This window comes from Micromonospora sp. H33, from assembly GCF_052068455.1.
GTDB lineage: Bacteria > Actinomycetota > Actinomycetes > Mycobacteriales > Micromonosporaceae > Micromonospora.
In genome coordinates this window covers 1,129,010-1,169,501 of record NZ_JBQHDE010000001.1, presented here as the reverse complement: position 1 = coordinate 1,169,501, position 40,492 = coordinate 1,129,010, and the positions used below count along the sequence as shown (strand labels likewise).

Below are 40,492 nucleotides of genomic sequence, written 5' to 3'. Positions count from 1 at the left end.
ACCATGCCCGATCGCGTCGGTAGCCTTCGACAGCCGACTCGCCGCGCTGCCGTGCCAGAACGGGCCTCCATCGCTCAGCGCACCCGTGTTGCCGGACCATCTGTGACGGCTGGTTTGCCCTTCTCGCGCGAAGCGGGACGCCATCACCGCGGAGCTGCTGGCGTTGCGCCACGAGAATCGCTGTGGTGCGCTGGAAGGTCACTCGCCCGAGGCCCTCGTGGCCGGATCGCGGTGCTGTCCACGCTGACCCGGGTGCTAACCCGAAACCGGCACCCAATTCGCGGGCAACATCCTGGCCCACACCTCGATCACCATGAACACCGGCGCCACCCTCCAAGGCCGCGCCCTGGCTCTGGCGGCGGCGCCGCAACCGGGCGAACCCGCGGACTCCTGAGCAGGTGGCTGGCACGGTGTGGGGCGCTCCGAGCCCCTGCCACCCGCGCCCGGTATCTGTCCCGGGCGGTCCCGGCGGCGTGGTCCTGGGCCCTCACCCCGTCCTCGCACGTGTCCGCGAGCAACGCGGCGGCGGGCTCGACGGGCCGGGACGTGACCTGGTGACGACCGGTCACGTGGTGGGTACTTCTTACCTGCGGGGACGGTCGGAAGGGGCTGCCATGAGCTGGATCGGGTCGGTACGCGAGCGGGCGCGAACACGGTTGACGACCGCCCGGCAAGGCGGCTCGCTGCCGCCGTTCCGCGTCGACAACGGGTTGGGCGATACCGCCGGGCGAGTGCTCGTCGCCGAGTCGGCACCGGCCGTGGACGACGGTATCCCCCGCGGCGTGCGGATCGCCGGGGCGTGGGCGTGGCGGCTGATCTTGTTCATCGTCGCCGCCTACCTGCTGATCAGAGTGATATCGATCCTGCGCATCGTGGTTATTCCGGTGGCGGTGGCGCTGCTGCTCGCCGCCCTGTTCGAGCCGGCCGTCCGAGGGCTGCGCAACCGGGGAGTCAACCGGTCGCTGGCCGCCGGCACGGTGCTCGTCGGTGGGCTGGCCGCCGTGTCCGGCGGCCTCGGGGTGATCGTCGGGACGGTCATCTCCCAGTTCGACGACCTGTCGGCCCAGGTCCGCGAAGGCGTGAACGAGGTACAGACATGGCTTGCGCGCGGCCCGCTGCACATCTCCCAGGCGCAGCTCACCAGGGGGTTCGAACGGCTGCAGCAGCAGGTGTCCGAGAACCAGGGCGCGATCACCTCCGGCGCGTTGAGCACGGCCACGACTCTCGGTGAGGTCCTCGCCGGATTCCTGCTCGTGCTGTTCACCCTGTTCTTCTTCCTGCGCGACGGCGCCCAGATCTGGCAGTTCCTCTGCCGCCTGCTGCCGCGCCCGGCCCGGGTCCCGGTGGGCCGCGCCGGCCACTACTCCTGGCACACCCTCGGCTCGTACGTCCGCGCCACCGTGCTGGTGGCGTTCGTCGACGCCGTCGGTATCGGCATCGGGCTGGCCGTGCTGCGCGTCCCGCTCGCGCTGCCGCTGGCCGCGCTGGTGTTCCTGGGCGCTTTCATCCCGGTCATCGGCGCTACCTTGTCCGGCACGGTGGCCGTCCTGGTCGCGCTGGTCACCCAGGGCCCGGTCAGCGCGCTCATCGTTCTCGGTGTCGTCATCGGAGTGCAACAGCTGGAAGGCCACGTGCTGCAGCCGCTCATCATGGGCCGCGCCGTGGCGCTGCACCCGCTCGCCGTTATCCTGGCGATCGCCATTGGCGTCGTCGTCGCCGGCATCGTCGGCGCGCTCGTGGCCGTACCACTGCTGGCCGTGGCCAACACCGCCGTGCGCTACCTGGCCGAGCACCCGGAGGGCGAGCCCACCCCCGACCGGGAACCGCCCGGCACCCGCCCCACCGACGACGACCAGGCCGAGGCCCAGCGGAGTGCACAGCAGACCGACACCCGTGTCGACCGGGAAACCCCGCCACCGACCGCGACCTCCGTCAACCCCGATCCGGAGGCCCCGGTCGGCGGTGCCGCACTCGGCGCATGACTTCGCAAGACACGGCCGGAAACGGCACCAGCTCTGGTGCCCGTCACCATCGTGGCTGTCCGGTGCGTAGCCGCGGTGACCGCGGGGGTACGGCGAGCGGCGTGACCGCCCCGAGCGTGAGGCGGCGGGCCGCTGCGGCGTGGCAGCGCGCCCGCCGCCGCCACGGCTGGCTGGACCACCTGGCCCGGGCCGCGGTGCGCTATGACGAAGCCGACGGCGGCCGGCTCGCCGCCGCGGTCACCTACTACGCGTTCTTCGCCACGTTCGCGCTGGCCCTGCTGGGCTTCGCGGTCTTCGGATTCGTCCTCGACGATCCGGCGGTGCAGCGCTTGGTGCAGCGCTACCTCGCCCGGAACCTGCCCAGCCTCGACGTGGAGGCACTACGAACCGCCCGCGGCACCGCCGGAGTGATCGCGTTTCTGGGCCTGCCGGTCACCGGATGGTTCTGGGTGGACTCGCTGCGCTCCTCCATTCGCAAGATCTGGCGACTGCCCGAGTACCCGGGCACCTTCATGGTCCGCCTGCTGGTCGATCTGCTCGTGCTGGTCGGGCTCGGTCTGCTGCTGGCGGCGTCCCTCGCCACAGCGTTCGCCACCAGCGCCGGGGCCAACCGGCTGGTCGAGCCCACCGGCACGGAGGCCGTCCCGGCCCGGTGGCTGCTGGCCGCGGTCGGGCTCCTGCTCGGCATCGCCGTGAACACGCTGCTGTCGACCGCCGTGCTCACCGGCCTGCCGCGGCTACGCATGCCGCCGCGCCGGGTGGTCCTGCCCGCGCTGCTCGTCGCCGTCGGTCTGGAACTGCTCAAGACCGTCGGCGGCTTCTACATACAGCGCATCGAGGCCAACCCGACGTACCACGTCGTCGCCGGCACTGTCGGGCTGCTGGTCTTCCTCAACGTCGTCAACCAGCTCATCCTGTTCGCGGCGGCGCTGGCCGCCACCAGCGCCACCGGCCACGTCACTGACCTCGCCGTGCGACCCCGCTCACCGCAATCCACCGACGACCAAAGCACCGACCCGGCCGAGCCGACCACCGTGTTCGACGCCAGTCCGGTGCACGAGCAGATCACGATCCACAGGCGTCCCAGCCAGCAACCGCGGCGGTGACGGGACCGATGCCCGCCGCGCCGCCCGCCGGCGTGATACGGGAGCCAGGAACATCGCTACGAGATGTCCACATAGCGCCACCAGCACCCATGCCGCTCGGCGTCCCACGGCCGGTTCAGCCGGCGACCCGCCCCGGTCTAGGCGGTGAAACCTAGACATCAGCCATCAGGGTGAGATCACCGGACAGCGACCGGGCGTGACCACCGACGAGTCCGCGGAGCTGAAGCCGTCAAGCTGTCTGCCCCAACCCGGTTTCAGATTCGCTCGGGTCGCGTCCGCGTGAAGGTCCTCTACCGGGACCGAGCGGGCGCCGGCTGGCGACGACTCGCACCTGACTGTGTGGCGGATCCTGGTGAGCGGGACGCCTTGGAGCGAGTCTTCTCGGCGGCGGATAGCGATGCGTTCCAACGTTGAGCAGCCCAAAACAGCAGGTCCGGATCAGCTGTACGCCCGCGCAGGAAACCACACCGGACAGCTATCGCGGCCTCGGCAGTCAACTCCGAACCCGCTGATGCCCCGGATCCCGCCGCCACGACCACGCCCTGGGCCCTAAGCGAGCGCAGGGCCTGCTCCGCCCCGACGCGGATGCCTACATGCGGGTTCGGCCGGGTGGCCGCCCCGTCCAGAGGGTCGGCCAACCCGGCAGCAACGGCGCTTTCGCGCAGCTCCAGCAGGGCACGGTGCAGCGGCCATGCCGGGTCGACCGGCGCACGGTGCAGTGGGCCGCGCGCACAAGGCGCATACGACGCCGGCAAGCCCGACCGGCAGCCTCAGACGCTGGGGATCGAAGGTGGATACGAGCCAGGGCTGGCCATGCCGCTCCGCCGTCCACCACGCGTTGCGGTCTATGGCAACAGCATGCAGTACCTGGGGCATGGTCACCAGGCTTGTGCTGCGCCGTGCACGCAACGTTGAGCGGCTCTTCGTGGGGGATTTCGGCGGGTCTGGACGTCAGCGCAGGAGGATGCCGACCCGTTGGGGAAGTCTGAGTGGCCAGCCGCGAAGCACGACCATAAATCCGCCATTCTACTCCTATTGCTTAGGCTTTCGGCAGATTCAGCCACTTTGTTAGCCCACCACGCACCGCGACAGGCTAGACAGCAGGCGCGACATGATCATCAACCGGTTGGATCATCAGTGCAACACGAAGAGGCGGATCCGCATCATCCGTCCGCGAATCCGCTGCGCATCGATCCCGGAAGCCCAGGTCAACACGGTCCGACCAGGCTCTGCATGTGGGTCACAGATGTGACCCACATGCGACCCACACCGACCCGGAGGCCAGTGGGGATCATGAATATTGCCTGGTCAGACTTGCGCGCCCGAAGGGACTCGAACCCCTAACCTTCTGATCCGTAGTCAGATGCTCTATCCGTTGAGCTACGGGCGCTGGTGCTCAGCCAGCCTACACGACCGACTTTCGCGCGGAGACTCCGGGATTCGAACCCGGGAGGGGCTTTAAGACCCCAACCGCATTAGCAGTGCGGCGCCATAGACCAGACTAGGCGAAGTCTCCCCGGCGACCCCTGAGGCCACCGGGCCCGAGGATACAGGGCGCCACCCATCGGGAGCAAAGCGACTTCCCCCCGCGCGCCCGACCAGGACCCCAGGCCCGCGCGATTCCCCGCTGTGCGGGAACGTGATCAAGGCTACGCTCCATCGATATGCGCGAGCAGCCGTCGAGCGAGCCGACCCGTCCAGAGCCTGCTGCCGAGAAGCGGCGGCGCTCCCCGAGGGCGACGTTCACCCCGCCCCCCGCTCCGGCGGAGCCCGCTCCGGCTGCCGAAATCGGACAGCAGCGGCCACGGCGGGCGAAGCCGACCCCGACCGTGCTCTTCCAGCCGCCCGCGTCGCAGCCACCGGCGCCCCGGCAGCCCCAGCCGGAAACGAGTGACGAGCCGGTGACCCGGCAGCCGGAGTCGACACCGCAGACGGCGCCCGGGACGCGGGGTTCCCGCCGCGCACCACAGGCGGAGCCCGCGATTCGGCGGCCCACCGCTGGACCGCAAGCGAACCGCCTCGAACCGCCGAGCGAGGGCACGACGCCCCAGACCGACCCGCCGGCCCCAGCCGAGCACGCGGCACCGCAGCCCCAACCGGCACCTCGAGCCAGGCGCGCGACCCGTCAGCCAGATGCGGCATCGCCGGCCCAGCCCAGTCAGCCTGACCCGACGCCGTCGGGCGCACCCACGACCCCTGAACCCGAGCCCGCAGCGGTGGGCCAGTCCCGCCCGGAGGCGGTCGCGGAGGAGCCGCCGGTGGCACCGCCAGCAGGTGAAACGCCGCCCACCGGCGTGACTGACGACACAGACAGCGCCCGGTCCGGCCGGGCGACCGGGACGACCAAGGCGCCGCGGGCGAAGCGGACGACGGCGAAGAAGGCCACGTCAGGGCGTACCACCCGGGCGGAAGCGGAGCCCGCAGCCGTCGTCGACGTCCCCGCTGCCGGCACGCCGACCGCCACCCGAGCCACCAAGCGGACCGGCGCCACGAAGGCAGCGCCGAAGGAGGGCTCCGCACGCGCCCGCAAGACCACCCGGGCGGCGGCGAAGCCGGCCACCGAGCAGGAGTCCCCGGCCACCGCGGTCACTTCCAAAACGCCCGCAGGCCCTTCGCGGCCGGAAGAGCCCGCCGAGCTGCCGGTGCGGACACGTACGCCCGAGGTGGTCGCCCGGCGGGTCTTCGACCATCCGGGGTACGCGCCGGAGCTGCTCGCCCTGGCCGCCGTCGAGTCCATCGGACCACGGGCGCGTGACTGGGCCGACCGGCTGCGCTCGGCGTACCCGAAGGCGACGGGTGACGGCCTGGCCCGGCTCGCCACCCGGCGGTACGTCCGCCGGGCCGGGGCGGGTGGTGCGGCGGCGGCGCTGGCCGGCGTGTTCGCGCCGGTGGCGGAGTTGGGCGCGGTGCTGTGGACCCAGGCGAGCCTGGTGCTGCACCTGGCGGCGGCGTACGACCGGGACCCGGCGCACCCGGACCGGGCGGTGGAGCTGCTGGTGCTGACGCAGGTGCACCCGGACGCGGACAGCGCCCGCGCGGCGCTTCAGGCGGCCCGGGCGGCGGACGGGCCGGGCGAGGCGCCCTGGCCGCGGGCGGTGGAGGCGGCCTGGCGGCTGGCCGCGCCGCTCGCGGCGCAGGCGGGTGGCTGGCTGGCGCTGCGGCTGGCGTCCCGCCTGCTGCCCGGCGCGGCGGCGCTCGCGGCCGCGACCGGCGACGCCGCGGCGACCGAGCGCCTCGCGGCCCGCGCCGTCGCGGCCTACCGGTCGGCGCGCACCACCAGCACCGGCTGAGATCCACTCGCTGTCAGGGACATCGCGGTATCCCCGGCACCGGGACACCGCGATGCCGGGGACATGGCGGCACGGGCGGCCCCACCCCACGCACGCCTGGCCGGTCAGAGCCAGTCGAACCAGTCGTTCGGGAGCAGGCTGTAGCCGACGAAGGCCACGATGTCGAGCAGGGTGTGTGCCACCACCAGCGGCATCACCCGCCGGGTCCGCAGGTAGAACAGGCCGAACACGACGCCCATGACGGCGTTGCCGACGAAGGCGCCGAAGCCCTGGTAGAGGTGGTAGGAGCCGCGCAGCAGCGCGCTCGCGGCGATGACCGCGCCGAGCCGCCACTGGAGCTGCCGGAGCCGGGTGACGAGGTACCCGACCACGATCACCTCCTCGAGCACGGCGTTCTGCACGGCGGCGAGGATCAGCACCGGGACCGCCCACCACAGGTCGGGCAGCGCGGCGGGCACCAGCGTGGCGTTGAGGCCGAGCTGCGCCGCCGCCCAGAACAGGGCCAGGCCGGGCAGCCCGATCAGCGCGGCCAGGCCGGCGCCCCGGGCCAGGTCCTGGCCGGGCCGCCGGGCGTCCAGGCCGAGCGTCCGCGCCGGGTCGCCGGGGTCCCGCGCCAGCAGGTGTACGGCCAGCAGCACCGGCAGCAGGGCGAACAGGATGCCGAGCAGCTGGTACGTGAGGTCGAGGTAGGGCCGGGCGGACCGGGACGTGTTCAGCGCCGCGGTCTGCGCCGACAGCGGTCCGTCGGCGGCGAGCTTGGCGACGATCGACACGAGGGCGTAGACGGCCGACTGCCCGAGGGACAGGCCGAGCACCAGCAGCGTCTCGGTGCCGAGGGTCCGGCGGGCCACCGGGCGGTCGAGCTCGAGGGTCACCGCACCACTGTGCCTGACCGGAGCCGCGGTCGGCAGCGGCGGGGAGACCTCGTGAGCAGCGCCGAGGAGACCTCATGAGCTGGTCGCACATTCTGTGCGACCGGTCGGCACTCTCCGTGGACATTCTGTGGATGCCCGATCCCCGTACGGAGAAGGAGCACGCTCCCGTGGACAACGTCGCGCGGCTACTGAAGGAGAGCTGGACCCTGGTCGAGGAGCACCGGGACCGGCTGAGCGGTCACTTCTACGCCCGGCTGTTCCTGCTCGACCCCGAGCTGCGCCCGCTCTTCCCGGTGCAGATGACCGGCCAGGGCGACCGCCTGCTGGAAGCGATCATCACCGCCATCCACACCGTTGGCGATCCGGAGAGCTTCGACGAGTTCCTCCGCTCGCTGGGCCGGGACCACCGGAAGTACCACGTCGACGCGGCGCACTACGAGACGATGGGCGTCGCGCTGCTGGACGCGCTGCGCAGCACCGCCGGCGACGGCTGGAACCTGGAGTACGACCAGGCCTGGCGGGACGCGTACGCGGCGATCTCGGCGAAGATGCTCGCCGGCGCGGCCGCGGACGACGACCCGCCGTTCTGGCACGCCGAGGTGCTCACCCACGAGCGGTACGGGTTGGACACGGCGGTGCTGACCGTCCGCGCGTTGCAGCACCCGCTGCGGTGGAAGGCGGGCCAGTACGTCAGCGTCGAGGTGCCCCGGTACCACCCGCGGGTGTGGCGCACGTACTCGGTGGCGAACGCGCCGAACGACGACAACGTGCTGGAGTTCCACGTCCGGACGCCGCGGGGCGCGGGGTGGGTCTCCGGCGCGCTGGTCCGCCGGGTGAAGCCGGGTGAGCTGCTGCGGGTGGCGGCGCCGATGGGGTCGATGACGCTGGACCGCGCCTCCGAGCGGGACATCCTCTGCGTCGCCGGCGGTGTCGGGCTCGCCCCGGTCAAGGCCCTCGTGGAGGAGTTGGCGAGCTACAACCGGACCCGCTGGGTCCACGTCTTCTACGGCGCCCGTACCCGGGAGGACCTGTACGGTCTCGACGGCCTCCAGGAGTTGGTGGCCGCTCACCCGTGGTTGTCGGTGACGCCGGCGTGCAGCGAGGACGAGGACTTCGACGGCGAGCTGGGTGACATCTCCGAGGTGGTCGGCCGGTACGGGCCGTGGACGGCGCACGACTGCTACATCTCCGGTTCGGCCCCGATGGTCCGGGCCACGCTGCGCGTACTGGCCGAGGACGACGTGCCGCCGGAGCGCACCCGGTACGACACCTTCGGCGAGCTGTAGGCATTTCCTCCCCAAAGGACCGGGGCGCGTGCCTCCGCCCGCTCGGGCACGCGCCCCGGTCCCCCCGAACGGGCGGACCGGCACCGCCCCCCGCACGACCACGTCCGCCCTGCCGTCCTTCCCACCTGGGCGGACGTGGTCGTCCCGCCGGGAACGGCGCGCCGCAGAGCCCCAGGGGCGCGTCAGTAGCGCCAGGGCTGACCCGAGTAGCGGTACTCCTCGATCGGCACCAGCGGCACCCCCGGTGCCATCCGGTCGACGTAGAGGCGCCCCTCCAGGTGGTCGATCTCGTGGGCCACGAGCCGGGCCATGCCGTACTCGAACGAGGTGATGATCCGGCCACCATCGACGTGGGCGTGCTCGACGTCGATCCGTAGCGGGCGGGGCACCAGGCCGCGGTGGTCGAAGAAGGAGAGGCAGCCCTCGTACTGCTCGTCGACGTCGGGCGACGCGTCGACCACGCGGGGGTTGAGCAGCACGACGGGTTCGCCTCCCCGGTCCGGTGGCCGGACCACGGCGGCGGCCCGTCCGATGCCGAGCTGGGGGGCGGCGATTCCGACGCCCTTGCTGAACGGGTGCAGCTCGTCGAGGCGGAGCAGTGCCCCGGCGAGCCGGTCCACGACGTTTCGGGCCACCCGCTCCTCGCGCGGCAGGTCGAACGGCTGGGTGGGCTGGCGCAGCAGGTCGGCGCCGCGCTGGACGATGCCGAGGCCGCGCATGCGGTCGCTGGGCCGGACGAGGCCGGGCTCCTCCGGGTCCCCCTCGGGTCGGGCGCGGAACCGCCACTGCATCCGGTAGCGGGCGTTCAGCGGCGGGTCGTCGGTCGCCCAGTCGAAGATCACCCGGTCGCCCTCCGCGTGGCGGGCCACCGGGGTGCGCAGCGGGCCCTCCTCCGCCGAGAGCGAGGTCTCCGCACCCCAGACCTGCGGGTCGAGCGCGGCCGGCAGATCGAGGCGTACGGCGAGGTGCCGCGTCGGCACCCGGACGGCCCGCTGGAACCAGGGGCCCCACTTGTCGGCCCCGACGTGGTACGCGTACTCGATGGTGGCGCGGTCGCCCGGGTAGAGGGGGAAGCGGCGGTCGGCGTTCTCGAAGAGGAGCCAGATCTCCTTGAACGCGTCCCGGTCGTGCTTGGCGCGCCAGTGCATGGCCTCGCGCTCGCCCGCGTCCAGCCGCTGCGCCCGTAGTTGCAGCTCGGCGAAGGTGAGCGGGTGTTCCCGGTGATGCCGGTTCGAGCGGCCCGGGTCGCTGGGGTAGCGGTCGACGGCGACGCGCACCAAATAGCGGGTGACGGGTTCGGTCCCCGCGTTGTACAGCTCCCGCCGGATCACGCACCGGTACGCCTCGTCGAGGTAGGTGAGCGTGGCCTGTTCCCGCTCGACGATGAGGCCCGTGCCGGGCGGGAGCCACTGCCCGGGGATCGGGGACTCCCGGTGGTGGGCCTTGTCGCCGCGGGCGTGCCGCAGTTCGTCGTACTCCCGGAAGCGCTGCCAGATCGCGCCGCTGGCCTCCAGGACGGCCTCCGCGCGCCGGGCGAAGTCCTCGGTGGGGCGGTGTCGCCGCCCCTCGACGTGGCTGACGTACGACGGGTCGAACCCCATCAGCGTCGCCAGTTGTTTCTTGGACAGTCCCCGTCCGGTCCGGTGGCGGGCGAGTTCGGCGGCGAAGGAGTCGGCAGCCCGATCGAGCGGTGAGGTCGTCATCAGCTTCCTCGTGGCCGGGAGTATTCAGTTTCACGTTCCGTCGCCGGTCGGGTACACAACTGCCACCTTGTCGACACGAGCCTTGACGCACGAGCGATGGCCGTCGATACTCCGACCGTCGTTTCCCAGGCCGGGCGTCGGGTAGTACGCCGAGGCGTGGGCGGAAGCGGGCCTCCCCGTCGAGTCAGGTGAGGCTTCCCTTAGACCGATCGCGCTGGTTAGGCTAGCCTTAGCTCAGAGACGCGGCGCTTCGGACGGGGGACGAGTCACGTGACAGCGGTCATGCCGGGGCGGGACACCGCCGCCACGCTGGCACCGGTCACCGCCGCCCTGCGTCAGATGTTCGGCACCGACGACGTGCCCGGGCTCGCCCCCGGCCTGCTGGTGGCCGGCGAGTTGGGCTGGGCCCCCGCGACCGAGCTGGTCGACGGCACCCGGCTGCCCGCGTTCCTGCGCGCGGCCTCCGTCCGCTGGGGTGGCACACCCCACGCCTGCGCCGCGCTCGCGTGGAAGTCGTACAGCTACTGGACCGCGCTGCCGGTGGTGCTGGGCTGGGCCTCGGCCCGGCGGGTGCCCCTGCTGGCCCCGGCCGATGTGCTGATCCACTTCGAGGACCACCGGCCGCTGCTGACGATGGGCCTGCGACGGTCGACCACCGTCGCGGTCCTGCCGGGCGACCCGCTGGCGCTGGCCGGTCTGCCCGAGGTGCGGGTCGTGGCCGGCGAGGCGGAGCTGCTCACGGCGCTCCGGGCCTCGCTCCTCGACGCCCACCTGGCCCCGATGATCTCGGCGATCCAGGCCGAGGTGCGGATCGGCACCCGCACGCTGCTCGGCTCGGTGGCATCCGGCATCGCGCACGGAATCCTGCGTGCCGCCGACGGCCTGCCGGGCTCCTCGGTCGCGACGATCGACACCCTGCTCGGCGCACTCGACCTGCGCGACCTGGTGGACCTGGTCCCCGGCCCGTCCGGCGAGCCGACCGTCCAGCGCCGCACCTGCTGCCTGGCCTTCACCCTCCCCAAGCCCAAGATCTGCCAGGGCTGCTGCGTCCGCCAGTGAGCGCTGGCCGTCAGTCGGTGAGCTCGCGCACGTCCCAGAGCCAGACACCCCCGGTGTACGCGGGCTGGACAGCGGTCAGCTCGGTCATGCCGCGGCGCAGCGCGTCGGCGTACGGGTGCGGGCCGAGCACCACCGCCCCGGCCCGCCAGTACCGCAGGTCGTCCACGGCGGCCACCCGCGCCTGCGGGGTGATCGGCGGCACCGCGCCGGTGCGCCGGATCTTGAGGAAGAAGTCGCTGGTCGGGCGGGGTGGCGCCGTGAACAGGGCCACCCGGTGCTTCCCGGGGCGGGTGTCCGGGCCGAGGAAGTAGCCCCGGGCGATCGGCATCTCCAGCCCGGTCTCCGCCGACCAGCGCAGTGGGTCGGCGTAGTGGGTGTCCGGGAGCGGCAGGGTCACGATGCTGCGCCCGCCCGCCGCGTACGGGCGCCACGCGCCGGAGGTGACGAAGGCGGGCGTGGGGTCGAGCCGCACCGCCGGCAGCGGGGTGGGCAGCAGCGGCAGGAGCGCCATCGCCAGCACGGTGCCGGTGGCGAAGCGGATCTGCGGTCGGGCGTCCGGGTGCCGGGCGGCGAGCGTACGGGCGCGCTCCGCGCCGTACGCCAGCAGCAGCCCGATGATCGGGGTGATCGCCAGGGACCAGCGGGTCGGCACCACCGAGTGCAGGATCGGCAGGTTCTCCAGCGCCGCCCAGGGGGCGGGGATGCCCGTACCCCGGCCGTTGAACTGGATCTCCCGTCCCAGCGAGAGCACCGCGAACAGGAGCCCCAGCACGACCAGGCCCCGGACGACGGCGTCGCGCCGCAGCCACCAGACCAGCGCGACGACGAGCACCATCAGCGGCCAGCCGAAGAACGCGTTCTCCTCGGTGGGGTTCTTCGCCAGGCCCGTCGCGCTGCGCTCGTCCCCGGCGAGGGACTCCCGCGAGAACGCGACGAAGGACGCGAGGTCGGTGGAGTAGCCGCGGATGAGGTGGGACAGCCCCTGGTAGGCGCCGGGTCCGAAGAACTGCACGGAGAGCGGGTACGCCAGCAGGGCCAGCGCGACCACGGCGGCGACGCCCAGGCCGGCGAGGAACGGACGGGTCCGCCGGCGCATCTCGGGCCGGGCGATGACCAGCGCGACCACCACCACGCCGAGGCCGATCGCGGTCATCAGCAGGATCTCCAGGTTGATGAAGGCCTGCCAGACGATCGCCAGGGCGAGCAGCACCCCGTTGCGCAGCCAGCGTCCCGGTTCGCCGAGACGCAGGGTGCGCCAGATGATCAGAGGCACCACGAACTGGGAGACGATGTTCGGGTGGGCGTTGGCGTGGGAGACCATCGCCGGGGCGTACGCGCAGAAGGCCGCCCCCAGCCAGGCCGGCCCGCGCGAGCGGATCAACACCCGGGAGAGCAGGAAGTACCAGGAGGTCGCGGTGGCGGCCATTCCCAGGGTGAGGAAGAGGAGAAAGGACGTCCGCGGACCGGCCAGCAGGGTGACCGGAGTCATCGGTATAGACACCGACAATACGGACGTATTCGCCATCAAATTAACGGTCTCCGGAACGTTCATCCGATCAGAGGTGAAGGGGTACACGAAATCGGAGACCACCCGTGCACCGTGCGCCATCATCCACTCGAACTGCGACTGGTCGGTGCGGTTGTCACGGAGACCCTGACGCGGATCGAGCCAGAGCCGGGCGGTCACCCAGAGGGCGAGTGCGACGAAGCTCAGGACCGCCAGCAGGTCCGCCCGCCACCCGCGGAGCGGAGACCCGCTCCGGTCGGGCCCACCCACCTCGCCCCGGCCCCCGGTAGCACCGGCAGATGCGCCCGATTCCGGAGTAGTCATGACGTTTCGTAGAGTAGTCAGGCTATGACCCTGCCGTGACAGGTTTCGGGGGACTGGGTACCATGTGCCGGGTTCGCCGACCGCCGATCACGTGCCCGCCCCCCGACCACATTTCGGCCACTCAGGTGCCCCGATTTGTTCTGCCTTCGATGCGGATGATTCACTCTGTCGGTCCAGGCGCGGATCGAGTCACACCGTGAGGAATCGACGCATGGCAGAAATCACCGGAGATCAGCGCGTGCAGTCCGAGGTCCTGGAGGGCCTCGCGACCGCGGTGAACCACCGTCGCTGGTTCGTCGAGCTCGCCCTGCCGTACCTCGGTGACAACCCGATCGAGATCGGCAGCGGTCTCGGTGACTACGCGCTGGAGTGGGCCGAGCGGGTGCCGCGCTTCACCGCCACCGAGGCCGACCCGGACCGGCTGGTCACGCTCAAGGAGCGGCTCGCCGCCGAGCCGTCCGTCGAGGTACGCCAGATGCTGCTGCCCCACTCGGAGCGCGGCGACTACAGCGCCGCCGTGTCGTACAACGTGCTGGAGCACATCGACGACCATGTGGGCGCGCTGCGCAGCATGCGTGACCTGGTCCGCCCGGGCGGAGCGGTGATCATCATCGTGCCGGCCTTCCAGTTCGCGATGAGCCCGGCCGACATCGCCACCGGCCACGTCCGGCGCTACACCAAGAAGACCCTGGCCGCCGCGATGACCGAGGCCGGCCTCACCGTGGAGAAGATCCACTACGCCAACGCGCTCGGCCTGATCGGCTACTTCATGGCGACCAAGGTCTTCCGGCTGATGCCGAAGGAGGGCCCGATGGTCAAGGTGTACGACACCCTGGTCCTCCCGGCCACGAAGGCGGCGGAACAGCGCCTCCGCCCCCCGTTCGGCCAGTCCGTCTTCGCGGTAGCCCGCACCCCGTCCTGACCCGCCCTCGCCCCCGCCCGCGCCCGCGCCCGCGCCCGCTCCCGCTCCCGCTCCCCGCGATCTTGCACTTTCGGCCCCTGTTCTGCGGCTTTCGGCCGGATTTGCCCGGGCAGGAAGTGCAAGATCGCGATGGTTGGTGGCGCTACTCCTTCGCCTGGTAAGTCGGGCGGATGACCGCGCGGGCCAGGGTGTGGAAGGTCAGGTTGAAGCCGACGTACGCCGGGGTGGCGTCCGGGGTCACGTCGAGGTGCTCCACGTCCAGGGCGTGGACCGCGAAGACGTACCGGTGCGGGCGGTCACCGGGCGGCGGAGCGGCACCACCGTAGCCCTGCTCCCCGTAGTCGTTGCGGACGGTGAACGCGCCGGCCAGGTCGGCGCCGCTCGCTCCCCGGGGCAACTGCGTGACACCGGCCGGCAGGTTGACCAGCACCCAGTGCCAGAAGCCGCTGCCGGTGGGCGCGTCGGGGTCGAAGCAGGTCACCACGAAGCCCTTGGTCTCGGCCGGGAAGTCCGACCAGGCCAGCTGCGGGGAGACGTTGTCGCCACCGGCGGCGGGGTGGGCGTACGCCGCGTCCATCGGCTCGCCGTTCTGCACGTCGTCGCTGGCGAGCGTGAACGACGGCACCGTCGGCAGCAGCTCGTACGGGTCCGGGGCGATCGGGCGTTCCAGGGTCATCGGGACGGATCCTTCCGGTGAGCGCGTTTTCTCCTGCGCACACCTTCATACCCCGCCGACGCCGCCCAGCGAACCGGAAGCGCCGCGGTAGCCCGGTGCGGAGGGTGTGGGATTCGAACCCACGAGGACGTTGCCGCCCTACCGGTTTTCAAGACCAGCGCCATCGGCCACTAGGCGAACCCTCCCGGCCCGCGCGCCCCACGGGGTACGCGACCGTGCCTAGTCTGCCACGGCGGCCGGCCCCGCGAACGGGCACGTCCACCCCCGCGACCGACGTCCACAGTGGGACGCGCCGCTTCACCGGCGATGCTCTCCCGGCCGCCGGACCCGTGCGGTAGACAGGGACCATGCACGCGATCACGATCCCGGAGCCCGGTGGACCCGACGCCCTGGTCTGGGCCAAGGTGCCCGACCCGGAGCCCGGCCCCGGCGAGGTGGTCGTCCGGGTGCACGCCAGCGCGGTGAACCGGGCGGACCTGCTGCAACGACAGGGGCTCTACCCGCCGCCGCCGGGCGCGCCCGCGTACCCCGGTCTGGAGTGCTCCGGGACGATCACCGCGACCGCCCCGGACGTGACCGGGTGGGCGGTCGGCCAGAAGGTGTGCGCGCTGCTGGCCGGCGGCGGGTACGCGGAGCTCGTGGCCGTGCCGGCCGGGCAGTTGCTGCCGGTGCCCGACGGCGTCGACCCGGTCGACGCGGCGGCCCTGCCCGAGGTGGCGTGCACGGTCTGGTCGAACGTGGTGCAGCTGGCCGGGCTGACGAAGGGCGAGACGCTGCTGGTGCACGGCGGCGGCAGCGGGATCGGTACCTTCGCGATCCAGCTCGGCGCGGCGCTCGGCGCGACGGTGGTGGTGACCGCGCGGGCGGCGAAGCACGGCCGGCTGCGGGAGCTGGGCGCCGCGCACACGATCGACTATCGGGAGCAGGACTTCGTCGAGGAGGTCCGGCGCGCCACCGACGGTCGGGGCGCGGACGTCATCCTCGACATCATGGGCGCCTCCTACCTGGGGCGGAACGTGGCCGCGCTGGCCACCGGGGGCCGGCTGGTGGTGATCGGCATGCAGGGTGGCCGCAAGGGTGAGCTGGACCTCGGCGCGCTGCTGGCGAAGCGGGGGACGGTGGCCGCGACGGCCCTGCGTTCCCGGCCGCTGGAGGAGAAGGCGGAGATCGTCCGGGGCGTACGCGAGCAGGTGTGGCCGCTGGTCGCGGCGGGGAAGATCGGTCCGGTGGTGGACCGCCGGCTGCCCATGGCGGACGCCGCGGCGGCGCACCGCATGGTCGAGTCGAACGAGCACGTCGGCAAGGTGCTGCTCACCGTCCCCTAGCTCGGCAGCACCAGCCGCGCGCCGGGCCCCTCGCCGGCCAGCGTGTCACCGGGGTTGTAGAGGGCGCAGCGCCGCAACGACAGGCAGCCGCAGCCGATGCAGCCGTCGAGGTCGTCGCGCAGCTTGCTCAGGAGCCGGATCCGCTCGTCCAGCCGGTCCCGCCAGACGCGGGAGAGCCGGGCCCAGTCCTCGGGGGTGGGGGTCCGCGAGGCGGGCAGCGAGTCGAGCGCCTCGCGGATCTCATCGAGCGAGATGCCGACCTGCTGCGAGATCCGGATGAACGCCACCCGGCGCAGCTCGATCCGCGCGTACCGGCGCTGGTTGCCGCCGGTGCGCTCGGCCCGGATCAGCCCGAGCCGCTCGTAGTAGCGCAGCGCGGACGCCGCCACACCGCTGCGCTCGGAGAGCTGGCCGATGGTCAGTGACTCCTGCATCACGTCGCCTTGAGTTGAAGTTAACTTGAACTTGCAGGCTATCCGCATGACCACACTCGCCACCACCACGAGGCTCGTCGAGGCCGCCGCACCCCTCGACGGCCGGCACCCGCCCCTCGACGGCCGGCGCGCCGTCGCGCCGCTGATCGACCGGATCCGCGCCGGCCGGGAGTTCGGCGCCAACGTGTACTCCACCGTCGACGTGCTCTGGGTGCTCTACGACCGGATCCTGCGGATCAGCCCGGCGACCGTCGACGACCCGGACCGGGACCGCTTCCTGCTCTCCAAGGGGCACGCGGTCGCCGGCTACTACGCGGTGCTCGCCGCGAAGGGCTTCATCCCCGTCGACTGGCTCGACGACCAGGGCGGGCCGGCGAGCCAGCTCGGCGACCACCCGGACCGGCTGCTCGTGCCGGGGGTGGAGATCGGTTCCGGTTCACTCGGCCACGGCCTCGGCCTCGGCGTCGGCACCGCGCTCGGGCTGCGGGCCCAGGGCCTGCTGGACCCCCGGGTGTACGTGCTGGTCGGCGACGCCGAACTGGACGAGGGCTCCAACCACGAGGCGATCGCGTACGCGGGGGCGACCGGGCTGGCCAACCTCACCGCGATCGTCGTCGACAACTCCTCCGCGACGCACGGCTGGCCCGGCGGCGCGGCAGCCCGGTTCACGGTCAACGGCTGGACCGCGGCGACCGTCGACGGACGGGACCACGAGGCCCTGCACACCGCCCTGACCGGGCAGGACAACCACCGGCCGCACGTCGTCGTCGCGGTCGTCGACACCGGGGAGTGACCGTGCGCGACAGCTTCATCGACACCACTACCGCGCTGCTGGCGGAAGATCCACGAACCGCGCTGGTGTTGGCCGACATCTCGGCGGCGGCGTTCGCCCCGGCGGCCGGGCGGCATCCGGACCGGGTGCTCAACGTCGGCATCCGGGAACAGTTGATGGTGGGAGTGGCCGGCGGGCTGGCCCTGACCGGGCTGCGACCGATCGTGCACAGCTACGCGCCGTTCCTCGTCGAGCGGGCGTACGAGCAGCTCAAGCTCGACCTGGACCACCAGGGCGTGAGCGCCGTGCTGGTCAGCGTCGGCGCCTCGTACGACCGGGCGGCCGCCGGGCGCACCCACCTCTCGCCGGCCGACGTGGCACTGATCGACACCCTCCAGGACTGGACCGTGCACGTCCCCGGGCATCCGGGCGAGGTGCCGGCGCTGCTGCGCGCGGCGGTGGGCGCGGACACGTCGGCGTACCTGCGGCTGTCGGTGCTGCACAACGACCGGCCGTACGGGGGCGACGGCTCGCTGCGGGTGGTCCGGGACGCGGGGCCGGGGGCGCCGCTGCTGGTGGCGGTCGGGCCGGTCCTGGACGCCGCGCTGGCGGCGATGGCCGACCTGCCGGTCACGGTGGCGTACACGCACCGGCCCCGGCCGTTCGACGTCGCCGGGCTGCGGGCACTCGCCGGCACCGACGTGATCCTGGTGGAGCCCTACCTCGCCGGCACGTCGAGCCGGGTGGTCACGACCGCGCTGGCGGACCGCCCGCACCGGCTGCTGGCACTCGGCGTCGGGCGGCAGGAGCTGCGGCGGTACGGGTCCGCCGACGACCACACCCGGTGGCACGCGCTGGACGCGGCGGGGCTGCGCCGGTCGGTGGCGGACTTCCTGGCCCCGGCCCTGGTCTAGCGGGAGCGGGGGCGGCGGCGGGCGCGCTCGCGGCCGAGGATCCAGAGCGCCTCGACGCCGTCCTTCCAGGTGATCTTCTTGCCCTCCTCGCGGCCCCGGGCGCGGTAGCTGATCGGGACCTCGTACGGGCGGATGCGGCGGCGCAGCAGCTTGCCGGTCACCTCGGCCTCCATGCCGAAGCCGCGGGAGCGGACCTCGAGCGAGCGGTACAGCTCGACCGGCATGAGCTTGAAGCAGGTCTCCAGGTCACCGATGTAGGAGTTGAACAGCACGTTCGCCGCCATCGTGACGCCCTTGTTGCCCATCACGTACCAGAAGCTGTAGGCGCTGTGGCTGCCGAACGTGCGGTTGCCGTAGACGACGGTGGCTCGCCCGTCGAGGACCGGCGCGAGCAGCTTGGGGATGTCCTGCGGGTCGTACTCGAGGTCGGCGTCGAGGATGACCATGTACTCACCGTCGGCGTTGCCGACCGCCGTCCGGATGGCGGCGCCCTTGCCCGCGTTGCGCGGGTGGGTGATGACGCGCAGGCGCGCGTCGTCGGCGCGACCCAGGATCTCCCCGGTGCCGTCCCGGCTGCCGTCGTCCACCACCACGAGCTCGATCTCGCACGGGTAGTCGACCGCCAGAGCCTGCTTCAGGGCGTCCGCGATGCGTTCTTCCTCGTTGTAGACCGGCATGAGGATCGAGAGCTTCACGGAATTCTCCCCGGTAACGGACAATACGCCGCCACAGCCTACCCTGTCGGCTCACTCCGCCCGACGGTCGGCCACCGTCCGACCGGCTCGTTCCCGCCGGTGAACGGCCGGTCGCGACCCCTCGACGCACCGATTCCCGCCTGCGATACGCCCGGATCGTCCGGTTCGACAGTCGGCGCGCAAGCATTCTGAGACGTATTCACATACCTGGGTCCCGCGCGTTACCGTCCGGTAACTCGATCGACGTTCAGCGATCGGGCCGAAAGGAGTGCGTCGATGCTTGGTAAACCCGGGCGGGAATGGACGACCCGACGGCGAACCCTCACCGCCGCGATCGCCACCGCTCTCGTCCTCCCGCTGCTCGGCGTGCCGGCAGCCCCCGCCGTCGCCGCCGACCGTCCGACCGTCCAGCCACTCCCCGCCAACCTCGAGGCGATCCGCGCCGCCGAGGCCACCGCGCTCTACGGGGCGCCCGACATCCGCCCCGTGGAGCAGCGCCGCACCTCGCTCATCACCATGGGCGACAGCGAGATCTCCGGAGAGGGGGTCGGCAACTACGTCCCCGGCACGCACCAGCCCGGCAACTGGTGCGACCGCTCGTACGACCAGGCGGTGTTCCGCACCGGCATCACCGCCGACGTGAAGTACAACATCGCCTGCTCCGGGGCGACCCCGTGGAACCTGATCGCCGGCGGCCCGACCCAGCACAACGAGCTGAACCAGGGCGACTACCTCGGCATCAAGGCCCGCAACACCCACGTCAAGCTGATCTGGGTCGTGGTCGGTGCCAACGGCGACGGCACCATCCAGTTCGGTCCGGTCGCCACCGACTGCGCCGTACGCCGGGTGTTCTTCCAGGGTCCGTGCTGGCCGACGTACACCGACCAGTGGACGATCCGCACCGACGGCAGCCGACGCGCGGTCGAGGACGCGCTGCGCGACATCCGGCAGACCATGACGAAGGCGGGCTACCTCACCTCGGACTACGAGCTGGTGCTCATGTCGTACCCGAGCCCCGGCAGCCCGGACGTCGAGGACAACCCGAACTTCCCCGGCTGGTACGCGGGCGGCTGCCTGATCTACCTCGCCGACGCGGCCTTCGCCCGGAACAAGGCGGTGCCGTTGTTCGAGACGGCGCTGCGGGCGGCGGCGGCGAACACCGGCACCCGCTACCTGGACGCGAGCCGGCTCTTCCACGGCCACGAGGTCTGCATGGACGTCACGGCGGTGCGCGGCCTCTACATCGAACTCGGCATCTGGGACGAGAACGCGGCCCGGCAGTCGTTCCACCCCAACCACCGGGGTCACGGCATGTTCGCCCAGTGCATCACGCAGTTCTACGCCTCGGGCCAGGACCGGGCGACCTGCGTCGACCCGGCCAGCACCGGGAACGGCGTGCTCTACCCCGGCCTGTTCGAGTTCCGGCAGCTCCGCAACGCCGCCACCGGCACCTGCGTCGACGGCAAGGGGTACGACTCGCGCAACAGCACCGTCCAGCAGTCGTACGGCTGTCACGGCGGTCGCAACCAGGGCTTCTGGTACGACCCGACGCGCCAGTCGCTGCACTCCGAGCTGTCGCACGACCGGTGCCTCGACGTGGCCGGTGGGTCGTTGACCGCCGGCACGGCCGTGAACATCTACGACTGCCACGGCGGCGCGAACCAGAAGTTCGTGTTCAGCGGCCGGCAGCTCAAGCCCGCCGGCAACACCAACCTCTGCCTGGCGTTCGACAACCCGTGGCTCGGCACCCCGCGGCTGCGGCTGGCGAGCTGCTCGACGAGCAGCCGCCAACAGTGGTCCTTCGAGTCCCGCACCTTCGCCAACCCGGTCGGCTACGGCCACGACGACTTCATCGGCTCACGCGTGTACTGACCCCCGTACGGTGACCCCTCGAACAGGGAAAGAGTGGCCATTCTGGCGAGAATGGCCACTCTTTCCGTGAATCTGCGCGAACGCCCGGCGGTGCGAGGAGGGGTGACTACTTGCCGCGGGGCAGGACGATCAGGCGGGCCACGCCGTTCTCGCCCTCCTTGGCGCCGGCGACGCCGAGCACGCTGCCGACCTCGACCGCCTCGGGCTGGACCGTCCGGCGCCGTTCCAGCACCCGCAGTTCGGGACCGAAGGTCCAGGTCATCGTGAACCCGTCGGTGGACTTCACGGTCATCTTCTGCCCGTCGATCGCGGTCACCTCGCCGCGCTGCACGGCGACGGTCTTCGTACCGCCGTCCTTCGTCTGCACCACGACCTCGCCGTGCAGGGTGTTCTTCCGCAGCAGCACCCGGGCCTGCCGGCGCTTGCGCCACTCCTCGGCACGCTCGCGGCGGCCCGGCTCGGCGGACGTCGACGGCGACGGTACGGCCGGCCCTGCGACGGTCGCCACGTCCATCTCAGCCGGGTCGAAGCCCATCGCGACCAGTGCCTGACCCTCCACGCCCATCGCCGCGGCGACCTCGACGGTCGCCTCCCGCGCCGGCTCACCCGCCACCTGAGCCGCGCCGCAGCCGGTGAGACCGAGCGTGACCGCCGCGAGCAGCGTGGTGGCGGCGAATCCCCAACGTGCCATGACTCTCCCTCTCGTCGCTCCGTGTGGCTTCAGCTTGCCCGCGGTCGGCGAGCGGGGTGTCAGGCCGATGTTCGGGTCGGGTAAGGATCCGGCGGCAGCCGGACCGTGAACGCGGCGCCGCCCTCCGGCGCGTGCCCGGCCGCGATGTCACCGCCGAGCCGCCGGACCAGGCCCGCGGCGAGGGCCAGCCCCAGCCCGCTGCCGACCTTGCGCACCCCCCGGTACCGCTGGTGCAGCGCGCCCCGCTCGAAGGCCACCGCCAGGTCGTCGTCGGTGAAGCCGGGCCCGCCGTCCCGGACCTCGACCACCCCGCCGGCCGCCGGGTCCGCGCCCGCCGGCCGGACCGCGAGCACCACCGGCGCCCCCGGGGGTACGACGCGCAGCGCGTTCTCCAACAGCCCGTCCACCACCTGCCGGATCCGGCCCGGATCGGTGTACGCGGGCACCGGCCGGTCGGGTACCTCGACCCGGAACGGCACCCCCACGGCGGCGCACCGGGCGGCCCAGGCGCGTTCCGCGTCGGCGGCCAGCCGGGTCAGGTCGACGGGCACCGGTTCGAGCGGGAAGTCGGCGGCCTCCAGCCGCGCCAGCGCCAGCAGGTCGCTCACCAGCCGGTCCAGGTGCTCCGCCTCGGCCAGCACGGTCCGGCCGGTGCCGGTGACCTCCTCCGGGCCGATCACCCCGTCGGCCAGCGCCTCCGCGTACCCGCGGATCGCGGTCAGCGGTGTCCGCAGCTCGTGGGAGACGGAGAGCAGAAACTCCCGCTGCCGCCCCTCGCTGGTGGCGAGCGCGGCCGCCAGTCCGTTGAGGGCCTCCGCCAGGTCCGCCACCTCCTCGGGCGGCTCGACCGGGATCCGGACCGCCCGCTCGCCGGCCCGCAGCCGCGCGGCGGCGGCCGCCGCGTGCCGGATCGGCCGGGCCAGCCGGCGGGCGAGCAGCAGCCCGGCGACCACGCCGGCCGCGAGCCCGGCCAGCAGCGGCAGCCAGAGACTGAGGACCACCTGCCGCCACACGCCGCGGGGCTCGACGGCCCGGGCCAGCACCACCCCGTCACCGCCCGGCAGGGCCCGCCCCTCGACCAGGGCCGAACGCCCGGCGACCAGCCGCCGGCCGGAGACGTTCCGGCCCTCGGCGACGCGCTGCACCACGCGGGACGGCAGGCCGGGCCGGTCGACCACGCCGTCCCGGACCAGGTACGCCTCGACGCCCTGCGCCCGGAGCTGCCGGATCAGCCGCTCCTCGTCGACGGTCCGGGGTGTGTCCAGCCGGCTCCGCAGCGCCTCGGCGGCCAGCCGGGCCTGGGCGGCCAACGCGCGCTGCTCACCGCGCTCCAGCCCGCGTACCGCCAGGGGAACCCCGACGAGCGCGGTGACCAGCACCGAGATCAGGGCCACCGCGCAGGTCACCAGCACCGCGCGGGAGGTCAGCGTGCGGCCGGACCGGGGGCGGGGAGCCGGGTACGCCCCGGTCACCGGCAACGCGACGGTCGGCGGGTCGACCGGGTGGTCACGCATCGGCGGCGTACCCCACCCCCCGGTGGGTGCGGATCACGCTCGCCGCGCCGAGCTTCGCGCGGACCTGCGCCACGTGCACGTCGACGGTGCGGGTGCCGGCGTGTGCGGCGTACCCCCAGACACCGGCGAGCAGTTCCTCCCGCGTGAACACCCGGCCGGGGCGGGCCATCAGGTGGGCGAGCAGGTCGAACTCGGTGGACGTCAGGTGCACCGGGGTGCCGACGGCGGTCACCGTGCGGCGTCCCGGGTCCAGGGTGACCGGGCCGACCGTGCGCGGCCGGTCCGCCTCCTCCGGCGGCCCGGCGGTGCGCCGCAGGACCGCTCGGACGCGGGCCACCAGCTCGCGAGGACTGAAGGGCTTCGTGACGTAGTCGTCGGCTCCGAGTTCGAGCCCGACGACCCGGTCCACCTCGTCGTCGCGGGCGGTGAGGAAGATGACGGGCGTCCAGTCGCCGGCCTCGCGCAGCCGGCGGCACACCTCGGTGCCGGCGAGACCGGGCAGGGCGATGTCGAGGACACAGGCCACCGGGCGGAGCCGGCGGGCGGCGGCCAGGCCGGCGTCGCCGTCGCGTTCCAGGTGTACGCCGAAGCCGTCCCGGGTCAGGTAGAGCCGGACCAGGTCGGCGATGGCCGGCTCGTCCTCCACGACGAGGACGAGCCCGCGGGGCGGCGCGTCGGCGGTCACCGGCCCATGATGGCCGACGGGGTCGGCGCCGCGGTGTTCGGGACGTGTTCGGGTTCGGTAAGGAAGGCGTGCCGGGTCAGGGGACCACGACGGGACGGAACGCGGTGGGCCGGGCGGCGGCCGGGGCGGCCGCGTCGCCGATCGTGGCCACCAGCCGCTCGCGCGCCGTGCGGACGCGGGTGCGGAAGGCGTGGTTGAGCAGGGCGTCCAGCTGCCACACCTGCTTCGGGTGCCGGGTACGGATGAGGAACCGCTCGCGGACGCCGTCGATGGCGGTCGCGGCCAGCTCGACGCAGTGCAGTCGCGGGTCCGGGCTCCACGTGACGTTGCTCAGCTCGCGCAGCTCGGTGTTGAGGTGCAGGCGCAGGCGGTGCAGCACCCGGGTCTGCTGCGTGACGACCAGCCGCCGGTGGGTCAGCAGCAGCAGGTACTCCCCGGCCACCGGCCGGGCGAGCCGGCTGCACCGGGTGACCAGGATGGTGGCATCGCCGGAGCCGACACAGCGACGGAAGACCGGCATGTGCCGGCTGGCGGTCTGCATCGCCACACCGGCCTCGGCGGCGGCCGGGAGGAACGTTCGGGAGAAGACGTCCATGCAGTGCCCAACGACGCCCGAGCAGGGGTGACGTGGGCCACTCGGCCGAATCTGCAAGTTCCACGCCCGCTGTCGCACCGGGGGTGCGACAGCGGGCGTGGTGGCGGCGGGCCGTGCCGTCCGGCGGCCCGGATACGCCCTTACAGCAGCGGCTTCTGGAGGTAGTTCCACTTCATGCCGACGAGGAGGACCGGGCTCGACCAGCCGCTGCCCAGCCAGCCGTACCGGTAGAGGAGACCCGTCGCCTCGTCCACCGCGACGAGGTCGGCCCGGCCGTCTCGGTCGAAGTCACCGACGCGGACCAGGTCCCGCTTGCCGGCGAACCCGCTGCCGACCTTGACCGGGGAGCCGAGCTTCCCCGCGGTGGTCACCGAGTAGCGGTACAGGGATCCGGTGCTCTTCTCCCGGGCGATCAGGTCGACCTGGCCGTCGGCGTTGAGGTCGGGCCCGCCGGTCAGCTCGTCCATCTTGTTCCAGCCGCCGCTGGTCAGCAGGATGCGGGCGCCGAAGGAGGTGCCCCGACCCGGGTAGAGGTACAGGGCGCCGGTGGCGGCGCTGACCCCGAGCAGATCCGGGTAGCCGTCCCGGTTGTAGTCGCCGATCGGCGTGATCTCGCGGAGCCCGTTCCAGCCGGTGCCGATGCGGACCCGGGAGGCGAAGGTGCCGGTCCCGGTGCCCGGGTACAACCAGAGGTAACCGGTGGTCGCCTCGCGGGCGATGACGTCCTCACCGCCGGACCGGTTGAAGTTCCCCGGGCGGACGATGGCGTCCATCCACTTCCAGCCGGTACCCAGCGAGACCGGGGGGCCGAGCCTGGTGCCGTTGCCGGGGCGGACGAGGAGCTGCCCGCTGGAACCGTCCCGGTAGAGCAGGTCGGCCCAGCCGTTCCCGGTGAAGTCGGCGGTCCCGGTGGCGGGCAGCGGAGCGAAGTCGACGTAGTTGGAGTCGATGTTGAGGGTGACGCCGCCCCACGTTTCGAGGTGGTCGCCCCGGTACTGCTTCATGCGCCGCTTCGGCATCCAGTAGCTCGCCGGGATGGCCGCGTCGGAGACGGTCGCCACGCCGTCCCACTTGGCGAAGTCCAGGTAGTCGGGCTTGACGTGGTCGGGTCGGGGGTACGCCGCCACCTGGTCCGCCACGCCCGAGGAGACGCTGCTGTAGAAGCCGGAGAAGTAGCCGTGGTCGTGCAGCCGGGCCGTGAAGGCGCTCAGGTACTCGTTGACCGTGTTCGTGCACGCGGCGTTCCCCGTGGGGTACGCCTCGATGTCGACGATCAGCACGCTCTCCCGGGCGAGCCCGAGGGTCCGGGCCTGCGTGGCGGCGTCGTCCGCCTCGGCTCGACCCTGCGCCACCGCGAGGTTGGGGTCGATGCGGTTACGGAAGCCGGTACAGGGGGCCTGGAGGCCGACGTAGAGCGGGATGAGGTGCCACCCCGCCGCCTGCTGTGCCGCCACCCACTCCTTGGTGAGGTTCGGCTGGGCGCAGCCGCGGCTGATCCCACCGATGTAGATCCCCACGCCGCGGTACGGCGACTGCAACCAGGCCTGCATCTGGGCGCTGGAGGGGGCGGTGCAGGTGTCGAAGGCCTGCCCGGTGAACGTGCCGGGCTGCGGGCCGGTGGTCGCGGCCACCGGCCGGAAGGAGGGCGCGGTGTCCGTGTCGTCGGCTCCGGTGAGCACTGTGGTGCCGAGCAGCGCGGTCGCCAGCACGGCGGAGAGCCCTGCGGCGAGACGGCGCGACCGGCACCCGGAGGTGCGAGAAGTCATTTGTCCCCGTTTTCGTCGGTGCGACGGAAGCCGGCGGACGGACGACGTGGTCCTCACTCGACGCCGGCGGGCTGATTCTGCCCTGGTCGGGGCGACGATGTCCACAGAGGCCGCGCGTGTGGGGATGATTCGTCCCTATACCGGGTTCGGTGTGAGGAGTTCCTCCAGCCAGCCCGGCACCGCCTCGGCGTACTCCCGGCGGGCCGGGTCGGGCGTGTCGAGGGCGCGACGCCAGGACAGGGAGCGGCTGACCGTGGTGACCCGGGTGGCCACACCGGCCAGCTCGCGCAGGGTCGCCCGGTCGTGCCGGTCGGTCCACGGCTCCAGGTACGCGTCGCGCAGCCGCACCAGCGTCGGGTCGTCCGGCGACAGCTCGGACGAGTACGCGACCGATCGGAGGGTCACCAGCAGCGTGCCGAACGGGTGGGCCAGCGAGGCGTCGCCCCAGTCGAAGTAGCGGTACCCGTCACCGGTCACGAAGACGTTGCCGTCGTGCAGGTCGTCGTGCTGCACGGTGGGCGCGACACCGGACCCGGCGAGCCGCCGGCAGTCCTCGGCGAACGCGTCCCGGTACGCACGGAGCCGCTGGTGCGCCTCCGGAGTGAGCCCGCCCTCCGCACCGAGCAGCAGGGCCTCCTCGTCGTCGAGCAGCGCCTCGAAGAGCTCCGGCAGCACCTGCGGACGGTGGTCGGGCAGGCCCAGGGCGAGCAGTTCGTCGGCGTGCGCGGCGGTGGCGAGCTGGAGGTCGGCGTACTCCGGGAGGACCTGCTCCCAGCGTGCGAGATCCCGGTCCCGGGACAGCGCGTCCCGCAGCGACTCACCGCCGGCCGGCAGCAGTGACCAGCCGCGCCGCGCGTCCACGGCGATCGGCTCCAGCACCCGGCCGGGGGCCAGCCGGGCCAGCGCGGCCAGCAACCCGGCCTCGTGCACCGTGCCCGGGTTGTTGGCCTTGAACCAGACGTCGCCGGCGTCGGTCGGGACGCGCCAGACCAGGGACCACGGCCGGACCCGGGCCTCGACCGGCCCGGTCACCTGCCGGCCGTGCGGTCGGAGCTGCTCGGCGACCCAGTCGAGGGCGGTCTCGCCCCACCGCGGGTCGGCCCAGTCGGTCTGCGGTGTTCCGGTGGTGGTCACGCCGGGCAATCTAGGTCGCCGGCGGGTCCGCCGGCGACCCGATTAGGGCCTGTCCTGCCGATCATGTCGAGCCGAGGCGAGGTCCAGGCGGCGATCCGGCAAGGCGGAGATTCGTCCGGATACCGGTGTTGTATCCGGACGAATCTCCAACGCCGCCGGGCGTTGTCTGGACCCGCCGCAGGCCGACAGATGATCGGCAGGACAGGCCCTAGGCCGGTCAGAGCAGCTCGACGATGGTCGCGTTGGCCATGCCGCCACCCTCGCACATGGTCTGGAGGCCGTAGCGGATGTTGTTGTCCCGCATGTGGCCGAGCATCGTGGTCATGATCCGGGCGCCGGAGCCACCGAGCGGGTGCCCGAGGGCGATCGCGCCGCCCCGCGGGTTGAGCCGCTCCGGGTCGGCCTCGGTCTCGGCGAGCCAGGCCAGCGGCACCGGGGCGAACGCCTCGTTGACCTCGTACACCCCGATCTCCTCGATGCCCAGCCCCGCGCGGCGCAGCGCCTTCGCGGTGGCCGGGATGGGGGCGGTGAGCATGGCGACCGGGTCGTCGGCGGCGACCACGGCGGTGTGGATGCGGGCCAGCGGACGCAGGCCGTGCCGGCTGGCCCACTCGGCGGTGGTGACGGCGAGCGCCGCCGCGCCGTCGGAGATCTGGGACGCGGACCCGGCGGTGACCACACCGTCGGGGCGGAACGGAGTGGGCAGCTCGGCCAGCTTCTCCAGCGAGGTGTCGCGGCGGATGCCCTCGTCGGCGCTGAACTTGCCGCCGTCGCCGAGGGCGACCGGCGCCAGCTCGGGGTCGAAGGCGCCGGCGTCCTGAGCGGCGGCCGCCTTCTCGTGGCTGGCCAGCGCGAACTCGTCGAGCTGGGTGCGGGAGAACCGCCAGCGCTGGGCGATCAGCTCGGCGCCGACCCCCTGGTTGAACGGGAGCGGGGAGTCCGCGGCGACGCCCTCGACGCCCCGGTAGCGGTCCAGGATCGCCGGGCTGAACGGCACGCCACCGGCAACGCTGGAGCCCATCGGCACTCGGGTCATCGCCTCGACACCGCCGGCGACGACCAGGTCGGCCTGCCCGGACAGCACGGTCGCGGCGGCGAAGTGCAGCGCCTGCTGGCTGGACCCGCACTGCCGGTCGATGGTGGTGCCGGGCACCGACTCCGGCCAGCCGGCGGCGAGGACGGCGTTGCGGGCGACGTTCCACGACTGCTCGCCGACCTGGGACACGCAGCCCCACATCACGTCGTCCACCTGGGCCGGGTCGATGCCGGTGCGCTCCGCGAGGGCGCGCAGCACGTGCGCCGACAGGTCGACCGGATGCACACCGGCGAGACTTCCCTTGCGCCGCCCCACGGGGGTGCGTACGGCGCCGACAATGACTGCGTCACTCATGTCTACTCCCCGGTAACCTGGGCCGGCTTCGATCGTACGTCGCCGCCCGACCAGTCGTCTCGCCCCCCACTGGCATGCTGGGCGCATGGATCCAGAGTCGCCCGGGACGCGACAGTGGCGGGTGCCCGCCGTCCTGCCGGTGGTCAAGGCCGGCGGCGGGGTCGCCCTGGTCGCGCTCGGTCTCCTGCTCGCCGACCGTGACCCCGTCCGGCTCGTCCTGGCCGGGGTGCTCGCCGCAGCCCTGCTCGTCTGGGCCGCCCGGGACGTGCTGGCCCCGGTCCGCCTGGCCGTCGACCCGGACGGGCTGACCGTCATCCACGGCTTCGCGGGACACCGGCGGCTGCCCTGGCCGCAGGTGGAGGCGATCACCGTGGACCGGCGGACCCGGCTGGGCCTGGCCAGCGCCGTGCTGGAGGTCGACACCGGCGAGTCGTTGCACCTGTTCGGCCGCTACGACCTCGACGCCGACCCGGCCGAGGTCGCCGAGGAGCTGGACGCCGTCCGGCCGACATCCTGACCGGCGCGCGCGGCGGTCCCGTCCTCGGGCGGTCAGGCGAGAAGGACGGCGGTGCGGATCAGCGCCAGGCCGAGCAGCGCCGCCACGATCACCGCACCACCGGCGACCTGCACCAGCGTCCGCCGCGAGCGCGGGGCGTACGCGAGCACGAGGGCCATCAGCCCGCCGATCGCGAGGCCGCCCAGGTGACCGGGGATCGAGATGCCCGGCACGGTGAAGGTGAAGACGAGGTTGATCACGAGGACCGGAAGGACCTGGGAGATGTCCCGGCCCATCCGGCGTTCGATGACGATCAACGCGGCGAAGAGCCCGAAGACCGCGGTGGACGCGCCGGCGGCGAACCGGTTCGGTTCGGTGAACAGGTACGCGGCGACGTTCCCGCCGAGGCCGGAGATCAGGTAGAGGGCGAGGAACCGGGCCCGGCCGAGGTTGGCCTCCAGCGACCGGCCGAGCACCCACAGAGCCCACATGTTCAGCAGCAGGTGGATCACGCCGAAGTGCAGGAACATCGCCGTGACCAGGCGGTACCACTCGCCGTCCGCGACGCCGCCGATGGTGCCGTCGGGGAAGCGGGCGAGCCCGAGCACCGCACCCCACTCGGTCAGCGGAGTGCCGCCGCCCAGCAGGCCGCCGAACCCGGAGCCGCCGACGATCGCGTCGCCGTTGCGATCGGCGGCGACCGACAGCAGCATGACCAGCACGTTGATCGCGATCAACGCCTTGGTCACGTAGCCGTGCCGGCCGGCGGCACCGCCGCCGAAGGCGGTGCGCGCCGGCCGTACGCTGCGACGCCCCTCGTTGACGCACTCCGGGCACTGGAAGCCGACCGACGCCTCGCGCATGCAGTCCGGGCAGATGGACCGGTCGCAGCGGGTGCAGCGGACGTACGTCTCCCGGCCGGGGTGCCGGTAGCAGACCGGGGTGGTCGGCGGGGACTCGCTCACCGGCCGGTACCCGAGCGCTCAGTCATGGGAGCAAAGGTACCTCGCTGTCGCCTCAGGCAGCGCCGCGCTCGATCTCGACCCGCTCGATGACGACGTCCTGCAGCGGCCGGTCGGCGGGGCTGGTCGGGGTGTTGGCGATCGAGTCGACGACCTTCGCCGACTGCTCGTCGGCCACCCGGCCGAAGATGGTGTGCCGGTTGTTCAGGTGCGGGGTCGGCGCGACCGTGATGAAGAACTGCGAACCGTTGGTGCCCGGCCCGGCGTTCGCCATCGCCAGCAGGTACGGCTGGTCGAAGCGCAGCTCGGGGTGGAACTCGTCGGCGAAGGTGAAGCCCGGGCCGCCGCGGCCGGTGCCGGTCGGGTCGCCCATCTGGACCATGAAGCCGCTGATGACGCGGTGCGAGATGGTGCCGTCGTAGTACGGGCCGCTGCCCGGCTGACCGGTCCGCGGGTCGGTGTAGGACTTGGTGCCCTCGGCCAGTTCCACGAAGTTGCGGACGGTCTTCGGGGCGTGGTTCGGGAACAGTTCCAGCCGGATCGGGCCGGCGTTGGTGTGCAAGGTGGCGTAGACAGCCTCGGCCACGGGTACTCCTCACTCGTTGGTCAGTTCCATGCGGATCCTCCCATGTGCCCGATCTGGCCATGCGGAGGCATCCGAAGGTGGAGGATGACGGAGGACAACTCCCAGGAGGTGGGACCGTGTTTGGAATCGGGCGGCGAAAGACCCAGGGGCAGCTCGCGAAGGCCGAGCTGAACCAGGGCTTCGGTCACCTGAAGCAGGCGGCGACGTACGCGGCGAAGGGTGCCGGCGCCACGGTCGGCCCGCGGGTCCGGACGGCCCGGGGTGCGATCGCGCCGACCGCCGTCGTCGTGCGTGACCGCGCGTCGAGCGGCGTCGCGTCGACCGTCGCAGCCCTCGCGCCGCTGGCCCTCGCTTTCCGCAACGCGCAGGCCGAGGCGGCCGGTAAGGCCGTCACCGGGCGGAAGGCCGCCGCCGCCAAGCAGACCGCCGTCAGCAGGAAGGTGAAGGCGAAGAACATGAAGGCAGCGCGCAGGAAGAAGAAGTCCGGCCGGGGCGGGATGATGACCGGCATCCTCGCGGCCGGCGCGGTGGCCGGCCTGGCCGGCGCCATGGCCATGCGGCGGCGCCGCGAGCAGCAGGAATGGGCCGAGTACGATCCGACCCGCTCGCTGGAGCCGATGCGCGACGAGGTGGACACCATCGAGGTCACCACCCGTTCGCCCGCCGAGAAGGCGACCTCGGCGTCCACCGTGGCCGGTGGTTCCGGTACGGGCGGCGGGCCGACCGGCGCGGGCAGCTCGGCGGCGGCCGGCGGCAGCAGCGCCTCGACCACCAGTCCCGCCAAGCAGTCCACCGTCCACGCCACGGACAAGGTTCCCTCGGTGGCCGAAGGCGCCAAGGAGTCCTCGGGCCGCCCGGCCGACGACCTGTCGAAGGCCCTCAACAAGAACGGTCGCCGCTGAGCGACGGTCGACGGAAGGCGCCGGCGCGCGGGAGCAGTCCCGCCCCGCCGGCGCTTCCGCGTGGACGACCCCGGGGTGTCAGAGCCAGCCGTTGCGCCGGAACCAGCGGTACAGGGCGAGGGAGATACCCAGCATCAGGGCCAGGATCGTCGGGTAGCCGTAGGTCCACTTCAACTCGGGCATGAACTCGAAGTTCATGCCGTAGATGCCGGCGATGGCGGTCCAGACCGCGGCGATCGCCGCCCAGGCCGCGATCTTGCGCATGTCGTTGTTCTGGTCGACGGTGACCTGCGCCAGCCGCGCCTGGAGGATCGAGTTGAGCAGGTCGTCGTACGAGTTGACCTGTTCGACGGTGCGGCTGAGGTGGTCCTGCACGTCGCGGAAGTAGCGCCGGATCTCCTTCGGCACGTCCCGGTTCATCTGCGCGGTGAGCGTCATGAGCGGGCGCTGGAGCGGCACCACCGCCCGCTTGAACTCGACCAGTTCCCGCTTCATCTGATAGATCCGCTGGATGCGACCGGTGGCCTGCCGGTCGAACACCTCGGTCTCCAGGATGTCGAGGTCGTCCTCCAACTGGTCGGCGACCTCCAGGTAGAGGTCGACCACCCGGTCGGTCACCGCGTACGCGACCGCCCAGGGGCCGTGGAGCAGCAGCTCCCGCTTGGTTTCCAGGTCCGCCCGCACGGGGGCGAGTCGACAGGCGTCGCCGTGCCGGACGCTGATCAGGAAGTTCGGCCCGATGAACAGCATCACCTGACCGGTCTCGACCACCTCTGAGGTCTCGGTCAGCTCGGTGTGCTCGCAGTAGCGGGCGGTCCGCAGCACCAGGAAGCTCACGTCACCGAACTGCTCCAGCTTCGGCCGCTGCTGGGCCTTGACCGCGTCCTCGACGGCCAGCTCGTGCAGCCCGTACGTGGCGGCGATCTCGGTCATCTCCGCCAGCTCGGGCTCGTGCAGGCCCAGCCAGACGAAGCCGTCGTCCGCCTGCCGCGCCGCGGCCAGCGCCTCGGCGTAGGTCCAGTTGCCCGACTGGCGCTTCCCGTCGACGTAGAGCGCGCAGTCGACGACGGAGTCGCGTCGCCGACCGGCCGGTTCCGGGACGGGTGGTGAGGCGTCGGAGGCGAGCCGCCGGGTCATGGCCCGCACCGGCGCCACCCAGTCGCGGGACCGGGTGCCCCGGCCGCCGCCCGGCAGCACCGTCCGCGCCCGCTCCATGCCGTCCGCCATCACGCCCCCCTTCACGCAGCGCCGCGGATTGCAGGGTACGCCCGCCGCGGCGTCACCGCCGGTGACGGATCGCCCGGGGGGTGGCGCCGGGCGGGCCGGGCCGCGTTGGGGGGTGAGGGGACGACACGGCCCACCCGGCGCCTTTGGGGGCGGGGGATTGTGCTGGTGGCGCCGTTCCTCGCGCGGTCGGGGCGGGCGCACCCGGGGGCGGGTGCGGCCGGGTCACGAGACCGTGACCTCCGCTACACGTGGTGAATGACGCTCGCAGCATTGTGGGCCGGCAGCCGCCCCGACGGGAGCCCCGGGGCGGCCGATATCGCGGAACTGTCGGAAACCCGACAGTAATTCAGCCGCGGGTTGCTGCAACCGCCTCGGCAAGTCGGCGTACGCCCTCGTCGATCCGGTCGGCGGTCACCGCCGAGTACGCCAGCCGCAGCGCGTGCCGTCCCCCGTCGAGGACGAAGTCGCTCCCCTTCACCACGGCGACGCCACGCTCCGCCGCGGCCGGGGCGAGCTTGTCCACGTCGACGTCCTCGGGCAGCTCCACCCAGAGGAAGTAGCCACCGTCCGGTTCCACGAACCGGGCCTCCGGGAGGTGCCGCCGCAGCGCCTCGGCGAGCACCCGGGCGCGCTCGCCGAGGGCCCGGCACACGGTCTCGATCGAGCGGTCGATGGCCCCCGAGACGCAGAACTGGTGCACGATCGCCTCGGAGACCATGCCGGGGGAGATGTAGAGGCTGGTCGCCTTCTTGGCGATGTCGGCGATCAGGTCCGCCGGCCCGACCAGGTACCCGACCCGGACGCCCGGGCAGACCGTCTTGGTGAAGCTGGAGGCGTGGACCACCACGTTGCGGGTGTCGAGCGACAGCATCGACGGCAGCGCCTCGCCCCGGAACCGGATGTCCGCGTACGGGTCGTCCTCGAAGATCGTGAACCCGTACTCGGCGGCGAGGTCGAGCAGCTCCCGCCGCTTCTCCAGGCTGAGCGTCACGCCCGCCGGGTTCTGGTAGTTCGGGATGATGTGGGCCAGCCGGGGGCGCACCCCGGACTCCAGCAGCTTGCGCAGCTCGGCGGTGTCCAGCCCGTCCGGCTCGATCGTGATCCCGTGCAGCTCGCTGCCCATCCGCTTCAGGTTGAGCAGGGTCCGGTCGTACGTGGGGCGCTCCACGACGACCGCGTCGCCGGGGCGGACCAGGTGGTCGAAGAGGAACGCGTCGGCCTGGAGCGAACCGTTGGTGACCAGAACCTGGTCGGCCTGGACCCCGTGCTTCTTCGCGATCCACTCGCGCAGCGGAAGGTAACCGACGGAGGTGCCGTACGCCGTCACTCCGGCGGGATCGGCGTCGAACGCGCGGACGGCGGCGGCCTTGAGCCCCTCGACATCGACGATGTCCAACGAGGGAGCGCCACGGGCGAAGGAGATCAGCTGCTCGGCGGTCATGGCTGTTGAGCGTACGGAAGGCGACGGGGTGCGCGCGGTCGGCACGGCGATGTCCGCATCCTGAGCCACCGGGACGGGTGACCGGGGTCGACCGGTCGGCGACAGATCAGACCGGAAGGCCGAGCGGGTCGTGCTGCGCCTCGCGGGAGAGCCCCTCCACGTGCAGGCCGAGTGCCGTGATCAGCTGACCCCAGTCGAAGTAGGACCGCCAGGCGGCGATCCGCCCGTGCCGCACCCGCACCACGTCCACGACGTCCCAGCTGATCGTCCGCATGGTCGGCGCGACGGTGCCGAAGGGCGTGTGCAGCACGCCGGTCTGGGTGCCGGTCAGCCGCTGCTCCACCGCCGCCCCGCCGGCCGTCTGCACGGCGCCGAGCCGGTCCACGTACAGGTCGGGGAAGGCCCCGGTCCAGGTCCGCAGCAGCGCGGGCAGCTCGATCGGGCGCACGGTGACGCCCGGCATGGCGTAGAAGGCGTCCGCCGCGTACAGGTCGGGCAGCCGCGCCACGTCCCGGCGCAGGAGCATCGCGTACTGCTGCTCGACCAGTCGGTCCGCGCCGCGCATGGCACCCTCCCCCGCGGCCGCGGCCCGTCCGCGCCCGCAGGGGATCCTTACCCGTCGATCGGCGGCCCAACCCCGGATGCGGCGGACCGGGCCGGCACTCAGCCGGTGCCGACCATCCGGCTGGCCGCCCATACCCGCATGATGTCCCGCACCGAGATCACCCCGGCGACCTCGCGGCCGTCGAGCACCACCAGGTGCCGGAAGCCGCCGCGGGCCATCGCCGCCGCCGCCTCCTCGACCGTCCACTCCGGTCCCGCGTACACCGCGTCCCAGGTCAGGTGGGCCCCGGTCCGCTCGACGTCGCAGTCCAGACCTGCCCCGATGGCGTTGAGCACGTCCCGTTCGGTCATGATCCCGATCCCCTCGGAGTCCGGATCGATCACGACCGCCGACCCGACGCCACGGGCCGACATCATCTGCGCGGCCTGACGGAGCGTGTGCTCCGGACCGACCACGAGAACCTGGCTGGACATCGCTTCCCGAACCTGCATCACGCATCACCCCTATGGGACGGCGGCACCCGGTACGGAACATGGTGCGCCGGGTGTGTTTCCAGGACAAGCCCAGACATCGCCGCGGTCCTGGGCGGCTCGCTACTGTCGAGGCGTGTCCACCGAGCCCCTGCGCTGCGCGGGCGCGCTGATCGTCGACGACGACGGCCGCCTCTTCATCCAGCGGCGGTCCCCCGACCGGCGCCTTTTTCCCAACTGCTGGGACATCGTGGGCGGCCACCTGGAACCGGGCGAGGAGATCGAGGACGCCCTGCGTCGGGAGGTGACCGAGGAGACCGGCTGGACGGTCGCGTCCGTGCTCGGCCTGGTCGGCGAGTACCGGTACGTCGCCGACGACGGGCTGGAGCGGATCGAGAGCGACTGGCTCGTCCGGGTCGACGGCGACCTGGCCCGGCCGGCGCTGGAGGTGGGCAAGCACACCGAGTTCCGCTGGCTCACCGAGCGGGACCTCGACCTGCTCGACGAGCACCGGGACGTCAACGACGGCCTGATCCGCCGGATCGCGGAGGACGCCTTCGCCCTGCTCCGCACGATCGGTTCGTGAACGACACCGTCGACCTGGCGCCGCACCGGTTCGCCGGGTTGGTGGCCCCCGCGGTCGACCGGGTGTTCGTCGCCGGCATGCGCGCCGGCCGGGACGCCGGGGGCGCCGAGGTCAGCCAGCGGTACGGCGGGCCGGCGGCCAGCGGTTTCCTGGTGGATCTGCGCACCCGGCTCGCCGTCCCGGGCGGCACCGTCGAGGCGGCCGGGTTCGCGGCGGTCACCCGGTACCGGGACCCGGCCGCCTGCCGGCGGGCGCTGGACCGGCACGTCGCGCACGGGATGATCCACCGCCGGCCGGACGGCGCCATCACCGCGACCGAGCGGGGGCTGGCCTTCCTCGACGAGCTGTGGCAGGTGCACGCCCAGGCGACCGGGGAGCTGTGGGCGGGGCACGCCGAACGGGTGCTGCGGCTGGTCGAGGCGCTCGGCCGGGTGCTCGCGTACGCCCTCGTGCTGGCCGAGGAGGACGGCGACGCGGCGGGCGGCGCGTTCGCGGCCATGGCGCCGCCCCACGAGCCGGACGGCACCCCGCCCGGTGTGCTGCTGCTCAACCGGCTGGGCACGCTGCGCCACCACCGGGCCGACGCGCACGCGGCCGCGTGGTCGGCCGCCGGGCACACCGCCACGAGCGTCGTCGAACTGGCGTCGGGGCCGGAGCGCCTCGCCATCGAGCTGGAGACCGACCGCCGGGCGGCCGGCCCGTACGTCGTGCTGACCGCCGAGGAGCGGCTGACCATGCTCGCCGACCTCGCGGCCCTGCCCTAGCTCCGGTTGCCGGTGGCGGTCCCGGCCGGCGGCGCTATCCTCCTCCGGTGAACGCCAGACGAACGGGACATGATGCCGGCATGGTCGGAATGGTGCTGGCGGCTGGCGCCGGTCGGCGGCTGCGCCCGTACACCGACACCCTGCCGAAGGCGCTGGTGCCGGTGGACGGGGACACCACCATCCTCGACATCGCGCTGCGCAACCTCGCCGAGGTCGGGCTCACCGAGATCGTCGTCGTGGTCGGCTACGCCGCCGACGCGGTCCAGGAGCGGCAAGCCGACCTGGAGAAGAGGTACGACGTCACGATCACCCTCGTGCACAACGACAAGGCCGAGGAGTGGAACAACGCGTACTCCCTGTGGCTGGCCCGGGAGTGGTTCGCGCGCGGTGTCCTGCTGGTCAACGGCGACACGGTCCACCCGGTGAGCGTGGAGAAGACCCTGCTGGCCGAGCGCGGTCCCGGCGTCCTCCTGGCGATCGACACGATCAAGACGCTGGCCGAGGAGGAGATGAAGACGACCTTCGACGCCGCCGGCCAGCTCACCCGGATCACCAAGCTGATGGACCCGGGCGAGGCGTACGGGGAGTACATCGGCGCGACGCTGATCGAGCCGTACGTCGCCGACGCGCTCGCCGACGCCCTGGAAGCGACCTGGCGGCGGGACCCGAACCTCTACTACGAGGACGGCTACCAGGAGTTCGCCGACCGGGGTGGCGAGGTACGCGCGGCGCCGATCGGCGACGTCCTCTGGGTCGAGGTCGACAACCACGACGACCTGGCCCGGGCCCGGGAGATCGCGTGCCGCTACTAGCCCGTACCGTCACCACGCCGCTCGCCATCGAGGTCCGCCGCGGTGCGGTCGCCGGCCTCGGCGAGCTGCTCGCCGACCGGCGGATCTCCGCCGGCGGGGACGTGGCCGTGGTGGTCGGGCCGGGGCAGGGCGAGAAGGTCGTGGACCTGTGCCGGCCCACGCTGGGCTCGGCCGACGTGTTCACCGTGGCGGGCGGCAGCATCGACTCGGCCAACGAGCTGGGGGACCGGCTCCGTCGCCGGCACTACGACGCGGTGATCGGCATCGGCGGCGGGAAGACGATCGACACCGCGAAGTACGCGGCCACCCGGTACGGCCTCCCGATGGTCACCGTCGCCACCAGCCTCGCCAACGACGGCATCGCCTCCCCGGTGGCGTCCCTGACCCACGAGGGCGGCAAGGGCTCCTACGGCGTGCACATCCCGATCGCCGTCCTGGTGGACCTCGACTTCGTGGAGCACGGCCCGGACCGGCAGACCCAGGCCGGGATCGGCGACGCGGTGAGCAACCTCAACGCCTGCGCCGACTGGGAACTGGCCCACAAGGTGCGTGGCGAGCCGATCGACGGGCTCGCCGTGACGCTGGCCCGTACCGGCGCCGAGGCGCTGCTCAACCACCCGGGCAAGATCACCGACGACGCGTTCCTGACCACGCTGGCCGAGGCGCTGATCCTCGGCGGCATCGCGATGTCGATCTCCGGTTCCAGCCGGCCGGCCAGCGGCGGCGACCACGAGATCTCCCACGCGATCGAGCACCTGTGGCCCGGCACCAGCTCGCACGGGGAGCAGGCCGGGCTGGGGGCGCTCTTCTGCACCTGGCTCCGGGGCGACCTGGACCGTTTCGGGCAGCTCGCCCGCTGCCTGCACCGGCACGGCCTGGCCACCCGCCCGGCCGACGTGGGGCTCACCGAGGAGCAGTTCGTCGAGGCGGTCCTGTTCGCCCCGCGGACCCGCCCGGACCGCTACACGATCCTCGAGCACCTCGCCCTGTCCGCCGACGACGTCCGGAACCGGTTGGGAGACTACGTTGACGCCCTCCGTGATCACCTTGGCTGAGCCGTCCCGGCCGACGGTGGCCGACTTCCACCGGACCAACCGGGGCGGAGGGCTGTTCAGCGAGTCGATCAGCCAGTGGATCGGTGCGGCGTTCGCCCTCGTCGCGCACCGGCTCGGGCTGCGACCCACCGCGCTGACCATCACCAACCTGGTGATCGGGCTGAGCACCTCGGTGGCGGTCGTGGCGCTGGCCGAGCCGGTCGCCGACGGGCGCGTGCCGGCCTGGCTGGTCGGGGTGCTGGCGCTGGTCGGTTGGCAGGTCGCGTACGCCCTGGACTGCGCCGACGGGCAGCTCGCCCGGGTCACCGGCCAGGGCAGCGCCGCCGGGGCCCGCGTCGACGTGCTCTGCGACGTGGCGGCCCAGATCGCCCTGGTCGCGGCGCTCACCGCGACCACCGTGGCGCAGACGCCGTCGACGCCGACCTGGCTCATCGCGGCGTTCGCCGGGACCTGGATGGTCAACCTGGTGACGTCGGTGATGCAGTCCGGCCCGAACGCGGCCAGCATGGTCACCTCGACCTCGCTGCCCGTACGCCTGGTGAAGCTGGTCCGCGACTACGGCGCGGTGATCTTCGTGGCCGGGCTGGTGCTGCTGTTCGCGCCCGCGCTCACGCTGTGGGTGGTCGTCGCGTTCACGGTCGTCAACGGCGGCTTCCTGCTGGCCAGCATCGCGTTCTCCGCCCGCGCCTCGCTCCGCTGACGCCCCACCGTCCGGCAGCGCGTCCGGGACCTAACCGCGCACTTTCCCCGAAAGAGTGGCCTCGCAACCGGCGATGGCCACTCTTTCGGTGAAAGTGCTCGTCCGTCAGCGGGGGGTGCGGGAGACGGCGGCGTAGATGTCGATCAGGCGTTTGGTGACCACGTCGGGGTGGAAGGTGCGCTCGTAGCGGGAGCGGGCGGCCGGGGACAGCGCGGCGGCGCCCGCGGCGGCCACCGGTAGGGCGGCGGCCAGCGCGGCCGGCTCCGGCGGCACCACCCAGCCCGCCTCCCCGGCCACGATCCCGGCCGGCACGGCGGCGGCCGTGGCCGGCGGCGGGGAGCCCGGCCCGGTCGCCGGGGCGGCCGCCGAGGCGGTGACGGCCGGGCCGGTGCCGGCGGGCTCGCGCGGGGTGTCGGCGCCGACCAGGTACGGGATGCCGCCGAGGGCGGTGCCGAGCACCGGACGGCCGGCGGCCAGCGCTTCGATGATCACGGTCGGCAGCACGTCGTGCCAGGTGGAGGTGGCCAGCACGACCGCGCTGGACTCGAGCGCGGCGCGGACGCCGGCCCGGTCCAGCGGGCCGAGGAACGTCACGTCCGCGCGCTCGGCGGCGGCCTCGACGAGTGGCCGCAGCTCGCCGTCCCCGGCGATGCGCAGCGGCCCGAACGCGCCGTCCGGGTGCCGGCGCCAGGCGTCCAGCAGCAGGTCGAGCCCCTTCTCGGGCGAGAGCCGGCCGAGGAAGAGGAAGCCGGTGCCGAGCGGGGCCGGCGGTCCCGGGTCGGGGATCGCGTTCGGCTTCACCACGATCCGTTCGTCCGGAATGCCGTAGTCGCGCAGGTGGTCGGCGACCGCCGTGGTCAGCGCGATGAAGCGGTCCACCGACCGCCAGGTGCCCCGGTGCACCGCGAGCGTCGTCGCCATCAGCGCGCTCTGCGCCCGCGAGCCCCGGTAGCAGCGGTGCACGACGGCGGGCACGCCCAGCACCCGGCCCCGGCAGTCCTGGCAGATCATTCCGTCCCGGAAGTACAGCCCCGAGGAGCAGACCTGCCGGTAGTTGTGCACCGTCTGCACCACCGGCACCCCGTGCCGGTGCGCGGTCCGCACCACCCAGGGCGAGAGCAGGGGGTACGGGTTGTGCAGGTGCAGCACGTCCGGCCGCTGCTCGGTGAGCAGGCGGCTCAGCTCCTGCTGGGCGCGCGGCGCGTAGATCGGGGAGATCGGCAGCAGCGCCTTGGCGGACCGAGGCATCGACGGGATCTCGTCGGAGCTGCGCAGGAACGGCAGCACCTCCACCCCCGCCGCGGTCAGCTGGGCGATCTCCGCGTCGACGATCGTGTTCTCGCCGGACGGCTGGGCCTCCCGGTACCGGTTGTGCGCCACCACGACTCTCACGGGAAAGAAGGCTACCG

The 40,492-nt window shown here is 72.7% G+C and carries 37 protein-coding genes, 3 tRNA genes and 1 pseudogene; 18 read left to right on the top strand and 23 right to left on the bottom strand.

Annotation, left to right across the window (positions count from 1 at the left end):
* Positions 1-277: 277 nt before the first annotated feature.
* The 3 genes and pseudogenes from ACTMS0_RS05560 to ACTMS0_RS05550 form a co-directional block, all read left to right on the top strand.
* Positions 278-394 (top strand): annotated as a pseudogene (locus ACTMS0_RS05560) (ice-binding family protein); the annotation flags it as partial.
* A gap of 220 nt (positions 395-614) precedes the next feature.
* Entirely contained in the window at positions 615-1,982 is a 1,368-nt protein-coding gene (locus tag ACTMS0_RS05555; RefSeq protein WP_441153960.1) for an AI-2E family transporter, read from the top strand.
* Between the two features lie 101 nt (positions 1,983-2,083).
* Entirely contained in the window at positions 2,084-3,088 is a 1,005-nt protein-coding gene (locus tag ACTMS0_RS05550; protein ID WP_441153959.1) for a YihY/virulence factor BrkB family protein, read from the top strand.
* Between the two features lie 1,317 nt (positions 3,089-4,405).
* On the opposite strand, the gene ACTMS0_RS05545 is transcribed toward ACTMS0_RS05550, so the two are convergent.
* Together ACTMS0_RS05545 and ACTMS0_RS05540 are read right to left on the bottom strand one after the other, a co-directional pair.
* Positions 4,406-4,478 (bottom strand) — tRNA-Arg (locus tag ACTMS0_RS05545).
* Positions 4,479-4,513: 35 nt separating this feature from the next.
* Positions 4,514-4,604 (bottom strand) — tRNA-Ser (locus ACTMS0_RS05540).
* Between the two features lie 778 nt (positions 4,605-5,382).
* Here ACTMS0_RS05540 and ACTMS0_RS05535 point away from each other — a divergent pair.
* Positions 5,383-6,378 carry a hypothetical protein gene (locus tag ACTMS0_RS05535; RefSeq protein ID WP_441153958.1) on the top strand — a complete coding sequence of 332 codons (996 nt, stop codon included), beginning with the start codon at positions 5,383-5,385 and terminating at the stop codon, positions 6,376-6,378.
* A 104-nt stretch (positions 6,379-6,482) separates the two neighbouring features.
* On the opposite strand, the gene ACTMS0_RS05530 is transcribed toward ACTMS0_RS05535, so the two are convergent.
* On the bottom strand, positions 6,483-7,253 hold the full coding sequence (locus ACTMS0_RS05530; protein WP_441153957.1) for a CPBP family intramembrane glutamic endopeptidase: 771 nt from the start codon (positions 7,251-7,253) through the stop codon (positions 6,483-6,485).
* A 167-nt stretch (positions 7,254-7,420) separates the two neighbouring features.
* Between ACTMS0_RS05530 and ACTMS0_RS05525 the strand changes: the two genes are divergently transcribed.
* Positions 7,421-8,539, top strand: a complete 1,119-nt coding sequence (locus ACTMS0_RS05525) for a globin domain-containing protein (RefSeq protein ID WP_441154021.1) — start codon at positions 7,421-7,423, stop codon at positions 8,537-8,539.
* Between the two features lie 182 nt (positions 8,540-8,721).
* Here ACTMS0_RS05525 and ACTMS0_RS05520 read toward each other — a convergent pair whose 3' ends face one another.
* Positions 8,722-10,242: a peptide deformylase gene (locus tag ACTMS0_RS05520; protein WP_441153956.1), complete on the bottom strand. Its 1,521-nt coding sequence runs from the start codon at positions 10,240-10,242 to the stop codon at positions 8,722-8,724.
* Positions 10,243-10,524: 282 nt separating this feature from the next.
* On the opposite strand from ACTMS0_RS05520, the gene ACTMS0_RS05515 reads away from it, so the two are divergent.
* Positions 10,525-11,301 (top strand): hypothetical protein, encoded by a 777-nt coding sequence (locus ACTMS0_RS05515; protein ID WP_441154020.1) that lies wholly within the window; start codon positions 10,525-10,527, stop codon positions 11,299-11,301.
* A 10-nt stretch (positions 11,302-11,311) separates the two neighbouring features.
* Here ACTMS0_RS05515 and ACTMS0_RS05510 read toward each other — a convergent pair whose 3' ends face one another.
* Positions 11,312-13,132 (bottom strand): hypothetical protein, encoded by a 1,821-nt coding sequence (locus tag ACTMS0_RS05510; protein WP_441153955.1) that lies wholly within the window; start codon positions 13,130-13,132, stop codon positions 11,312-11,314.
* Between the two features lie 211 nt (positions 13,133-13,343).
* Here ACTMS0_RS05510 and ACTMS0_RS05505 point away from each other — a divergent pair, with 211 nt between their 5' ends.
* Entirely contained in the window at positions 13,344-14,054 is a 711-nt protein-coding gene (locus ACTMS0_RS05505) for a class I SAM-dependent methyltransferase (RefSeq protein ID WP_441153954.1), read from the top strand.
* A 142-nt stretch (positions 14,055-14,196) separates the two neighbouring features.
* Here the strand turns inward: ACTMS0_RS05505 and ACTMS0_RS05500 are convergent, their stop codons facing one another.
* Complete coding sequence (locus tag ACTMS0_RS05500; protein ID WP_441153953.1) at positions 14,197-14,730, bottom strand: YbhB/YbcL family Raf kinase inhibitor-like protein; 534 nt, start codon at positions 14,728-14,730, stop codon at positions 14,197-14,199.
* 98 nt (positions 14,731-14,828) lie between these two features.
* Positions 14,829-14,915: transfer RNA gene (locus ACTMS0_RS05495), tRNA-Ser, on the bottom strand.
* Positions 14,916-15,077: 162 nt separating this feature from the next.
* Here ACTMS0_RS05495 and ACTMS0_RS05490 point away from each other — a divergent pair.
* Positions 15,078-16,055 carry an NAD(P)H-quinone oxidoreductase gene (locus tag ACTMS0_RS05490; protein WP_441153952.1) on the top strand — a complete coding sequence of 326 codons (978 nt, stop codon included), beginning with the start codon at positions 15,078-15,080 and terminating at the stop codon, positions 16,053-16,055.
* On the opposite strand, the gene soxR is transcribed toward ACTMS0_RS05490, so the two are convergent.
* Positions 16,052-16,489 carry a redox-sensitive transcriptional activator SoxR gene (soxR, locus tag ACTMS0_RS05485; RefSeq protein WP_441153951.1) on the bottom strand — a complete coding sequence of 146 codons (438 nt, stop codon included), beginning with the start codon at positions 16,487-16,489 and terminating at the stop codon, positions 16,052-16,054. The two genes, ACTMS0_RS05490 and soxR, sit on opposite strands and share 4 nt — an antisense overlap.
* Before the next feature lie 46 nt (positions 16,490-16,535).
* Between soxR and ACTMS0_RS05480 the strand changes: the two genes are divergently transcribed.
* Together ACTMS0_RS05480 and ACTMS0_RS05475 are read left to right on the top strand one after the other, a co-directional pair.
* A complete protein-coding gene (locus ACTMS0_RS05480; RefSeq protein ID WP_441153950.1) occupies positions 16,536-17,282 on the top strand; it encodes a transketolase in 747 nt (248 codons plus the stop codon).
* Positions 17,283-17,284: 2 nt separating this feature from the next.
* Positions 17,285-18,175, top strand: a complete 891-nt coding sequence (locus tag ACTMS0_RS05475) for a transketolase family protein (protein ID WP_441153949.1) — start codon at positions 17,285-17,287, stop codon at positions 18,173-18,175.
* Here ACTMS0_RS05475 and ACTMS0_RS05470 read toward each other — a convergent pair.
* A complete protein-coding gene (locus tag ACTMS0_RS05470; RefSeq protein ID WP_441153948.1) occupies positions 18,172-18,870 on the bottom strand; it encodes a glycosyltransferase family 2 protein in 699 nt (232 codons plus the stop codon). The two genes, ACTMS0_RS05475 and ACTMS0_RS05470, sit on opposite strands and share 4 nt — an antisense overlap.
* A gap of 276 nt (positions 18,871-19,146) precedes the next feature.
* Here ACTMS0_RS05470 and ACTMS0_RS05465 point away from each other — a divergent pair, with 276 nt between their 5' ends.
* Positions 19,147-20,742 carry a ricin-type beta-trefoil lectin domain protein gene (locus tag ACTMS0_RS05465; protein ID WP_441153947.1) on the top strand — a complete coding sequence of 532 codons (1,596 nt, stop codon included), beginning with the start codon at positions 19,147-19,149 and terminating at the stop codon, positions 20,740-20,742.
* 106 nt (positions 20,743-20,848) lie between these two features.
* On the opposite strand, the gene ACTMS0_RS05460 is transcribed toward ACTMS0_RS05465, so the two are convergent.
* From ACTMS0_RS05460 to ACTMS0_RS05430, 7 genes are all read right to left on the bottom strand, one after another.
* Positions 20,849-21,433, bottom strand: a complete 585-nt coding sequence (locus ACTMS0_RS05460; protein WP_441153946.1) for a hypothetical protein — start codon at positions 21,431-21,433, stop codon at positions 20,849-20,851.
* A 59-nt stretch (positions 21,434-21,492) separates the two neighbouring features.
* On the bottom strand, positions 21,493-22,947 hold the full coding sequence (locus tag ACTMS0_RS05455) for a sensor histidine kinase (protein WP_441153945.1): 1,455 nt from the start codon (positions 22,945-22,947) through the stop codon (positions 21,493-21,495).
* Positions 22,940-23,632 (bottom strand): response regulator transcription factor, encoded by a 693-nt coding sequence (locus tag ACTMS0_RS05450; protein ID WP_441153944.1) that lies wholly within the window; start codon positions 23,630-23,632, stop codon positions 22,940-22,942. Before ACTMS0_RS05450 ends, ACTMS0_RS05455 begins: the two co-directional genes overlap by 8 nt.
* Positions 23,633-23,708: 76 nt before the next feature.
* Positions 23,709-24,227: a hypothetical protein gene (locus tag ACTMS0_RS05445; protein ID WP_441153943.1), complete on the bottom strand. Its 519-nt coding sequence runs from the start codon at positions 24,225-24,227 to the stop codon at positions 23,709-23,711.
* 140 nt (positions 24,228-24,367) lie between these two features.
* Positions 24,368-25,993 (bottom strand): glycoside hydrolase domain-containing protein, encoded by a 1,626-nt coding sequence (locus tag ACTMS0_RS05440; RefSeq protein WP_441153942.1) that lies wholly within the window; start codon positions 25,991-25,993, stop codon positions 24,368-24,370.
* A gap of 135 nt (positions 25,994-26,128) precedes the next feature.
* The gene (locus ACTMS0_RS05435; RefSeq protein WP_441153941.1) at positions 26,129-27,127 is read right to left on the bottom strand and encodes a phosphotransferase; all 999 of its coding nucleotides are present in this window, start codon (positions 27,125-27,127) and stop codon (positions 26,129-26,131) included.
* A 217-nt stretch (positions 27,128-27,344) separates the two neighbouring features.
* A complete protein-coding gene (locus ACTMS0_RS05430; protein ID WP_441153940.1) occupies positions 27,345-28,517 on the bottom strand; it encodes a thiolase family protein in 1,173 nt (390 codons plus the stop codon).
* A gap of 85 nt (positions 28,518-28,602) precedes the next feature.
* On the opposite strand from ACTMS0_RS05430, the gene ACTMS0_RS05425 reads away from it, so the two are divergent.
* A complete protein-coding gene (locus ACTMS0_RS05425) occupies positions 28,603-29,034 on the top strand; it encodes a PH domain-containing protein (protein WP_441153939.1) in 432 nt (143 codons plus the stop codon).
* A gap of 32 nt (positions 29,035-29,066) precedes the next feature.
* Here the strand turns inward: ACTMS0_RS05425 and ACTMS0_RS05420 are convergent, their stop codons facing one another.
* Both ACTMS0_RS05420 and ACTMS0_RS05415 read right to left on the bottom strand, forming a co-directional pair.
* On the bottom strand, positions 29,067-29,978 hold the full coding sequence (locus ACTMS0_RS05420) for a rhomboid family intramembrane serine protease (RefSeq protein ID WP_441153938.1): 912 nt from the start codon (positions 29,976-29,978) through the stop codon (positions 29,067-29,069).
* Between the two features lie 52 nt (positions 29,979-30,030).
* Positions 30,031-30,561, bottom strand: a complete 531-nt coding sequence (locus ACTMS0_RS05415; RefSeq protein ID WP_441153937.1) for a peptidylprolyl isomerase — start codon at positions 30,559-30,561, stop codon at positions 30,031-30,033.
* A 59-nt stretch (positions 30,562-30,620) separates the two neighbouring features.
* On the opposite strand from ACTMS0_RS05415, the gene ACTMS0_RS05410 reads away from it, so the two are divergent.
* Positions 30,621-31,463 (top strand): hypothetical protein, encoded by an 843-nt coding sequence (locus tag ACTMS0_RS05410; RefSeq protein WP_441153936.1) that lies wholly within the window; start codon positions 30,621-30,623, stop codon positions 31,461-31,463.
* A gap of 78 nt (positions 31,464-31,541) precedes the next feature.
* On the opposite strand, the gene corA is transcribed toward ACTMS0_RS05410, so the two are convergent.
* The 4 genes from corA to ACTMS0_RS05390 form a co-directional block, all read right to left on the bottom strand.
* Positions 31,542-32,600 carry a magnesium/cobalt transporter CorA gene (corA, locus tag ACTMS0_RS05405; protein WP_441154019.1) on the bottom strand — a complete coding sequence of 353 codons (1,059 nt, stop codon included), beginning with the start codon at positions 32,598-32,600 and terminating at the stop codon, positions 31,542-31,544.
* A gap of 436 nt (positions 32,601-33,036) precedes the next feature.
* Positions 33,037-34,131 carry a PLP-dependent aminotransferase family protein gene (locus ACTMS0_RS05400; protein WP_441153935.1) on the bottom strand — a complete coding sequence of 365 codons (1,095 nt, stop codon included), beginning with the start codon at positions 34,129-34,131 and terminating at the stop codon, positions 33,037-33,039.
* 106 nt (positions 34,132-34,237) lie between these two features.
* Positions 34,238-34,696, bottom strand: a complete 459-nt coding sequence (locus ACTMS0_RS05395) for a nuclear transport factor 2 family protein (RefSeq protein ID WP_441153934.1) — start codon at positions 34,694-34,696, stop codon at positions 34,238-34,240.
* 98 nt (positions 34,697-34,794) lie between these two features.
* On the bottom strand, positions 34,795-35,187 hold the full coding sequence (locus ACTMS0_RS05390) for a CBS domain-containing protein (protein WP_441153933.1): 393 nt from the start codon (positions 35,185-35,187) through the stop codon (positions 34,795-34,797).
* A 115-nt stretch (positions 35,188-35,302) separates the two neighbouring features.
* Here ACTMS0_RS05390 and ACTMS0_RS05385 point away from each other — a divergent pair, with 115 nt between their 5' ends.
* The 5 genes from ACTMS0_RS05385 (at position 35,303) to ACTMS0_RS05365 (ending at position 39,083) form a co-directional block, all read left to right on the top strand.
* Entirely contained in the window at positions 35,303-35,752 is a 450-nt protein-coding gene (locus ACTMS0_RS05385) for an NUDIX domain-containing protein (protein WP_441153932.1), read from the top strand.
* Positions 35,749-36,516: a hypothetical protein gene (locus ACTMS0_RS05380; RefSeq protein ID WP_441153931.1), complete on the top strand. Its 768-nt coding sequence runs from the start codon at positions 35,749-35,751 to the stop codon at positions 36,514-36,516. Before ACTMS0_RS05385 ends, ACTMS0_RS05380 begins: the two co-directional genes overlap by 4 nt.
* 80 nt (positions 36,517-36,596) lie before the next feature.
* Positions 36,597-37,328, top strand: coding sequence for a sugar phosphate nucleotidyltransferase (locus ACTMS0_RS05375; protein ID WP_441153930.1), 732 nt, complete (start codon positions 36,597-36,599; stop codon positions 37,326-37,328).
* Positions 37,316-38,383, top strand: a complete 1,068-nt coding sequence (locus ACTMS0_RS05370; RefSeq protein ID WP_441153929.1) for an iron-containing alcohol dehydrogenase family protein — start codon at positions 37,316-37,318, stop codon at positions 38,381-38,383. Before ACTMS0_RS05375 ends, ACTMS0_RS05370 begins: the two co-directional genes overlap by 13 nt.
* Positions 38,367-39,083 carry a CDP-alcohol phosphatidyltransferase family protein gene (locus ACTMS0_RS05365; RefSeq protein ID WP_441153928.1) on the top strand — a complete coding sequence of 239 codons (717 nt, stop codon included), beginning with the start codon at positions 38,367-38,369 and terminating at the stop codon, positions 39,081-39,083. Before ACTMS0_RS05370 ends, ACTMS0_RS05365 begins: the two co-directional genes overlap by 17 nt.
* A gap of 105 nt (positions 39,084-39,188) precedes the next feature.
* Here ACTMS0_RS05365 and ACTMS0_RS05360 read toward each other — a convergent pair whose 3' ends face one another.
* Positions 39,189-40,475, bottom strand: coding sequence for a glycosyltransferase family 4 protein (locus ACTMS0_RS05360; protein ID WP_441153927.1), 1,287 nt, complete (start codon positions 40,473-40,475; stop codon positions 39,189-39,191).
* Positions 40,476-40,492 lie beyond the last annotated feature (17 nt).

What these genes read in the sequence shown, in the direction of transcription:
- ACTMS0_RS05395 (WP_441153934.1), bottom strand. Translation starts at nt 34,696, where the DNA reads ATGCGCGGCGCGGACCGACTGGTCGAGCAGCAGTACGCGATGCTCCTG.
- ACTMS0_RS05425 (WP_441153939.1), top strand. Translation starts at nt 28,603, where the DNA reads ATGGATCCAGAGTCGCCCGGGACGCGACAGTGGCGGGTGCCCGCCGTC.
- ACTMS0_RS05400 (WP_441153935.1), bottom strand. Translation starts at nt 34,131, where the DNA reads ATGACCGCCGAGCAGCTGATCTCCTTCGCCCGTGGCGCTCCCTCGTTG.
- ACTMS0_RS05555 (WP_441153960.1), top strand. Translation starts at nt 615, where the DNA reads ATGAGCTGGATCGGGTCGGTACGCGAGCGGGCGCGAACACGGTTGACG.
- ACTMS0_RS05390 (WP_441153933.1), bottom strand. Translation starts at nt 35,187, where the DNA reads ATGCAGGTTCGGGAAGCGATGTCCAGCCAGGTTCTCGTGGTCGGTCCG.
- ACTMS0_RS05440 (WP_441153942.1), bottom strand. Translation starts at nt 25,993, where the DNA reads ATGACTTCTCGCACCTCCGGGTGCCGGTCGCGCCGTCTCGCCGCAGGG.
- ACTMS0_RS05515 (WP_441154020.1), top strand. Translation starts at nt 10,525, where the DNA reads ATGCCGGGGCGGGACACCGCCGCCACGCTGGCACCGGTCACCGCCGCC.
- ACTMS0_RS05510 (WP_441153955.1), bottom strand. Translation starts at nt 13,132, where the DNA reads ATGACTACTCCGGAATCGGGCGCATCTGCCGGTGCTACCGGGGGCCGG.
- corA (WP_441154019.1), bottom strand. Translation starts at nt 32,600, where the DNA reads ATGACCCGGCGGCTCGCCTCCGACGCCTCACCACCCGTCCCGGAACCG.
- ACTMS0_RS05500 (WP_441153953.1), bottom strand. Translation starts at nt 14,730, where the DNA reads ATGACCCTGGAACGCCCGATCGCCCCGGACCCGTACGAGCTGCTGCCG.
- ACTMS0_RS05430 (WP_441153940.1), bottom strand. Translation starts at nt 28,517, where the DNA reads ATGAGTGACGCAGTCATTGTCGGCGCCGTACGCACCCCCGTGGGGCGG.
- ACTMS0_RS05490 (WP_441153952.1), top strand. Translation starts at nt 15,078, where the DNA reads ATGCACGCGATCACGATCCCGGAGCCCGGTGGACCCGACGCCCTGGTC.
- ACTMS0_RS05410 (WP_441153936.1), top strand. Translation starts at nt 30,621, where the DNA reads ATGCGGAGGCATCCGAAGGTGGAGGATGACGGAGGACAACTCCCAGGA.
- ACTMS0_RS05460 (WP_441153946.1), bottom strand. Translation starts at nt 21,433, where the DNA reads ATGGCACGTTGGGGATTCGCCGCCACCACGCTGCTCGCGGCGGTCACG.
- ACTMS0_RS05445 (WP_441153943.1), bottom strand. Translation starts at nt 24,227, where the DNA reads ATGGACGTCTTCTCCCGAACGTTCCTCCCGGCCGCCGCCGAGGCCGGT.
- ACTMS0_RS05465 (WP_441153947.1), top strand. Translation starts at nt 19,147, where the DNA reads ATGCTTGGTAAACCCGGGCGGGAATGGACGACCCGACGGCGAACCCTC.
- soxR (WP_441153951.1), bottom strand. Translation starts at nt 16,489, where the DNA reads ATGCAGGAGTCACTGACCATCGGCCAGCTCTCCGAGCGCAGCGGTGTG.
- ACTMS0_RS05455 (WP_441153945.1), bottom strand. Translation starts at nt 22,947, where the DNA reads ATGCGTGACCACCCGGTCGACCCGCCGACCGTCGCGTTGCCGGTGACC.
- ACTMS0_RS05520 (WP_441153956.1), bottom strand. Translation starts at nt 10,242, where the DNA reads ATGACGACCTCACCGCTCGATCGGGCTGCCGACTCCTTCGCCGCCGAA.
- ACTMS0_RS05505 (WP_441153954.1), top strand. Translation starts at nt 13,344, where the DNA reads ATGGCAGAAATCACCGGAGATCAGCGCGTGCAGTCCGAGGTCCTGGAG.
- ACTMS0_RS05480 (WP_441153950.1), top strand. Translation starts at nt 16,536, where the DNA reads ATGACCACACTCGCCACCACCACGAGGCTCGTCGAGGCCGCCGCACCC.
- ACTMS0_RS05375 (WP_441153930.1), top strand. Translation starts at nt 36,597, where the DNA reads ATGGTCGGAATGGTGCTGGCGGCTGGCGCCGGTCGGCGGCTGCGCCCG.